Annotated in this window: 58 protein-coding genes (1 of these 58 only partly in view); 25 read left to right on the forward strand and 33 right to left on the reverse strand. The window is 73.2% G+C overall.

Annotated elements, in window-relative coordinates:
- The first annotated feature begins 512 nt into the window (after positions 1-512).
- Both ACFQ6N_RS26270 and ACFQ6N_RS26275 read left to right on the forward strand, forming a co-directional pair.
- Complete coding sequence (locus tag ACFQ6N_RS26270; RefSeq protein ID WP_380653742.1) at positions 513-2594, forward strand: glycosyltransferase family 2 protein; 2082 nt, start codon at positions 513-515, stop codon at positions 2592-2594.
- A 19-nt stretch (positions 2595-2613) separates the two neighbouring features.
- Positions 2614-4545: a galactose oxidase-like domain-containing protein gene (locus ACFQ6N_RS26275; protein WP_380653745.1), complete on the forward strand. Its 1932-nt coding sequence runs from the start codon at positions 2614-2616 to the stop codon at positions 4543-4545.
- Positions 4546-4641: 96 nt separating this feature from the next.
- On the opposite strand, the gene ACFQ6N_RS26280 is transcribed toward ACFQ6N_RS26275, so the two are convergent.
- The 5 genes from ACFQ6N_RS26280 to ACFQ6N_RS26300 all read right to left on the reverse strand — a co-directional run bounded on the left by ACFQ6N_RS26280 (position 4642) and on the right by ACFQ6N_RS26300 (position 10454).
- Positions 4642-5751, reverse strand: a complete 1110-nt coding sequence (locus ACFQ6N_RS26280) for a glycoside hydrolase family 6 protein (protein WP_380653747.1) — start codon at positions 5749-5751, stop codon at positions 4642-4644.
- Between the two features lie 232 nt (positions 5752-5983).
- The gene (locus tag ACFQ6N_RS26285; RefSeq protein ID WP_380653750.1) at positions 5984-6712 is read right to left on the reverse strand and encodes a uracil-DNA glycosylase; all 729 of its coding nucleotides are present in this window, start codon (positions 6710-6712) and stop codon (positions 5984-5986) included.
- A 78-nt stretch (positions 6713-6790) separates the two neighbouring features.
- Positions 6791-8026 carry a low temperature requirement protein A gene (locus ACFQ6N_RS26290; protein ID WP_380653753.1) on the reverse strand — a complete coding sequence of 412 codons (1236 nt, stop codon included), beginning with the start codon at positions 8024-8026 and terminating at the stop codon, positions 6791-6793.
- 193 nt (positions 8027-8219) lie between these two features.
- The gene (locus ACFQ6N_RS26295; protein WP_380653755.1) at positions 8220-8999 is read right to left on the reverse strand and encodes an HAD-IIA family hydrolase; all 780 of its coding nucleotides are present in this window, start codon (positions 8997-8999) and stop codon (positions 8220-8222) included.
- A gap of 111 nt (positions 9000-9110) precedes the next feature.
- On the reverse strand, positions 9111-10454 hold the full coding sequence (locus ACFQ6N_RS26300; RefSeq protein WP_380653758.1) for an MFS transporter: 1344 nt from the start codon (positions 10452-10454) through the stop codon (positions 9111-9113).
- A gap of 124 nt (positions 10455-10578) precedes the next feature.
- Here ACFQ6N_RS26300 and ACFQ6N_RS26305 point away from each other — a divergent pair, with 124 nt between their 5' ends.
- Positions 10579-11655, forward strand: coding sequence for a Gfo/Idh/MocA family oxidoreductase (locus tag ACFQ6N_RS26305; RefSeq protein WP_380653761.1), 1077 nt, complete (start codon positions 10579-10581; stop codon positions 11653-11655).
- Between the two features lie 62 nt (positions 11656-11717).
- A complete protein-coding gene (locus tag ACFQ6N_RS26310; protein ID WP_380653764.1) occupies positions 11718-12317 on the forward strand; it encodes a hypothetical protein in 600 nt (199 codons plus the stop codon).
- A 26-nt stretch (positions 12318-12343) separates the two neighbouring features.
- Here ACFQ6N_RS26310 and ACFQ6N_RS26315 read toward each other — a convergent pair whose 3' ends face one another.
- The 3 genes from ACFQ6N_RS26315 to ACFQ6N_RS26325 form a co-directional block, all read right to left on the reverse strand.
- Entirely contained in the window at positions 12344-12877 is a 534-nt protein-coding gene (locus ACFQ6N_RS26315) for an RICIN domain-containing protein (RefSeq protein ID WP_380653767.1), read from the reverse strand.
- A gap of 167 nt (positions 12878-13044) precedes the next feature.
- Positions 13045-13425, reverse strand: coding sequence for a type II toxin-antitoxin system VapC family toxin (locus ACFQ6N_RS26320; protein ID WP_380653769.1), 381 nt, complete (start codon positions 13423-13425; stop codon positions 13045-13047).
- 34 nt (positions 13426-13459) lie between these two features.
- Positions 13460-13744: a type II toxin-antitoxin system Phd/YefM family antitoxin gene (locus tag ACFQ6N_RS26325; RefSeq protein ID WP_380653772.1), complete on the reverse strand. Its 285-nt coding sequence runs from the start codon at positions 13742-13744 to the stop codon at positions 13460-13462.
- 240 nt (positions 13745-13984) lie between these two features.
- Here ACFQ6N_RS26325 and ACFQ6N_RS26330 point away from each other — a divergent pair, with 240 nt between their 5' ends.
- Both ACFQ6N_RS26330 and ACFQ6N_RS26335 read left to right on the forward strand, forming a co-directional pair.
- A complete protein-coding gene (locus tag ACFQ6N_RS26330; protein WP_380653775.1) occupies positions 13985-14278 on the forward strand; it encodes a DUF6412 domain-containing protein in 294 nt (97 codons plus the stop codon).
- Between the two features lie 108 nt (positions 14279-14386).
- Complete coding sequence (locus ACFQ6N_RS26335) at positions 14387-15082, forward strand: YidC/Oxa1 family membrane protein insertase (RefSeq protein ID WP_380653777.1); 696 nt, start codon at positions 14387-14389, stop codon at positions 15080-15082.
- A gap of 82 nt (positions 15083-15164) precedes the next feature.
- On the opposite strand, the gene ACFQ6N_RS26340 is transcribed toward ACFQ6N_RS26335, so the two are convergent.
- Entirely contained in the window at positions 15165-15851 is a 687-nt protein-coding gene (locus tag ACFQ6N_RS26340; RefSeq protein ID WP_380653780.1) for an HAD family hydrolase, read from the reverse strand.
- Positions 15852-15875: 24 nt separating this feature from the next.
- Positions 15876-16451, reverse strand: coding sequence for an NUDIX hydrolase (locus ACFQ6N_RS26345; RefSeq protein ID WP_380653783.1), 576 nt, complete (start codon positions 16449-16451; stop codon positions 15876-15878).
- Positions 16452-16827: 376 nt separating this feature from the next.
- Between ACFQ6N_RS26345 and ACFQ6N_RS26350 the strand changes: the two genes are divergently transcribed.
- The 4 genes from ACFQ6N_RS26350 to ACFQ6N_RS26365 all read left to right on the forward strand — a co-directional run bounded on the left by ACFQ6N_RS26350 (position 16828) and on the right by ACFQ6N_RS26365 (position 19856).
- Positions 16828-17595, forward strand: a complete 768-nt coding sequence (locus ACFQ6N_RS26350; RefSeq protein ID WP_380653786.1) for a CDP-alcohol phosphatidyltransferase family protein — start codon at positions 16828-16830, stop codon at positions 17593-17595.
- Between the two features lie 138 nt (positions 17596-17733).
- On the forward strand, positions 17734-18339 hold the full coding sequence (locus tag ACFQ6N_RS26355) for a hypothetical protein (protein WP_380653789.1): 606 nt from the start codon (positions 17734-17736) through the stop codon (positions 18337-18339).
- 99 nt (positions 18340-18438) lie between these two features.
- A complete protein-coding gene (locus ACFQ6N_RS26360) occupies positions 18439-19110 on the forward strand; it encodes an RNA polymerase sigma factor (RefSeq protein ID WP_380653791.1) in 672 nt (223 codons plus the stop codon).
- Positions 19107-19856, forward strand: coding sequence for a hypothetical protein (locus ACFQ6N_RS26365; RefSeq protein WP_380653794.1), 750 nt, complete (start codon positions 19107-19109; stop codon positions 19854-19856). Before ACFQ6N_RS26360 ends, ACFQ6N_RS26365 begins: the two co-directional genes overlap by 4 nt.
- Positions 19857-19888: 32 nt before the next feature.
- Here the strand turns inward: ACFQ6N_RS26365 and ACFQ6N_RS26370 are convergent, their stop codons facing one another.
- Positions 19889-20287, reverse strand: a complete 399-nt coding sequence (locus tag ACFQ6N_RS26370; protein WP_380653796.1) for an ArsR/SmtB family transcription factor — start codon at positions 20285-20287, stop codon at positions 19889-19891.
- A 109-nt stretch (positions 20288-20396) separates the two neighbouring features.
- Here ACFQ6N_RS26370 and ACFQ6N_RS26375 point away from each other — a divergent pair, with 109 nt between their 5' ends.
- A complete protein-coding gene (locus ACFQ6N_RS26375) occupies positions 20397-21383 on the forward strand; it encodes a zinc-binding alcohol dehydrogenase family protein (protein ID WP_380653799.1) in 987 nt (328 codons plus the stop codon).
- Between the two features lie 167 nt (positions 21384-21550).
- A complete protein-coding gene (locus ACFQ6N_RS26380) occupies positions 21551-22387 on the forward strand; it encodes an NmrA family NAD(P)-binding protein (protein WP_380653802.1) in 837 nt (278 codons plus the stop codon).
- A 60-nt stretch (positions 22388-22447) separates the two neighbouring features.
- On the opposite strand, the gene ACFQ6N_RS26385 is transcribed toward ACFQ6N_RS26380, so the two are convergent.
- The gene (locus ACFQ6N_RS26385; RefSeq protein WP_380653805.1) at positions 22448-23050 is read right to left on the reverse strand and encodes a TetR/AcrR family transcriptional regulator; all 603 of its coding nucleotides are present in this window, start codon (positions 23048-23050) and stop codon (positions 22448-22450) included.
- 85 nt (positions 23051-23135) lie between these two features.
- Here ACFQ6N_RS26385 and ACFQ6N_RS26390 point away from each other — a divergent pair, with 85 nt between their 5' ends.
- The gene (locus ACFQ6N_RS26390) at positions 23136-24008 is read left to right on the forward strand and encodes an SDR family oxidoreductase (protein WP_380653808.1); all 873 of its coding nucleotides are present in this window, start codon (positions 23136-23138) and stop codon (positions 24006-24008) included.
- Between the two features lie 123 nt (positions 24009-24131).
- Here ACFQ6N_RS26390 and ACFQ6N_RS26395 read toward each other — a convergent pair whose 3' ends face one another.
- Positions 24132-24563 carry a DUF5995 family protein gene (locus ACFQ6N_RS26395; RefSeq protein ID WP_380653811.1) on the reverse strand — a complete coding sequence of 144 codons (432 nt, stop codon included), beginning with the start codon at positions 24561-24563 and terminating at the stop codon, positions 24132-24134.
- A 218-nt stretch (positions 24564-24781) separates the two neighbouring features.
- Between ACFQ6N_RS26395 and ACFQ6N_RS26400 the strand changes: the two genes are divergently transcribed.
- The gene (locus ACFQ6N_RS26400; protein ID WP_380653814.1) at positions 24782-25615 is read left to right on the forward strand and encodes an SDR family oxidoreductase; all 834 of its coding nucleotides are present in this window, start codon (positions 24782-24784) and stop codon (positions 25613-25615) included.
- A 194-nt stretch (positions 25616-25809) separates the two neighbouring features.
- Here the strand turns inward: ACFQ6N_RS26400 and ACFQ6N_RS26405 are convergent, their stop codons facing one another.
- On the reverse strand, positions 25810-27201 hold the full coding sequence (locus tag ACFQ6N_RS26405) for an MFS transporter (RefSeq protein ID WP_380653816.1): 1392 nt from the start codon (positions 27199-27201) through the stop codon (positions 25810-25812).
- Positions 27202-27497: 296 nt separating this feature from the next.
- Between ACFQ6N_RS26405 and ACFQ6N_RS26410 the strand changes: the two genes are divergently transcribed.
- The gene (locus ACFQ6N_RS26410) at positions 27498-27953 is read left to right on the forward strand and encodes a MarR family winged helix-turn-helix transcriptional regulator (RefSeq protein ID WP_380653819.1); all 456 of its coding nucleotides are present in this window, start codon (positions 27498-27500) and stop codon (positions 27951-27953) included.
- Positions 27954-27988: 35 nt separating this feature from the next.
- On the opposite strand, the gene ACFQ6N_RS26415 is transcribed toward ACFQ6N_RS26410, so the two are convergent.
- Entirely contained in the window at positions 27989-28273 is a 285-nt protein-coding gene (locus tag ACFQ6N_RS26415; RefSeq protein WP_380653822.1) for a hypothetical protein, read from the reverse strand.
- The gene (locus tag ACFQ6N_RS26420) at positions 28270-28638 is read right to left on the reverse strand and encodes an ATP-binding protein (protein ID WP_380653825.1); all 369 of its coding nucleotides are present in this window, start codon (positions 28636-28638) and stop codon (positions 28270-28272) included. The genes ACFQ6N_RS26415 and ACFQ6N_RS26420 overlap by 4 nt, the downstream gene beginning before the upstream one ends.
- Positions 28639-28904: 266 nt before the next feature.
- Here ACFQ6N_RS26420 and ACFQ6N_RS26425 point away from each other — a divergent pair, with 266 nt between their 5' ends.
- From ACFQ6N_RS26425 to ACFQ6N_RS26455, 7 genes are all read left to right on the forward strand, one after another.
- On the forward strand, positions 28905-29717 hold the full coding sequence (locus ACFQ6N_RS26425; RefSeq protein ID WP_380653828.1) for a DUF5753 domain-containing protein: 813 nt from the start codon (positions 28905-28907) through the stop codon (positions 29715-29717).
- Between the two features lie 21 nt (positions 29718-29738).
- Complete coding sequence (locus tag ACFQ6N_RS26430; protein WP_380653906.1) at positions 29739-29906, forward strand: DUF397 domain-containing protein; 168 nt, start codon at positions 29739-29741, stop codon at positions 29904-29906.
- 289 nt (positions 29907-30195) lie between these two features.
- Positions 30196-30381, forward strand: coding sequence for a DUF397 domain-containing protein (locus ACFQ6N_RS26435; RefSeq protein WP_380653831.1), 186 nt, complete (start codon positions 30196-30198; stop codon positions 30379-30381).
- Positions 30382-30619: 238 nt separating this feature from the next.
- Positions 30620-30805, forward strand: a complete 186-nt coding sequence (locus ACFQ6N_RS26440; protein ID WP_380653834.1) for a DUF397 domain-containing protein — start codon at positions 30620-30622, stop codon at positions 30803-30805.
- 120 nt (positions 30806-30925) lie between these two features.
- Positions 30926-31306, forward strand: a complete 381-nt coding sequence (locus tag ACFQ6N_RS26445; protein ID WP_380653837.1) for a PadR family transcriptional regulator — start codon at positions 30926-30928, stop codon at positions 31304-31306.
- Positions 31303-31908, forward strand: a complete 606-nt coding sequence (locus ACFQ6N_RS26450) for an HAAS signaling domain-containing protein (protein WP_380653840.1) — start codon at positions 31303-31305, stop codon at positions 31906-31908. Before ACFQ6N_RS26445 ends, ACFQ6N_RS26450 begins: the two co-directional genes overlap by 4 nt.
- A gap of 245 nt (positions 31909-32153) precedes the next feature.
- Positions 32154-32552, forward strand: coding sequence for a hypothetical protein (locus tag ACFQ6N_RS26455; RefSeq protein WP_380653842.1), 399 nt, complete (start codon positions 32154-32156; stop codon positions 32550-32552).
- Positions 32553-32587: 35 nt separating this feature from the next.
- On the opposite strand, the gene ACFQ6N_RS26460 is transcribed toward ACFQ6N_RS26455, so the two are convergent.
- From ACFQ6N_RS26460 to ACFQ6N_RS26515, 12 genes are all read right to left on the reverse strand, one after another.
- The gene (locus ACFQ6N_RS26460; RefSeq protein ID WP_380653845.1) at positions 32588-33175 is read right to left on the reverse strand and encodes a hypothetical protein; all 588 of its coding nucleotides are present in this window, start codon (positions 33173-33175) and stop codon (positions 32588-32590) included.
- Positions 33176-33332: 157 nt separating this feature from the next.
- Positions 33333-34148 (reverse strand): ABC transporter permease, encoded by an 816-nt coding sequence (locus ACFQ6N_RS26465; RefSeq protein ID WP_380653848.1) that lies wholly within the window; start codon positions 34146-34148, stop codon positions 33333-33335.
- Entirely contained in the window at positions 34145-35071 is a 927-nt protein-coding gene (locus ACFQ6N_RS26470) for an ATP-binding cassette domain-containing protein (RefSeq protein ID WP_380653851.1), read from the reverse strand. Before ACFQ6N_RS26470 ends, ACFQ6N_RS26465 begins: the two co-directional genes overlap by 4 nt.
- Positions 35071-35910 (reverse strand): DUF4097 domain-containing protein, encoded by an 840-nt coding sequence (locus tag ACFQ6N_RS26475; protein WP_380653854.1) that lies wholly within the window; start codon positions 35908-35910, stop codon positions 35071-35073. The genes ACFQ6N_RS26470 and ACFQ6N_RS26475 overlap by 1 nt, the downstream gene beginning before the upstream one ends.
- Positions 35911-36032: 122 nt before the next feature.
- Positions 36033-36611, reverse strand: a complete 579-nt coding sequence (locus ACFQ6N_RS26480) for a toxin-antitoxin system HicB family antitoxin (protein WP_380653857.1) — start codon at positions 36609-36611, stop codon at positions 36033-36035.
- Positions 36612-36805: 194 nt separating this feature from the next.
- Positions 36806-37822 carry an adenosine deaminase gene (locus tag ACFQ6N_RS26485; RefSeq protein WP_380653909.1) on the reverse strand — a complete coding sequence of 339 codons (1017 nt, stop codon included), beginning with the start codon at positions 37820-37822 and terminating at the stop codon, positions 36806-36808.
- A 166-nt stretch (positions 37823-37988) separates the two neighbouring features.
- Complete coding sequence (locus ACFQ6N_RS26490; protein ID WP_380653859.1) at positions 37989-39284, reverse strand: DUF445 domain-containing protein; 1296 nt, start codon at positions 39282-39284, stop codon at positions 37989-37991.
- A gap of 148 nt (positions 39285-39432) precedes the next feature.
- On the reverse strand, positions 39433-40728 hold the full coding sequence (locus tag ACFQ6N_RS26495) for a nucleotide sugar dehydrogenase (protein WP_380653911.1): 1296 nt from the start codon (positions 40726-40728) through the stop codon (positions 39433-39435).
- A 2-nt stretch (positions 40729-40730) separates the two neighbouring features.
- Entirely contained in the window at positions 40731-41957 is a 1227-nt protein-coding gene (locus ACFQ6N_RS26500) for a glycosyltransferase family 2 protein (RefSeq protein ID WP_380653862.1), read from the reverse strand.
- A gap of 245 nt (positions 41958-42202) precedes the next feature.
- A complete protein-coding gene (locus ACFQ6N_RS26505; protein WP_380653864.1) occupies positions 42203-43162 on the reverse strand; it encodes an ATP-binding cassette domain-containing protein in 960 nt (319 codons plus the stop codon).
- Positions 43163-43276: 114 nt separating this feature from the next.
- Positions 43277-44167 carry an ABC transporter permease gene (locus ACFQ6N_RS26510; protein WP_380653867.1) on the reverse strand — a complete coding sequence of 297 codons (891 nt, stop codon included), beginning with the start codon at positions 44165-44167 and terminating at the stop codon, positions 43277-43279.
- A complete protein-coding gene (locus ACFQ6N_RS26515) occupies positions 44160-45059 on the reverse strand; it encodes an ABC transporter permease (protein ID WP_380653869.1) in 900 nt (299 codons plus the stop codon). The genes ACFQ6N_RS26510 and ACFQ6N_RS26515 overlap by 8 nt, the downstream gene beginning before the upstream one ends.
- Before the next feature lie 374 nt (positions 45060-45433).
- On the opposite strand from ACFQ6N_RS26515, the gene ACFQ6N_RS26520 reads away from it, so the two are divergent.
- Entirely contained in the window at positions 45434-47770 is a 2337-nt protein-coding gene (locus tag ACFQ6N_RS26520; RefSeq protein WP_380653872.1) for a transglycosylase domain-containing protein, read from the forward strand.
- A gap of 22 nt (positions 47771-47792) precedes the next feature.
- On the opposite strand, the gene ACFQ6N_RS26525 is transcribed toward ACFQ6N_RS26520, so the two are convergent.
- Both ACFQ6N_RS26525 and ACFQ6N_RS26530 read right to left on the reverse strand, forming a co-directional pair.
- Positions 47793-48974, reverse strand: a complete 1182-nt coding sequence (locus tag ACFQ6N_RS26525; RefSeq protein ID WP_380653874.1) for a winged helix DNA-binding domain-containing protein — start codon at positions 48972-48974, stop codon at positions 47793-47795.
- Complete coding sequence (locus ACFQ6N_RS26530) at positions 48971-49948, reverse strand: LysR family transcriptional regulator (protein WP_380653877.1); 978 nt, start codon at positions 49946-49948, stop codon at positions 48971-48973. Before ACFQ6N_RS26530 ends, ACFQ6N_RS26525 begins: the two co-directional genes overlap by 4 nt.
- 157 nt (positions 49949-50105) lie before the next feature.
- Here ACFQ6N_RS26530 and ACFQ6N_RS26535 point away from each other — a divergent pair, with 157 nt between their 5' ends.
- Complete coding sequence (locus ACFQ6N_RS26535) at positions 50106-50825, forward strand: SDR family oxidoreductase (protein WP_380653880.1); 720 nt, start codon at positions 50106-50108, stop codon at positions 50823-50825.
- Positions 50826-50891: 66 nt separating this feature from the next.
- Here the strand turns inward: ACFQ6N_RS26535 and ACFQ6N_RS26540 are convergent, their stop codons facing one another.
- The gene (locus ACFQ6N_RS26540) at positions 50892-51194 is read right to left on the reverse strand and encodes a co-chaperone GroES (protein WP_079136310.1); all 303 of its coding nucleotides are present in this window, start codon (positions 51192-51194) and stop codon (positions 50892-50894) included.
- Positions 51195-51377: 183 nt separating this feature from the next.
- A complete protein-coding gene (locus ACFQ6N_RS26545) occupies positions 51378-51719 on the reverse strand; it encodes a DUF3618 domain-containing protein (protein WP_380653883.1) in 342 nt (113 codons plus the stop codon).
- A gap of 182 nt (positions 51720-51901) precedes the next feature.
- Between ACFQ6N_RS26545 and bcp the strand changes: the two genes are divergently transcribed.
- Entirely contained in the window at positions 51902-52375 is a 474-nt protein-coding gene (bcp, locus tag ACFQ6N_RS26550; protein ID WP_350521819.1) for a thioredoxin-dependent thiol peroxidase, read from the forward strand.
- 109 nt (positions 52376-52484) lie between these two features.
- Here the strand turns inward: bcp and ACFQ6N_RS26555 are convergent, their stop codons facing one another.
- Positions 52485-54234, reverse strand: partial view of a chitinase C-terminal domain-containing protein gene (locus ACFQ6N_RS26555; RefSeq protein ID WP_380653914.1) — the 3' portion only. Its footprint extends 587 nt past the window's final position; only the last 1750 of its 2337 coding nucleotides appear in the window; its start codon lies off the right edge, out of view — the gene reads right to left on this strand; the stop codon is at positions 52485-52487.

The following is a 54234-nucleotide window of genomic DNA, read 5'->3' on the forward strand; positions in this document are numbered from 1 at the left end:
CGCCGGCCGGACCCGCCCATCGGGGGGGGCCCGGCCGTTTCTCCTGCCCCCGTCCGCCCGCCCGTCCGCCCCGTCCCGCCGTCCGCCCGCTCCCCGTCCCGCCGCTCCCCCACTCTGCCCCGCCGCCTGCCGAATTCTCCGCATTAGCATCCACGCCCACCGGATTGGCCGGGAACGGTGGCATCTTCATGCTTGCGCGGTGATCTTCCCCCCGATTGGTTGCGATCACCGTTACCCTCAGGGAGAGTTGGGGAACTCGGGGATCCCGTGCAACCGGAGGGAAGCCGGAAAGCGCGGCGGGTTCCCGTATTCGACGACGCCGTACGGGCGCGAACCCGAACCGGTCGCGGATCGGATGCGCCGGACACCGAATGCGGCGTGAAGCCCGGGAGCCGCCGGAACGCCGCGGTTCGCCGGGCAGAGTTCCAGTAGGTCACCCGGACGGCGCCGAGTCGGAAGCACGCAAGGCCGAGCTGCGGAAGCGAGGCGCGAAATCTCCGGGGGGAGCAACTATGACTACGCCGTTCTCGCGACGAAAGGGCGTCGGGACGGCCCGCGGGCGAGGTGCCGGGCGGCTGGACGAGGCCGCCCTGAGTGAGTTACCGATACCCGAAGCACCGTACGACTACGGCCACTTCAGCCGCCTCGCCGGTCCGGCGCACGACCCGGACGAGGACGAGGACCTCGGCGGCGGGGTCTACCGCCCCGAGCCCCGCCCCGGGCCCGCCGTCCACCGCCCCGAGCAGGGCACCCGCCCTGGAGACGGTGCCCGCCCCGGGTCTCCCGCGGCGGCCCCGTACCGCGTCCGGTACCGCAGCCTGCTGCGCCGCGAGCCGCACCGGGTCCGCGCCGCCCTGCTGCTGGCGGCGGCGCCCCTGGTGGAGGTGGTGCTGCTGGTCTGGCTGCTGCTGCCGGAGCACTGGCCGGAGCGGCTGGACGAGACCAACCAGCTGGTGCTGCTCGGCGACAAGGTGATGATCGGGATCATCGCCGTGGTCGAGGTGTTCCGGCTGGTCAACGTGGTCTCCAACACCCATGCCACGCTGGTCGCCCGGGATCCGGTCCCGGTGACCCCGGTGCCGGGCACCCGGGTCGCGTTCCTCACCACGTGCGTGCCGGGCAAGGAGCCGCCGGAGATGGTGCGGGCCACCCTGGTCGCGGCCCGCGCCGTGCGGCACGAAGGACCGTACGACGTCTGGCTGTTGGACGAGGGAAACGATCCTGCAATGCGGGCGCTCTGCGCCGAGCTGGGCGTCCGCCACTTCACCCGCTCCGGCCGGCCGCACTGGAACCTGCCGAAGGGCCGGTTCCGCGCCAGGAGCAAGCACGGCAACTACAACGCCTGGCTCCAGGCCCACGGCGACGACTACGAGTTCTGGGTGTCCGTCGACACCGACCACGTTCCGCTGCCCGACTTCTGCGAGCGGATGCTCGGCTACTTCCGCGACCCCGACGTGGCATTCGTGGTCGGCCCCCAGGTGTACGGGAACTACCGCAGATCCGGTTCGGCCGTCACCAAATTCTCCGAGAGCCAGCAGTACCTCTTCCACGCCCTCGTCCAGCGTGCCGGAAACCGTTACGGCGCGCCCATGTTCGTCGGTACCAACAACGCCGTCAGAATCCGCGCACTCCAGTCGATCGGCGGGTTGTACGACTCCATCACCGAGGACATGGCGACCGGTCTGGAGTTCCACCGGAGCCGTAACCCGGAGACCGGGGAACGCTGGAAGTCCGTGTACACCCCGGACGTGCTCGCGGTCGGCGAAGGCCCTTCCTCCTGGACCGACTTCTTCTCCCAGCAGCTGCGGTGGAGCCGGGGCACCTACGAGACCCTGTTCACCCAGTACTGGCGGGTCGCCTGGCAGCTGTCACCGGGCCGGCTGCTCAACTACTCGCTGATGGTGGGCTTCTACCCGATGGCCGCGCTCACCTGGCTGCTCGGCGGCCTGTCCAGCGTGCTCTACCTGGGCTTCGGGGCCTCGGGCGTCCACGTCTCCTCCGAGATCTGGATGATGCTCTACAGCGACGCCGCCGCGCTCCAACTCCTGCTCTACACCTGGAACCGCAAGCACAACGTGAGCCCGCACGAGCCGGCCGGCTCCTCCGGGGTCGCCGGGATGCTGATGTCGGCGCTCTGCGGCCCGGTCTACGCGGCCTCGCTGCTCCAGGCGCTGGTGCGCCGCCGCAGCCGCTTCGAGGTGACGCCCAAGGGCCGTTCGGCCAGCAGCGACCGGCTCGGCACCTTCCGCTTCCACCTGTTCTGGGCCCTGGTGTTCGGCGGCGCGATCGCCGCCTCCGCCTACACCGGCTACGACCACGTCGCGATGCGCGCCTGGGCCTGGATCGCCCTGGGCCTGACCCTCCTGCCGCCGGCGATCCTGGCCGGTGACGCCCTGCGCCGCCGCCGCACCCGGCCGACCGCCACCCTCACCGTCACCGGCGGCCCGGCGGCGGCCCCGACGGTCGTACTGGAGAAGCGCCGCCCGCGCCACGCCCGCACCCCCCACGGCCCCCGCACCGCTCAACCCGGCCGGCCGGCCGAGCCCGGCCTGCCCGCACCCGACCGGGCCGAGAGCGGCACCCCCATCCACTGAGACCGAGGGAGCAACCACCGTGAGGATCCACAAGACCGGCCGCACCAAGCGCTTCGCCCTCGGCAGCACCGTCGCGCTGGCCGTCGCCGGGATGAACGCCCCGGCCGTCCTCGGCTTCGCCGGCCGGCAGTACCACCACTACGTGATCAACCGGCCCGAGTACAAGGCGCAGTACGGCCACTGGCAGACCCTGACGCTGCCCGCCGAGTTCCGGGTCAACGCCGTCCACGCCACCCTGCTGCGCACCGGCAAGGTCCTGATCGTGGCGGGCTCCGGGAACGACGAGAAGCAGTTCGGCGCGGGCTCCTTCAAGAGCCTGCTCTGGGACCCGGCCGAGAACACCTACAAGCTCATACCCACCCCGGCCGACATGTTCTGCGGCGGCCACACCTCGCTGCCGGACGGCCGGGTCCTGGTGGCCGGCGGCACCCAGCGGTACGAGAAGCTGGCCGGCGCGGTGAAGAAGGCGGCCGGCGTCATGCGGCTGCGCAACGAGAGCCCGGAGCGGGCCCGGACCTTCCCGAAGGGCACCGTCCTCGTCGCCCCGAACGGCCGCGAGTACGCCACCACGGCCCCGGTGACCGTCCCCGCCGCGACCAAGACCGGCTCCGGCCGGCAGACCGTCGTCACCGCCGGCGAGCAGCACGTGTTCGTGGAGGCGGCCGGCCCCGGCCCCGACTACGTCGCCGACGCCCCCGCCCAGTACCGGGTCAAGGGCCTGACCGGCGCCGACACCCGGAACGTGTACGGGCAGAGCGACAAGCTCACCCTGGACAAGCAGGAGTACCAGGGCATCCGCTCCGCCTTCGAGTTCAACCCGGACACCGAGCTCTACGAGCCGGTCACCGACATGGCGTACGCCCGCTGGTACCCGACGCTGACCGGCCTGGGCGACGGCCGGGTGGTCACCGTCTCCGGCCTGGACGACACCGGGCAGATCCTCGACGGCAACGACAACGAGGTCTACGACCCGAAGACCAGGACCTGGGCGAAGGCGCCCGACCACTACTTCCCGACCTACCCGTCGATCTTCCTGACCGCGTCCGGGAAGCTCTTCTACTCCGGCTCCAACGGCGGCTACGGCCCCGCCGACAAGGGCCGGGAGCCCGGGCTGTGGGACCTGGCGGACAACTCCTTCCGGCCCGTCCCCGGCTTGCGCGACCCGGGCCTGACCGAGACCTCCTCCTCCGTGCTGCTGCCGCCCGCGCAGGCGCAGAAGGTGATGGTGCTCGGCGGCGGCGGCGTCGGCGAGTCCCCGCTGTCCACGGCCCGCACCGACATCGCCGACCTCTCCGTCGCCAAGCCGGCCTTCGCCCCGGGCCCGGACCTGCCCGCCGGCGGCACCCGCTACCTCAACAGCGTGATCCTCCCGGACGACACCGTGTTCACCACCGGCGGCTCCAGCGGGTACCGCGGCCGGGGCGACAGCGACCTGCTCAAGGCGCAGGTGTACCACCCGGACTCCAACACCTTCACCATCGCCGCCGAGCCGGCCGTCGGCCGGAACTACCACTCGGAGGCGCTGCTGCTACCGGACGGCCGGGTCGCCGTGCTCGGCTCCAACCCGCTCTTCGCCGACAAGGCCGAGACCCAGCCCGGCGGCTTCGAGCAGCGCATCGAGATCTACACGCCGCCGTACCTGTACCGCGGCGACCGCCCGCAGGTGGGCACCGCACCGCGGGCGGCGAAGCTCGGCAGCACCCTCGCCATCGGCACCTCCCGGCCGGACGCGGTCGCCACCGCCAAGCTGATCCGGCCGAGTTCGGTCACCCACGTGACGGACGTCGAACAGCGCTCGGTGGCCCTGGACATCACCGGGCGGACGGCGGACGGCGTCTCGCTCACCCTCCCGGGCAACCCCGACCTGCTGCCGCCGGGCTGGTACATGCTGTTCCTGACGGATGCCGCCGGCACCCCGTCGGTCGCCCGCTGGATCCAGGTCACCGGCTGAGGAGCCGGACACCCCGACCGCCCCGGACAGCCCGACCGTCGGCCGCCCCGGCCGCCCCGACCGTCAGACGCCCCGGCCGCCCCGGGCCCCCGGGTCTCAGCGCGCCGCCTGCGCGAGCCCGAGCGCGTAGGGCAGCCAGAACTCTCCCGCCCGGGGCTCGCCGCGGCCGCAGTCGCCGTCCGACTCCCCCGGGTTCTTGATCCACAGGTAGGCGTCCACGCCGGGCCGGCCGGTGTCGGCCGTCGGCCCCTCGCCGAGCGCGCGCCCGGGCGGGTTGCACCAGGAGTCGCCGCCCAGGGCGCCGTTGCCGCTGCGGCTGGTGTCGATGACGAAGTTCTTCCCGCCCAGGGCGGCGGACAGCCGGGCGCCGTACGCCGCGTTCCGGTCGGTGTCGTAGAAGTTGGCGACGTTCACCGCGAAGCCGTCCGCCGCGGCGATGCCCGCCTTGCGCAGTGCCGCGGCCAGCTCGTCCGGGTCCTGCGCCCAGCCGGGGTTGCCCGCGTCCAGGTAGACCCGGACGTTCTGGCGCTTCTTCAACTCCTGGACGGCGAAGGCCAGCAGGCCGTACCGCTCGGCGGCCAGGTCGCCCTTGATGCCGCAGGTGTCCAGGGTGTGGGCGACCGCGTCCGGCTCCAGCACCACCCAGGCCGGGCGGTCGCCCAGGGCCTGCGCGACATCGGTGATCCAGGCCCGGTAGGAGGCGGCGTCCGGCGCGCCCCCGGCCGAGTACTGGCCGCAGTCGCGGTGCGGGATGTCGTACGCGACGAAGACCGCCGTGCGGCCCGCCGCGGCGGCCCGGCGGCTCACCTGCTCGGCGATCTGCTTGGCGCCCTGCTCGCCGAGCCACTGCGAGGACGGCTGGGCGGCGATCCGCCGCAGCGTCTCGGCCTCCGCCGTCCGGCCCTGGCCGCGCAGCGCGGTCATCTGCCGGGCCGCGTTGGTCTGGTCGGAGACGTAGAAGGCCTGTCCGGGCAGTTGGGCGAGCGCTCCGGCCCCGCCGGCCGGGCCCGCTGCGGTGCCGGTGGCTCCGGTGGCTCCGGCCGCGCCACCGGCGGTGGTCGAGGGGGTGGATGCGGCGCCGGGCCTGCCCCCGCCCGAGCCGCTGCAGCCGGACACGGCCACCAGTGCGGCGACCAGCGCCGCCCCCAGGGCTCCCCGGGAGGCCCGCCCCCACCGCAACGTCCTCGCCCGCCCCAGCCCGTGCACGTACCGCCCCTCCCGGAACCGGTCCGGCGACCGGTCGGCACCAGCTAAGCACACCCGGAACCGGCCGACGGCCACGGCCGGTGAACGGCAAGTGGCCGTGGGCAGGCGGGAGATCGAACCCGCCCGGCCCACGGCCACCCGTACCGGAGCCCGTCCGGGACGGGCTCCGACTCCGGCTCCACCTCCGGCTGTGCCCCCGACTCCGAGTCCGGCTCCGAGTCCGGCTCCGTGCTCAGCCCTGCTTCAGGTCCGGCACCTGCCAGTCGATCGGCTCGCCGCCGAAGCCGTCCAGCGCCGTGTTGATCTGCGAGAACGGGCGGCTGCCGAAGAACAGCTTCGCGGACAGCGGCGACGGGTGCGCGCCCTGCACCACCACGTGCTTGTCGGTGTCGATCAGCGGCAGCTTCTTCTTCGCGTAGTTGCCCCACAGCACGAAGACCACCGGCTCCTCGCGCTCGCTCACCGCCTTGATCACCGCGTCGGTGAACTTCTCCCAGCCCTTCGCCTTGTGCGAGTTGGCCTCGTGCGCGCGGACCGTGAGCACCGCGTTGAGCAGCAGCACGCCCTGCTCGGCCCAGTGCATCAGGTAGCCGTTGTCCGGGGCCGGGATGCCCAGGTCGGCGTCCAGCTCCTTGAAGATGTTGCGCAGCGACGGCGGCGTCTTGGTGCCGGGAAGCACCGAGAAGCTCATGCCGTGGGCCTGGCCGTTGTCGTGGTACGGGTCCTGGCCGAGCACGAGCACCCGGACCTTGTCGTACGGCGTCGCCTCCAGCGCGGCGAACTCCTGGCCGCTCGGCGGGAACACCTCGTGCTCCGCCCGCTGGGCCGCCACGAAGGCCGCCAGCTCGGCGAAGTACGGCTTCTCCGTCTCGGCGCCCAGCACCCCGCGCCAGGACTCGGGCAGCTCCAGCCCGCCGCCCGCGCCGGCCTCGACCACGCCCGCCTCGACCGTGTCCGTCACGACATCTACCTCCCACACCGCGGCTGCTGCGCCGCACGCCCTCTTTCACCCCGAACGCTACACAGGCCCACCGACAACTCACTCCCCAGGAGCGGGAGTGGGGGCCGGTCCGCCGCCCCCGGCGGGTGCCGCGGCGGGTGCCGGACCAGGTGCCGCGGCAGGCCCCGCCGCCGGTCCCGTCCCGGCGGCGTCCAGGAGGAGGCCGCGCCGCACCCGGTGGTGCTCCAGCACGTTGAGCCCCACCAGCAGCACCGCCAGGACCGCCAGCACCACCAGCGCGGGCAGCCGCACCATCGCGGGCGACAGCGCCAGCACCACCGCCGCCGCGCCGATCCGGGTCGTCGCGACCAGGCGGAACATCATCCAGCGCGTGTACCCGAAGGTCAGCAGGTACAGCCCGCACCCGCCGTACAGCAGGGCCACCGACCCCGGGCCGAGCTCCTGCCACGGGTCCGCGACCGTCTCGCCGAAGCCGACCGCGACCCCGATCACCCCGGCGACCAGCGCCAGGTGGCCGTACTGGAAGATCCGCCGGACCACGTCCCGGCGGGACTCGGCGATCACCACCGCGTGCCGCATGGCGTCCGCCGCGTAGACGAAGTACTGCCACCACAGGCCCGCCGAGATGGTGAACGCGACGGCCACCGCGGCGAGTTCGGCCGCGTCCAGCCGGGCCGAGGCGGCCGTGCCGCCGATCCCCACCACGGACTCGCCGAGCGCGACCAGCAGGAACAGCGCGAACCGCTCCGGCATGTGCGAGGGGTGGTACGCCACCTTCGCGAGCCGCCGCCGGAACACCAGCGGCGCGGCCAGGTCGCAGAGCGCGGCCACCGCCCACAGCGCCGCCCGCGGCCCGTCCGGCAGCAGCCCGCCGGCCACCAGCAGCGGTCCGCTGACCAGCACACCCACCCCGTACGGGCCGCGCCAGACACCCGGGACGCGGACCACCAGGAGCAGCAGCACCACCCGGGCCAGCCAGTACGCGGCGCCGAGCAGCACGCCCCGCCCGCCGTACGCGCCCGGGACGGCGAGCGCCATGAACAGCCCGGCCAGCCCGACCAGCAGGATGCCCAGGCGGTCCCGCAGGTTGTCCACGTCGCGGATGTTGGCCTGCACGGTGGTGCCCACCCAGCACCAGTAGACCGGCACGAACACCACCAGGGCCCGGACCAGGCCGGCCGCGTCGTGGTGGTGGTGCAGCAGGCCGGAGACCTGGGTGATCGCGAAGACGAAGACCAGGTCGAAGTAGAGCTCCGCCCAGGTGACCCGCTTCTCGTCCGGGCCGGACGCCTCCGAGCCTGACGGCTCCGGCAACGGCGGTTCCAGAGCCCGTGCTTCCCCCGTCGCACCCATCCGCGCCGCGCCTCCCCGAACCGAAACCCGTACCCGAACCCGCACCGAAAAATCCGGACCGACAAACCCGCACCCGAAACACACGCCGAAACACACGCAGCGGGCCCCGCCCCGGCGCACGACCGGAACGGGGCCCACGACAGCACCGCAGAGGCTAGACCAGGTCGACCAGGTCCGCGATCGACTTGACCACCCGGGTCGGCCGGTACGGGAAGCGCTCCACGTCGGAGGCGGAGGTGAGGCCGGTGAGCACCAGGATGGTCTCCATGCCGGCCTCCATGCCCGCGACGATGTCGGTGTCCATCCGGTCGCCGATCATCACGGCGGTCTCGGAGTGGGCGCCGGCGGTGTTCAGCGCCTCGCGCATCATCAGCGGGTTGGGCTTGCCGACGAAGTACGGGTCGACGCCGGTCGCCTTGGTGATCAGGGCCGCGACCGAGCCGGTGGCCGGCAGCACGCCCTCGGTGGAGGGGCCGGTCTCGTCCGGGTTGGTGCAGATGAACCGGGCGCCCTGGTTGATCAGGCGGATCGCCTTGGTGAGCGCCTCGAAGGAGTAGGTGCGGGTCTCGCCGAGGACGACGAAGTCGGGCTCGCTGTCGGTCAGCACGTACCCGGCGTCGTGCAGGGCCGTGGTGAGGCCGGCCTCGCCGATCACGTAGGCGGTGCCGCCGGGCCGCTGGGTGCGGAGGAACTTGGCGGTCGCCAGGGCCGACGTCCAGATGTTCTCGGCCGGGATGTCGAGCCCCATCCGGGCGAGCCGGGCCTGGAGGTCGCGCTGGGTGTAGATGGAGTTGTTGGTCAGGACCAGGAACGGCTTGCCGGACTCCCGCAGCCTGTTGATGAACTCGCCGGCCCCGGGGATCGGGGTGCCCTCGTGGATGAGGACCCCGTCCATGTCGGTCAACCAGGACTCGATGGGCTTGCGCTCTGCCACGTAGGTGTCTCCTCGGTCTTGCAACGGTTCTGAACGATCTCGCACATCGCTCCGGACCGGACACCCTCGGCCGGCCGGGCGCACCAACTGGCTGCCCCAACGCCGACCAGCCTAGTCGTCCGCCCCGCCGCCACGCAGTGGCCGTTCGAACCGTCCGTTCGCATCGCCGCCCCCACCGCCGTCCCCACCGCCGTCCCGGTCCCGGTTCCCGTCCAGGGCCCGCGGCCGGGACCAGGCGAGGACCGAGGCGAGTGCGACGGCGACGACGGCGAGCAGCAGCCCCGGCCGCACGCCGGACGCGGCGGTGACGAACCCCGCCGTCATCGCGCCCGCGGGGACCCCGATCCCGGAGGAGAGCATGCGGCGGGTGGTGTTCACCCGGCCCTGGAGGTCCTCGGGGGTGATGGACTGGGCGTACGTCACCGTGTTCACGATGACCATCAGGTAGGCCGTGCCCCAGGCCGCGACGGCCGGCAGCGCGAGGCGCCAGTCGTCCGTCGTCACGGTCAGCAGTCCGAGGACCGAGCTGACCGGCAGCAGGGCCCGCATCACCCGCATCGCGTCGACCCGCCGGAGCAGCCACGGAAGGACGATCGAACCCAGCACGCCGCCGACGCTCCACGCCGTGAAGAGCAGCCCGACCCGGGAGTCGGACTCCGCCAGGCCGAGGCCCCGGTCGGCGAAGATCACGAGCTGCCCGAGGAACGCGCCGCCCGCGAAGGACTGGAGGCATCCGCAGGCCGTCATGACCCGCAGGGCCGGCTGCCGCCAGAGGAACCGCAGCCCCTCCTTGACCGAGTCCAGGAGACGCTGGTTCCCGGACGAGGCCGCGCGGACGCCGGCCGGCAGGGCCAGCGCGCCGACCAGCAGCGCGGAGGCGAGGAAGGTGGCCGCCTGGAGGGCGAGGACGCCGGTGGTGCCCAGCACGCCGATGAGCAGGCCCGCCATCGCCGTGCCGATGATCTGCACCGTCGTCTCCGCGCCCCAGATCAGGCTGTTGGCCTGGGCGATGCGCTCCCGCCCCACCACGGCGGGCACCACGCCGTACCCGGCCGCGTCGAAGAAGACGTAGAGCGTGGACGACACGAAGGCGACCGCCACGATGTGGAAGGCGGTCAACGAGTGGACGGCCGCCGCCAGCGGGACGGTCGCCAGGCAGGCGCTGTTCGCGAGGTCGGCGGCCACCATGACGCGGCGCCGGTCCAGCCGGTCGGCGAGCGCTCCGGCCAGGAGCCCGAAGAAGACGTACGGCATGGCCTCGCCGGCTGCCACGAAGGACACCAGCAGCGGGGAGCCCGTCCTCTCGTACACCAGGACGGGCATGGCGACGTACGCGACGGCCGATCCCGCCCCGGCCAGGACGCGGGACAGCCAGAAGAGGCGGAAGTCGCGGACACGGTGCAGCGGTCGGAGCGCCCGGTCGGGACTCGCGACCTCCGGAGTGGGTGAGGGCATGGGAGTTTGTAGCCATACCCGGCGCGGCCTCGTCAAGGCTCCCGGGCACCGCCCGGCCTGCGGGCCTGCCCCTCGTCGGCGGTGGAACCGGGAGCAAACGGGCGCCTCGTGATTGAGTGGGCGCATGAACCCGCAGACGACTCCCGGTTCGTTGCGTGTCGGCCTGATCGGCTACGGCCTGGCCGGCTCCGCCTTCCACGCGCCGCTGATCGCCAGTACGCCGGGGCTGCGGCTGGACGCCGTGGTCACCGCCAATCCCGAGCGCCGCGAGCGGTTGGCGCGCGAGCACCCGGGGGCCCGCGCCGTGGACACCCCCGAGCAGTTGCTCGCCGACCCGGACGCGCTCGACCTGGTGGTCATCGCCTCGCCCAACCGCACCCACGCCCCGCTCGCCCGCGCCGCCCTGCGGGCCGGCCTGGCGACGGTCGTGGACAAGCCGCTGGCCGGCTCCGCCGCCGAGGCGCTGGAGCTGTGCCGGCTCGCCGAGGAGCGGGGCGTCCTGCTGTCCGTGTTCCAGAACCGGCGCTGGGACGGCGACTTCCTCACCGTGAGCCGCCTGGTGCGCGGGGGCGCGCTGGGCCGGGTGCACCGCTTCGAGTCCCGGTTCGAGCGCTTCCGTCCGAAGCCCAAGCCGGGCTGGCGCGAGCTGGCCGACCCGGCCGAGGTCGGCGGCACGCTGTACGACCTGGGCAGCCACCTGGTCGACCAGGCGCTGACGCTGTTCGGGCCGGTGGAGACGGTGTACGCGGAGGTCGACGTGCGGCGCGACGGCGCGGTCGTCGACGACGACGCCTTCCTCGCCCTCACCCACGCCTCCGGCACCCGCTCGCACCTGTGGACCAGCGCCATCACCCCGCTGATCGGCCCCCGGCTGAGGGTCCTCGGCGACACCGCCGGGTACGTCAAGCCCGGCATGGACCCGCAGGAGGCGGACCTGCGGGCGGGCCTGCGCCCCGACGGCAGCCGCCCGTGGGGCGCCGACCTGCCGGCGCACTACGGCACCCTGGGCACCGACGAGTCCGCGATCTCCCTCCCGACGGACCCGGGCGACTACCCCGCCTTCTACGCGGGGGTCGCCGCCGCGCTGGCCGTCCCCGGGACCCCGCCGCCGGTGGACCCGCGCGACGCGGTGGCCACCCTCGCCGTCCTGGAGGCCGCCCGCGCCTCCGCCGCCACGGGGACGACGGTCCGGCTGGGCTGAGGACTCGGCTGACGGTCGCCCCGTGCTGTCGTCGCCAGGGACCGGACTTCTAAGATGCTTGGATGAACAGTCAGCGGGGGCGGCAGCTCAGCGGCGACGAGCGCCGCGAGCGCGAGCGGGCCTGGTCGGCGCAGCAGAAGGAGCGCGAGCGGGCCTGGACCGAGGAGTTCGAGAAGCGCGGCAAGGTCCTGGAGGCCGAGGCCAGGGAAGAACGGTTCGTCACGTCGGTCGCCCAGGAGCGGCTGGCCTGGGCCGAGGGCCGGCGGGCCGGGTCGATCGGCTACGTGGACGTCACCGGCGCCGACGGCGAGCGCGTACGGATCGCGGTGATGTGGCTCGGACGGTTCCGGGCCACCCGCAAGCCGCTGAACGACTACGACCCGTTCCGGCAGGTCGAGGCGGGCGCCGGTGAGGGGCTCCTCCTGCTCATCCCGTACGCCGTCCTGGTCGGCCTGAACGCCGGCCTGCGCTGGCTCGTCCTGCGGCTGGCGAACCGCCCGCGCTGGGCGGTCGCCGCCGCCGCGGGCCCCGACCGGGGCAAGGGCGGCACGCGCAACCTCGTCCTGCTGCGCAGCCGGAGCCGGCGCGAGGCCCTGAGGTACGCGGCCGCCCTGGCCGACCGGGTCGAACGGGACGGGACCGCGGCCCTCGGCTCCCGCTGACCCTCGCGACGGCCGGGCCTGCCGGGTCACCCGGCGGCGACCGCGCTCCAGCGCTGGTTCCAGCCGCCGTTGAACTCCCAGAGCTGCGCGGGGGCGCCCGGCTCGGTGCTGTAGCCGCCGATCTCCACCGCCATGTCGCCGACCCGGAGGGTCCGGTTCGAGCGGTCCGGGCGGCTCGGCGAGTCCCAGATCTGCCCCGGCCCGTACCAGCAGTCCCACTGCTGGAGCGTCACGCCGTTGCGCATGATCCCGCCCGGGACGTCGAGGCACTTGCCGCTGTGCACGTTGACCAGGGCCCACCGGCCGGAGTCGTAGCCGGTCTCGCTCACCAGCACCCAGCGCTGGCTGTCCCCGCCCGTGCAGTCCCACTGCCGGACCGGGGCGCCGTTGTCGGTCCGCCAGTCGGCGACCTCCAGGCACTTGCCGGTGCCCTGGTTGACGAGCCGGTACGAACCCTCGGAGACCCGTGCCGAGGCCGGCTGGGTGCCCAGTACCAGCACCGCGCCGAGCGCCACCACGGCACCGCGCAGACCGTTCCGCTTCCATCCGCCCGACTTCATCCCGACTGTCCCCATTCGCACCCGAACCGCCCCTCCCAGCAGGGCCGGAAGCGGCCCCCGCCCATGATCGTGGCAGTGCCCGGCCCGCGCCGACAAGGTGTTTTCGCGGTCGGCGCGCGGGGCGGACGGGCGGAGCGGACGGGCGGGGCGGACGGGCCCGGGCGCGCTCACACCCCGATGACCTCCACCGCCGCGCCCAGCCCCCGGAAGTCCGCCACGTTGCGGGTGTACAGCGGCAGCCCGTGAGCGGAAGCGACGGCGGCGATCATCAGGTCTATCCGGCGCGGGCGCGGCTGCCGCCCGGCGGCGATGGTGAGGGTGACCAGCGTGCCGTAGCGGGCGGCGGCGGCCGCGTCGAAGGGCAGCGGGTCGAAGTCGGCCATCGCCGCGCCCAGCACCTCCAGCCGGGCCGCCCGGCTGGCCGGGTCGCGGGCCATCGACACGCCCTGCTGGAGTTCGGCGAAGGTGATCGCGGTCAGCTCGGGCACGGCCGGCAGGGCGCCGGGGTCGAGCAGCGCGAGGTCGATGTAGACACAGGTGTCGAGCACCCCGGCGGGCCGCCGCCTGGACGCCCTCCGGCGCTCAGCCACGCGGCCGCTCGAACGGGTCGTCGCCCTCGTCCCCCACCAGTTCCTCGGGCCCGAAGTACTCCTCGGCCTCCTTGCGCATCTGCTGGTGGTCCACCCGCGGCAGCTTCACGTGCCGCGCCACCAGTTCCTCGGCCGTGAGCCTCCGGCGCCCGGACACCGGCCGCAGCTCGGCGACCTCGACCCCGTTCCTGGTGATGTGGAAGACCTCCCCGGCCTCCACCGCGTCCATCACCGCGGCGGAGTTGTTCCGGAACTCCCGCTGGGTAATCGTCTTCATGCCTTCCACGGTAGCCCCGCGTAGCACCGATGGCTACACCCCGCGCGGCACCGGAACAGCCCTCCCCGCCCGCCCGGAAGCGGTGCGTTCGTATACAGATTGGAACGGCGAGGGGTGCCCCGTGCCGGACGTCCCGGCAGCGGGGAACCTGACAGGTCGTACGATCGTCCTGCTGATACGTCCGGTCATACGCCCGGTCGTACGTCCGGGATCCGCCGGGACACCGAGGAGGAGTGGGCCATGACCGTCATCGCGATGCTGCTGGGCCTGCTCCGGGTGCTGACCGGCGAGCTGGCGGCCGACAACGGGACGCTGGCCGCCGTCGCCGCCGTCGCGGCCGTGGCCCTGGTGGCCGGGGCGGTCGCCGGGGCACTGGCCGGGGCCCGCCTCCTGGGGGCGCGGGCACCGGCGGCGGTGCGCAGCGGGGTGCTGCGGCGCCGGGCGTTCCGTACGGCGTTCCTTCCGCAGCGTGATCCGGATGCCCGGGGCCGGCGACGCCCCAGGGCACCGGGAGCGGCCCCGGCGGCCGCGTAACACCTGGCAGCTCCGCGAGCCCCACGGCTCCCCGCGGGCTGCGTCGTCCTCCGCGGCCGTCCTCCGCCGATCACTCGTGTCCCGAGACCCCGGAGGGCTCGCTCCACCATGTCCGTACTCGCTGTTCTCGACCCCGCCGTCGCCGTCGCGCACGCCGCCGTCGCCGCCATCGCCCACCTGCTGCCGACCGCGGCGGCGATCGTCCTGTTCACCGTCGCCGTCCGGCTCGCGCTGCATCCGCTGGCCCGGGCGGCGGCGCGCGGCGAGAAGTCGCGGGCCGTGCTCGCGCCGAAGGTCGCCGCGCTGAACGCGAAGTTCAAGCAGCGGCCGGAGAAGCTGCGGGAGGCGATGGCCGAGCTGTACCGCGAGGAGCAGGTGTCGCCATTCGCGGGGTGCCTGCCGATGCTGGTGCAGATCCCGTTCTTCTCGGTGATGTACCGGCTGTTCACCACGCCGAACGACCTGCTCGGCCACACCCTGTTCGGGGTGCCGCTGGGCCTGCACGTGCCGGGCGCGCACGGGGCCGGGCAGTTCGCGGTGTTCGGGCTGCTGTACGCGGGGCTGGCGGCGGTCGGGTACGTCAACTACCGGCGGGCCCGGCGCGCGGCGGCGGCGCAGCCCACCCCCCATCCGGGGGCGGGGCTGCTGCCGTACCTGTCGTTCGGGTCGGTGCTGTTCGCGCTGCTGGTGCCGGTGGCCGCGGCGCTCTACCTGCTGACGACGAGCGCGTGGTCGGCCGCCGAGCGGGCCTGGCTGTACCGGGACGTGCCGCAGTCCCCGGCGGCGGCGGCGCTCGCCGGGTAGCCGGCGCACGCGGGCACCGGGCGCCCGGCGGGCGACGGCACCGGCACCGGCACCGGCACCGGCACCGGCACCGGCACCACGCTCAGAAGTGGCGCAGCAGTTCGGGGAAGGCCCCGAGCCGCAGCGTCGCCTGGTCCGGGTCGAGGTCCTCGTGCTCCAGCACCCAGGTGTGCTCGTGCGGGATGAAGACGGTGCGCAGCCCGGCCCGGTGGGCGGGGGCGATGTCGGACTTGGGTGAGTTGCCGATCATCCAGGTCCGGTCCGGGTCGAGGCCGAGGTCGGCGGTGAGCTGCCGGTAGGTGTCGACGGACTTCTCGGCGACGATGTGGACGCCCCGGAAGTGGTGGTCGATCGTGGACCGCTCGACCTTGCCCCGCTGCTCGTCCTGGTCGCCCTTGGTGAGGAGGAGCAGGTGGTGGCGGTCGGCGAGGGCGGTGAGGGTGTCGGCGACGCCGGGGATCAGTTCGACCCGCCGGTCGCTCAGCGGGGCGAGCAGGTCGTCGATCCCGGCCTGCTCGGCCGGGGTGGGGGTGCGGCCGTCGTTGAGCTGTCGCAGGCAGTCGGCGAGGCTCTGCCGGAAGACGGCGGCGCCGTAGCCGAGGGCGGCGGAGTTGGCGGCCTCGATCCCGTCCAGGACGGTCCGGGCGCGGTCCCGCTCCTCGGGGGCGGCGACCCAGGCCAGGAAGCCGTCGATGACCCGCTCGAAGAGGACGTTGTTCTCCCAGAGCGTGTCGTCGGCGTCGAAGATGAGGGTCTGGTCGGTGTGCATCCGGTGGTCTCCAGGGAGGGTGCGTCAGGCGGGGGCGAACAGGCGGGCGGCGCGGTCGAGGGTCTCGCGGAGGTTCTCCTCGGTGGTGCGCTGCCGGGCCTCCTCGACGGTGAGCCACTCCAGTGGGGAGGCCGGGTTCTCGGGCCGGGCCCGGTCCGGGGTGCCGGTCGCCAGGAGGAAGCGCAGGTCGGCGTGGTCGTGGGCGGGTTCGGTGGCCGAGGCGGGGACGGGCACCACGGCGAGGTGGACGAGGTCGGGGCCCGGCCACGGGGTGAGGTCGGTCAGCCCGGTCTCCTCCCGGCCCTCGCGCAGCGCGATGTCCAGGGCCCGGGTCTCGCCCGGGTCGCCGTGGCCGCCGACCTGCAGCCAGGCCTGCTGGCGGACGTGCCAGCGCAGCAGGACGCGGCGGGTCGGCGGGTGGACGATCAGCGCGGAGGCGGTGAAGTGGAGGGGGAAGGTGCCGCGGTCCCAGGCGTCAGGGGTGCCGAGGAGGCCGCGGGCCCGCTCGTGGTCGGCGGTCTCCGTGGGGCCCTGCGGCCGGTGGCCGTCCAGCAGTCGGGCCAGGTCCGGGCTGTGCGGCGGGCCGTCCGTGGTCACCATGGATCTGCGCTCCTCGTTCTGCTGTCCTGCTGTCCTGTTGGCCCGTCGGCCCGTTGGCCCGTCGGCCCGCTGCCGGGCACTCGGCGGCTCGCCTGCCCGACCACCCGGGCGGCCGCCCGACCCACTGCCGAACGGCGCCGTGCCGCGTCAACCGGCTTACGGGAAACGGGTGGTGGGGCCGGGTGGTGGGGCCGGGTGCCGCCGGTCGCGGCGGACCCGCGCAGCCTAGCCCGGGGGCTGTCGGCGGGCCCACCGGTTTTCACCCCGGCGCACCGGCGGGACGGCCGCGCCGCGAGGCCCGTACCGGCCGGTCGGGGCGTTGCCCGGAGGCCGTAGCCTGAGGTGATCGTTTACGGACAGGTGGAGGGATGTCGTCATGGTGGCTGCTCCGGCGCTCGCCGAGCTGCGCGAGGTGTGCCAGCCGCAGGCCAAGCTGCAGAGCCGCAACGGTGAACACTGGGCGGGCCGGCTGTACATGCGGCGGATCTCGCTGCGGACCACCCGGCAGCTGGTCCGCACCTCGGTGTCGCCGAACACCCTCACCTGGGTGATGGTGGTGTGCGGGGTCGGCGGCGGCGCGGCCCTGCTGATCCCGGGCCTGACCGGCGCGGTGCTGGCCGCCGTCCTGTTCCAGCTGTTCCTGCTGTTCGACTGCGTGGACGGCGAAGTGGCGCGCTGGAAGCGCCAGTTCAGCATCGCCGGGGTGTACGTGGACCGGCTCGGCGCCTATCTGGCGGACGCGGCATTGATGATCGGCGCGGGCGTCCGGGCGGCGCGCGGCGGCTCGGAGCTGTGGGTGTCGGCGGGCCTGGCGGCGGCGCTGGGCGTGGTCCTGCTGAAGGCCTCGACGGACCTGGTGGACGTCGCCCGGGCCCGCAGCGGGCAGGCTCCGGCGGACGAGGAGTCCACGCAGCCGCGTTCGCAGGGCATCGCGACGGCCCGCCGGCTCGCCTCGGTGTTCAAGATCCACCGGGTGACCAACGGCATCGAGGCCTCGCTGGTGCTGCTGGCGGCGGCAGCCGTGGACGCCGGGCTCGGCAACCTGGACGCGACCCGGGCGACGCTCGCGGGGATCACGGTGATCACCTGGGGCATGGTGGTGGCGCACCTGGCGTCGATCCTGTCCTCCTCGCGCCTGCGCTGAACACGCGCCTGCGCTGAACGCCGGGCCCGTCCCCCGCGGACGGGGTGACCCGCCCCTCCCCCGCCGGGGGGAGGGGGTGCGGCGAAGCCCGTCGCCGGGCGGACGCGACGGGCGGGGGCCGGGCGGGAGGGTGAGGGCATGACGTCGACCCAGCCCCTCGCCGCCGCGACCGACGGCGCCGATGCCACCGACACCGCTGACACCGCCGACACCGTCGGCATCGCCGCCGCCGCCGTTCCCGCCCCGCCCCGGTGGGCCGTGCGGGCCGCCCAGGTCGCGGCCCTCACCGCGCTGCCGGCCGGCCTGTGGCGGCTCGCGCTGGTCGCGGGCCTGCACGGCGGGTACACCGACGCGGGCTACCGGGCGATGGGCTTCACCGGGTGGGGCGCGGTGTGGCCGGTCTTCCTGAGCCTGTCCACGGAGGCACTGGCGCTGCTCACCCTCGGGCTGGTCCGCCCCTGGGGCACGGTCCCGCCGCGCTGGGTCCCGTTCGTCGGCGGGCGCCCGGTCGACCCGCGCGCGGTGGTCCTCGCGGCCTCGCTCGGCGCCGCCGCCCTGGCCCTGCTCTGGACGCCCTTCGTCGCGTGGTGGGCCCTGCCGGGTACGGACATGACCCCGCGCGGCCACGTCCTGGTCGGCTTCCTCTACCTGCCCGCCGTCGCCTGGGCCCCGCTGCTGGCCGCCGTCACCGTCTCGTACCACCGCCGCCACCGGGCCGCGGCGGCACTCCCGCGCGTAGCCTGAAGGCCCGGCCCGGCCCGACCCGACCCGCGCGGCCCGACACGGCATGCGGATGTGACGGGGATCACCGCATCGCGCGGGGCCGGCCGGACAGGACCGGGTGTGGAGCAATCGATACGGGCGCGGATCCGCGCCGGGGACGCCGCGGCGTTCGGGCAGGTCTTCGAGGACCATGCCCGGACCGTCTACCGGCACGCGGTACGGATGACCGGGGACCGGTCCGCCGCCGAGGACGTGGTCTCGCTGACCTTCCTGGAGGCCTGGCGGCTGCGCGGCCGGATCTCCCCCGACGGGGACAGCCTGGCGCCGTGGCTGCTGGGGATCGCCGGCAATGTCATCCGCAACACCCGCCGGGCGGCCCGCCGGCACCAGAAGGCGATGGCGAAGCTGCCGCCGCGCGAGGCCGTGCCGGACTTCTCCGGCGAGTTGGCGGGGCGGATCGCCGACGCCGAGGAGCTGGCCGCCGCGAAGGCCGCGTTGGAGCAGCTGCGGCCGGCCGAGCGGGAGGTCTTCGCGCTCTGCGTGTGGGAGGGGCTGGACCACGCGGCCGCCGCCGAGGCGCTCGGCCGACCGGTGGGGACGGTCCGCTCCCGGCTCTCGCGTGCCCGCACCCGGCTGCGGGAGCTGACGGCACGGGAGTTGGCCGCGACGCGCTCGGGACGGGACTTGGCCGCGACGCGCTCGGCAGGGGCGGTGCAACGCCCGGAGGGCACCGGACAGGTATCAGGTGACCGCGCCCCCGCGGTCCGGTCGACCAAGGAGACGATCCGATGAGCGCCACCCCCCGGCACCGGTCCGAACAGGCCGATCGGGCGGCAGGGGCCGATCGGGAGGAGCTGACCCGGCTGCTGCCGGCCGCCACCGCTCCGGAACTCTCCCCCGGCCGCCACCTCCTGCTCAAGGAGCACCTGTTGGACAGCATCACCGACACCCCCCGGCGCACACCCCGCCGACGCGGCCTGCTGCTGGGCGCGGCCCTGCCGGTGGGCCTGGCCGCCGCCCTGGCCGGTGTCCTCCTCGCCACCGGGACGGACGGCTCCCCGGCCGGCGCCGACGACAGCGGCCGGTCGCTGGGCAGCGCCGAGAACGCCGGGTACACCCTGGAGAGCGCCCAGGACGTCGTCCGGCTCACCATCCTGGAGCAGTACAAGCCGGTGGACACGCAGCAGTTGCAGCGCGATTTCGACCGGTTCGGGATCCGCGCCCGGGTCTACGCGGGCGAGCCCGGCTGCCAGACCAAGCGGCCGGAGCAGCCCCGGAACGTGGACCTCAACGCCGGCTGGGACATCGAGGTCCGGCCCGGCAACGAGCCGATGGTGCTCACCGTCCACCCGCGCGAGCTGCCGAAGGGCACCGAGATCTTCGTCTACCTGCCGCTGGCCAAGACCGATCCGGCCAACAGCTTCCGGGAGTTGGAGGCCGGGCTGATGAAGTCCCCCGGCCCCTCGTGCCTGGAGTCCAGGGTCTTCGTCAATCCGCTGGCGAGCCTGCTCCCGACCGCTCCGCCGCCGGCGCCGTGATCCCGGCCCGCCGCTGAAGGCGCCGCGCCCCGCTAGCCTTCCCCGCCGTCCCGGTCCCCGCCTTCCCCGTCCCCGTCTTCCCCGTCCTCGCCGCCTTCGTCCCCACCGCGGGCGTAGGCGGCGAGGACGGTGTCGAGCAGGCCGGGGAAGCGGAGCTGCAGGTCGGCGTCGCGCAGGGCGGAGAAGCGGCGGTTGGCCTCCTCCCGCTGGGTGATCAGGCCGGACTCGCGCAGCACCTTGAAGTGGTGGCTGAGGGTGGAGGGCGCGACGTCGACCGGGAAGGTGCCGCAGGCCCGTTCGGGTTCGGCGCGCAGAACGCGGACGATGGTCATCCGGGTGGGGTCGGAGAGCGCGTGCAGGACGTCGAGGAGATCGATCTCCTCGGTCGCGGGATGGGCGGGCGCCGGTCGGCGGCGGGTGCTGCGGGGCACGGTCAGACCTCCCTGATCTGCGATGTTCGACATCCATAGAAATGGCGTGGTACCACTGCCCCACGTCAATTTCGTAGTTCGTCGAACATCGTAGTCCAGGGGGACCGACATGCGCGCACTGGTGATGACCGCACCCGGTGGAGCGGAGCACTCGCAGATCCGGGAGGTCGGGGTGCCGCACCCCGGGCCCGGCGAGGTGGCGGTCGACGTCGCCTACGCCGGACTGAACTTCGTGGACGTGATGGCCCGCCGCGGCGACGCCGGCTACACCGCCGAGTGGCCCTACCGGCCCGGCAAGGAGGTGTCCGGCACGGTCCGGGAGGTCGGCGAGGGCGTCACCGGGCTCGCCGTCGGCGACCGGGTGGTGGCCGCGCCGGTCGGCGCCGGGCTCGCGGAGGTCGCGATCGCCGACGCCGCGCTCACCGTGCCGCTCCCGAACGGGGTGTCGCTGCGCGAAGCCGCCGCCGTCCCGCTGGGCCTGGCCACCGCCGTGCTGCTGCTGACCGACGCCGGCCGCTTCGAGGCCGGGGACACCGTCCTGGTGCACTCGGCGGGCGGCGGGATCGGCCAGGCCGTCGCCGGCCTCGTCCCGCTGCTCGGCGGCGGCCGGCTGATCGGCACCGTCGGCCGGCCCGGGAAGGCCGCCGCCGCGACCGCCTCCGGCTACGACCACGCCTTCGCCCGCGACGAGGCGCTGTCCGAGGCCGTCCGGGCCGCCACCGGCGGACGGGGCGTCGACCTCGTCCTCGACCCGCTGGGCACCGAGGCCCTGGACCTCGACCTCGCCGTCGCGGCACCCGGCGCCCGGATCGTCCTGTTCGGCAACGCGGGCGGCGGCGCCGTCGCCGACCTGCCGCCGCTCGGCCGCCTGATGGCGGGCAACCTCAGCGTCACCGGCTTCAGCCACCGCGGCCTGGCCGCCACCGCCCCGGAGCGGCTCGCCCGCGCCATCCGCCGCGTCCTCGACCTGCTCGCCGGCGGCGGCCTGGAGCTGCCGGTCACCGAACTGCCCGGCCTGGCCGCCGTCCCGGCTGCCCATGACGCGATGGAGGCGAGGCAGGCGACGGGCAAGTACGTGGTACGGGTGGCCGGTTGAGCCGTCCGGCGGGGATCCCCCGCGCGGGAGGCCGGCTCCGACGGCCTCCCGCGCCGGACCCGCGGGTTCGCGGGTTCGCGGGTTCGCGGGTTCGCTCCGCTTGGCGCCGCCCCGCTTGGCGCCGCGCGCCCGGGCATAGCCCCCGGCCCGGCGGCGTTGGGCCGGGCATGACCAAGATTCTGGTGATCGGCGCGAACGGCAGCGTGGGCAGGCATGTCGCCGCGTCACTGGCCGAGGGCGGCCACGAGACAAGGGCATTGGTACGGGAGCCGGCAACGGCCGTGCTGCCCAAGGGAGTCGAGGCCTTCCGGGGGGACCTGTCGGCACCGGAGAGCCTGGAGCCCGCGCTGACCGGCGGGGTCGGGGCGGTGTACCTGATGTGGCCCGGGCTGCCCGTGGAGCCCCGGGTCGTCGAGCTGATCGCCCGGCACGCCGAGCGGGTCGTCTACCTCTCGGCGGACGTGGCCGACCTCGCGGACGACGAGCCTGCGGTGGTCTTCCACCAGGAGGTCGAGCGGCTGATCCGGCGGTCGGGCCCGCGCTGGACCTTCGTCCGGGCGATCGACTTCGCGGGCAACCTGCTCGCCTGGGCCGACCAGGTGCGCGGGGGCGTGGTCCGTTGGCCGTACGGGCGGGCCCGCCGCTCGCTGGTGCACGAGCGGGACATCGCCGACGTCGTGGTGCGGGCGCTCACCGAGGACGGGCACGATGGCGCCCGGTACGTGGTCACCGGGCCGGAGTCGCTCTCGCACGCCGAGTTGGCGGGGATCATCGGCGAGGAGCTGGGTATCGGGGTGCGGTGGGAGGAGCTGCCGCCGGAGACGGCCCGCGCGGAGCTGACGGCGGCCTGGGGGAACGCGGCGTTCGTGGAGTCCCGGCTGCGGGCGTGGGAGTCGTTCACGCGTGAGCCGGAACGGGTGACGGACACGGTGGAGCGGGTGCTCGGCCGGCCGCCGCGCGACATCCGCACCTGGGTGCGCGACCACGCGGCGGACTTCCGGTAGGTGCCCGACGCGCACCGGGAGCCGGTCACCGGGCGCCGGGAGCCGGGCACCCGGAGCCGGTCAGCGGCTCCCGGCCGGCGCCTCCAGCGAGTCGAGCCAGCGCAGCAGCCGGGCGCCCTCCCGGGTCATGACGCCCGGGTCGCGCAGGGCGTTGGCCAGCAGCGACATGCCCTGGTAGCCGGCGACCAGGGTGAGCGCCAGGCCGTCCGGGTCGGGCAGGCCGAGTTCGCGGAACTGCCCGGCGGCCCAGTCCAGCAGTCGCCGGATCACCGCGCCGGCCTCCGCGTCCAGGACCCCGTCGGCCCGTTTGTCGAGTTCGACGGCCAGGGTGCCGGTCGGGCAGCCGAACCGGGCGGCGGTGTCGCGCTGCCCGATCCAGGCCTCGACCAGGGCCTTGAGCCGGTCCCGCGGGTCGGCCAGCCGGCCCAGTTCCTCGGCGAGTTCGTCCAGGTGCGTGCCGTGCTCGGCCAGTGCGGCGCGGACCAGCTCGTCCTTGGTCTTGAAGTAGTAGTAGACGTTCCCGACCGGGACGTCCGCCTCGCGCGCGATGTCGGCGAGCGTCGTGCGTTCGACGCCCTGCTCGTGGAGGACCCTGGCCGCGGCGGCCGTGAGCCGCCGGCGCTTCTGCGACGCCGCCGCGCGCCGGTTCACTGAGTCAGTCACCCGACTCACTATAGACAGCCACCGGTGGTCGCGTGCTACGGTCTTTCTAAGTCAGTCGACTAACTCACAACGGGAGGGGATCTCGATGATCACAGTGACGGGCGCCACCGGCACCATCGGACGGACGCTGGTGGAGCTGCTGGCCGGGGCGGGCGAGGAGGTCGTGGCCGTGTCGCGACAGGAGCAGCCCACGCAGCCGGCGCAGCCCGCAGGACCCGCACAGGGCAGGGCCGGTGTCCGGTGGGCGCGGGGCACCGTCGGCGACGCCGCGGGCCTGCGGCCCGCCCTCGAAGGGTCCCGGGCACTGTTCGTCGTACTGGGCGGCGAGCTCAACAGCCGGGGCGAGAACCCGGACGCCCTGATGTCCGCCGCCGCGGACGCCGGCATCGAGCGGGTCGTCCTGGTCTCCTCGCAGGTCAGCGCCACCCGCCCGGAGGCGGTCTCGCACGCCCGGCTGCGGGAGTTCGAGTCCGCCGTGCGCACCTCCGGACTCGGCTTCACCGTCCTGCGCCCCGGCGGCTTCGCCTCCAACGCCTTCGCCTGGGCCGAGACGGTCCGCACCGAACGCCGGGTCTTCGCCCCGTTCGGCGACGTGGCGCTGCCCGTCGTCGACCCGGCGGACATCGCGGCGGTCGCAGCGGCCTCACTGCGCGAGGACGGGCACGCCGGTCGGACGTACGAGCTCACCGGCCCCGCGCCCGTCAGCCCGCGCGAGCAGGCCGCGGCGCTGGCGGAAGCCCTCGGCGAGGAGGTGGCCTTCGTGGAGCTGTCCCGCGAGCAGGCCCACGCCCACCTGGCGCGGTTCATGCCGGAGCAGGTCATCGCCGGCACCCTGGACGTCCTCGGCGTCCCGCTCCCCGCCGAAGTGGCGGTCAGCGCCGACGTGGAGGCGGTGCTGGGGCGCCCGGCCGCGCCCTTCCACGCGTGGGCCGCGCGCAACCTGGCCGCGTTCCGGTAGCGGCAGGTCACAGCGGGACCCGCCCACCCGAAGGCCGGGCGGACGGGTCAGGCGGAGCGGACGGGGCGGGCGTTCGGACGGGGCGGGCAGGCGGGTCGGTCCGCGCGGTCCGGGCTCCGTCCGCTACTCGGCCGGCGGCGGAATGACCGGGACGAGGATCAGCCGGCTGGTGGCGTCCACCGCCCCGGCCATGGCGGTCAGCTGGACCTGGTACTTGATGGGGTTGTTCCGCGCGTTCCAGAGCTGGGTGGCGTTGAGCCAGGCGACCTCGCGGGCCGTCGACATGCTGAAGGCGCTGACGGCGTGCTTGAGCTGCTCGGCAGGCGCGGTGGCGACCTTGGCGATCTGCAGCTCGAACTCGGCCCGGATCTCCGCCTCGACACTGGCGAGCAGGTCGTTGACCTTCTCGTAGTCCTCGTGGACCGGCGGGTTCTCCGGCGCCGTGTTCCGCTCCTTGCAGGTCTCCACGACGGCCAGGGCGAGGTCGTGGTTGATGTGGGCGTTCATGCCGGCCAGGGCGAACTGGATGGGCCAGATCGTCCGGTTGCCGCGCACCGGTGGGGCACTGAGTGGCCATCACAATCCTTCCGTGGGTGGGGTCGTGCGATGACGGATCATGTCGACACGAGCTGGAAGATAGTGCACGGACCACCGGAAGGCGGGGAGGCTGCGCACGGGGGCTGCCGGGAGTCACCTTGACCTGAAGTCAGCTTGAGGTTCTAGCGTGATCCCCGGGTGATCATCAGCCCCATCCGCCACCAGGAGGAGCAGTCGTGATTCTCGTAACGGGAGCCACCGGGAACATCGGACGTGCGCTGCTCGACGAGCTGCGGGCAGGCGGAGCCGGGCCGCTCAGGGGCCTCACCCGCGATGCCGCGAGCGCGGCCTTCCCCGACGGGGTCGCGGCCGTCGAAGGCAGCCTCGCCGACACCGCGTCGCTGAAACCCGCGTTGACCGGGGTGCGTTCGCTGTTCCTCGTGTCGCGACTGGGCTCGGACGCCGAGATCCTCGACGCCGCCCGACAGGCGGGCGTGGAGCACGTGGTGCTCGTGTCGTCCATCACCGTCGAGACGCATCCGCACCTCGGCCCGGCAGCCGAGAACCTGGCTGTCGAGCGGCACCTCCAGGACAGCGGCATGGCCTGGACGGTCCTGCGGCCGACCCAGTTCGCCTCGAACTCCCTGATGTGGGCGGCGACGATCCGCGCCCACGGGACGGTCCGCGCGCCGTTCGCGGACACCGGGCTCCCCACGATCCACCCGGCGGACATCGCGTCGGTGGCGCGGGCGGCACTGACCGGACCCGGCCATCACGGGCAGGAGTACGCCCTGACCGGACCGGAGTTGGTGACCGCCCGGCAGCAGGCCGAGGCCATCGCGGCGGCACTGGGCCGGGAGGTGCCCTTCGCCGAGACCAGCCGGCAGGAGGCCCACGCCGGGATGGCCGCCGTCTTCGGGAGCGAGGCCGCCGACGCGGTGCTCGACGTCATGGGCGGGGACGTCAACGACGGGATACAGCGGGTGCGCGGCACCGTCGAAGAGGTCACCGGCTCCCCGGCCAGGCCGTTCCGGCAGTGGGCCGCCGAGAACGCCGCCGCCTTCCGCTGAACGGCCCGGCGCCGAGCCCGTCCGCCCGTCCGCCCGTCCCCCCACGGCAGTCGCCGCCGCGCCGGAGCGCGGCGGCGGTGCGGCAGCGGTGCGGCAGCGGTGCGGGTCCGCACAGGAAGTCGGCGGGGTCGACTTCCTGTGCGCGGGGCGATCGGGCCGGACACCGCGCCCCGGGGCCCTGGCCCGGTGCCGACTCAGGCGGTGGCCGGGTCCGCCGCGCCGGTGCCCTCGGCCACCGGCGCGGGAACCGACCGGAGTGCGGGCGCGGGCGGGGCGGGGATGACGGCGGCGACGGCAGCCGCGAGCAGGGCGACGCCGCAGCCGATCACCAGGCCGACCCGGAACCCGCCCTCCGAGGGCAGGGTGTGGCCGCCCAGGGTGACCGTCATCTGCGAGAGCACCACCCCGACGACGGCGGCGGACACCGAGGTGCCCAGCGAGCGCATCAGCGTGTTGAAGCTGTTGGCCGACGCCGTCGAGGAGAGCGGCACGGCGCTCATGATCAGCGCGGGCATCGCGCCGTACGCCAGGCCCACGCCGCCGTTGGAGACGATCGCGGCGACCAGCACGCCCCAGGTGGACCCCATCAGCGGCAGCGCCAGCCCGTAGCCGACGGCGATCGCCAGCGCGCCCATGACCAGGGTGAACTTCGGGCCGCGCGCGGCGGAGAGCCGGCCGCCCAGCGGGGAGACGATCATCATCATCAGCCCGCCCGGCGCCATCCACAGGCCCATCGCCAGCATCGACTGGCCCAGCCCGTAGCCGGTGGCCGTCGGCAGTTGCAGCAGCTGCGGCAGGATCAGGGCCTGGGCGTACATGCCGAAGCCGACCAGGACGGATGCGACGTTGGTCAGCAGCACCCGGGGGCGGGCGGTGACGCGCAGGTCCACCAGCGGGGCGGCGACCCGCAGCTCCCAGCGGGCCCAGAGCAGCAGGACGGCCGCGGCGAGAGTGAACAGGCCGAGGGTGCGGGTGCTCCCCCAGCCCCAGTCGCCGCCCTTGGAGACCGGCAGCAGCAAGCTGACCAGGCCGATGCTCAGTCCGGCGGCGCCGACGAAGTCGAAGCGCCCGCCGGCGGCGGGCCGGGCGGCGGGGGCGGGGGCCGGGACCACGGTCCGGATCATCAGGATGATGACGACTGTCAGGACGGCGGTGCCCCAGAACAGCACCCGCCAGCTGGCGTAGTCGGCGACCCCGGCGGCGATCGGCAGGCCGAGCCCGCCGCCGATCCCCATGGACGCGCTGACCAGTGCGATCGCCGAGCCGAGCCGTTCGGGCGGCAGGACGTCGCGCAGCAGGCTGATCCCGATCGGCACCAGCCCCATCCCCATGCCCTGGAGGGCCCGGCCGATGATCATCGGCACGACGGAGGAGGAGAGCGCGCACAGCACCGAGCCGAGCAGCAGCGGGACGCAGGAGGCGATGAGCATCGTCCGCTTGCCCAGCAGGTCGCCGAGGCGGCCGCTGATCGGGACGAAGACGGCGGCGGAGAGAAGGGTCGCGGTGATGACCCAGGAGGCGTTGGAGGCGGTGGTGTGCAGGAGCTGGGGCAGCTCGCTGATCAGCGGGGTGACCAGGGTCTGCATGATCGCGGCGACGGTGCCGGTGAACGCGAGCGTGGCGACGATCGGGCCGGTGCGGGCGACGGGTGCCCCGGCGGCTGCCGGGGTGGGGGTGGGGGCGGGGCCGTTGATGACGGGCCTCCTCGGGCCATCGGATGAGCAGAAGTGTGCGCATCACACATGATGTGCAGATAGCACAACAGGATCAGCGTACACACGATGTGCATGATGCACATCATGTGCGATACACACATCTCTGGCATACTGGACGTGATCCACGAAAAACCCGCAGGTCAACGCGGTGATGAAGGGACTTCGACATGCCCGGCCCCACGCACCAGGTGGCACTCGAATTTCTGGTGTTCGCTCGACACCGCGACCTGAGCCAGGTCGAGCAGCGCCCCGAGGGCAGCCAGCTCGAACGCACCGCCTACATCCTGCTCAGCCGCATCGACGCGCAGGGCCCGATGTCCATCGGACAGTTGAGCGACGCGTTCGGCCTGGACGTCTCCACGCTCAACCGCCAGACGGCGGCACTGAAGAACGCGGGACTACTGGACCGCATCCCCGACCCGGACGGCGGCATCGCCCGCAAGTTCCGGCTCACGGAGGACGGACGGCAGCGGCTGACCGAGGAACGGGCGGCGCACGTACGAGCGCTGGACCTGGTGATGGCCGACTGGCCCGAAGAGGATGTGGAGGCCTTCGCCGGATACCTGCGCCGCTTCAACACCAGCATCGAGGGGATCGACGGACGGCCCTGGCCCCGGGGGTGACGCGGCTTCGCGACCCCCCGGGCCGAGCGAAGGGCCTACGCGGGGTAGTAGGGGCCGCGCGGGGGCCGGGGATGGGTATCCCGATTGCGCTTGTACTCGCGCAGGAGCGCGAGGAGGTTGACGAGAGTGCTGGCCGGGATGTTGCCGACATCGACCAGACGGCGACCCTGGAGGTTGATCTCGCCGGAGGTCGCAGAGGGCCAGAGGAGCCCGAACTCCCGCCCCTCGGTCCGGAGTTCGACGATCAGCTGAGTGAGCTGACGCGAGCTGAGGTGGAGCAGGGCCGGATCGGTGGGGCGGATGGGGAGGTGGGCGCTCACGCGGCACCGTCCAGCTGCAGCTCGAACCAGACGGTCTTGCCGAGCTTCTGGGGATCGACGCCCCAGCGGTGGGTGAGGCCGGCGACGAGCTGGAGGCCCCTGCCGGACTCGGCGAGGACGGAGAGGGACTGCTGCTCCGGGAGGCTCGGACTGCGGTCGGAGACCGTGACACGGAGGGTGTTGGAGAGGAAGAGGATGAGGACGACCGGGGAGGTCGTCCCGCCGTGACGCCAGGCGTTGACGATCAGTTCGACCAGGGCGAGCTCGGCGTCCGCGATGGAGGAGGGCGGCCACCCGGCGAGGGTCATGCCGTCGCGCAGGGCATCGCGGGAGAGCGCGAGGGAGGGGGAGTTGAGGTTGCGCACAGGGGTCTCCCGGAGGGGGAAAGGGTGAGACCGGCGGATGCGTCGCCGTGAACGAGCCCACTGGACATGGGTGTTCTTCGGTGCCCGAGCGGCGTTCTGACGATCCGTTCGGTGATCGGTGCATCACAGACTGTAGGGCATCATCACTCACATGTGCCACCAGATCGGGAAACATGGTCCACCCATAGGCGCTGGACTGTTGACTGGGCGGCGTAGATGCTTGGGCCATGCCACCACGTACCACCCCATCAGCCAGGCAGGAACGGTTGGGCATCGAGCTGCGGAAAATGCGAGACCGCGCCCGCCAAACGACCGCCCAGGCCGCAGCCGTCTTCGGACTGGATCGAACGAAGATCACTCAGGTTGAGAAGGGGCACTACCCGATCACGGCTGAGCGAGTCCGCACGCTCGCCGAAGCCTTCGGCGAGACCGATGCCGCGTACATCGAGGCTCTCGCAGCCATGGCTGAAGACAGGCGCAAGGGCTGGTGGGACGAATATCGAGGCTTCGTTCCGCAGGGCTTTCTCGACATCTGCGAGTTTGAGCACCATGCAAAGGGCATGTGCTCCTACCAGATCTGCCACCCGCCAGGCCCCATGCAATCGGAGCGCTACAGCCGCGCGATTTTCCAGGACCTTCAGGTCCAGCTGACTCCGCGCGCAGTGGAGACGCGCGTCGAGCAACGGATGCAGCGATCCGAGATGTTGATGGCGAAGGGCACCCATCCATACACGGCGATCGTCCACGAGGCGGCCCTCCGCATGCAGTTCGGCGGCCGCGACGTGGCACGGGAACAACTGGACTGGATGCTGGAGTTGTCCCAACTGCCACATGTCACGCTTCGAGTGATCAGCTTCGCGGCCGGCGGCTTCAAGGGGCCTGGCCAGGCCATCAACTACGCGAATGGGCCCGTGCCCAGGCTTGACACCGTCAGTTACGACTCGATGGAAGGGCCGATCTTCCTCCACCTGACCGAACATCTCAAGGAGTACCGTTCGGTCGTTGAACAGATGGCTGACAGGTCTCTCTCGGTAGCGAACTCCCGCGATCTGATCGCGAAAATCAAGAAGGAGATATAGCCGATGGAGAACCGCTCCTGGATGCGGCCGAGTGCATGCGCCAATGCCAGCAACTGCCCAGAGGTATCAATCAACCCCGACGCCGTGTACGTCCGCAGCAGCCTCCTGCCCGACGCCATCGCCCAGCTCACCCCCACCGAATGGCGCGACCTGGTCTCCGCCATCCGCGCCGGGGAGTTCGACGCCTGACCCAACCAGAGCGGGCGGGCCGTTCGACGAACGGCCCGCCCTCCCCTCACACCGCCTTCGCCGTGGCCCGTACACCGAAGTGCACGTACCGCCAAAATCAGCTCCCACACCAGCGGATCGGACATATCCGCAAGCCCGTCCGTCCCCTCATAAGCGTGAGCGTCAACGCGACGCCCTCACCACTCCGATCCCTGATCGTCATTGCGGCGATGAGAGATCGAGCATGCGGCTTCGACGAGTCGCGCGACCTCATCTTCCGCACAGTGAAGACCACGTGAGAGGAACCGTCATGGATGAAATCGCCTGGCAGACGCCCACTGCGTGCGGAGACGGGAACAACTGCCCAGAGGTGGCTATCACTTCCCACGCCGTTTACGTCCGCAGCAGCCGCCTGCCCGACGCCATCGCCCGACTCACCACCGATGAATGGCGCGACCTCGTCTCAGCCATTCGCGCCGGGGAGTTCGATCTGTAGCATTCCTGGTAGAGGGAGGGGGCCCATGAGCCAACTACCGTGGAGGCGCCCGGCCGCATGCGCCAATGCCAGCAACTGTCCGGAAGTCGCCATCACCTCCAGCGCCGTGAACGTACGCAGCAATCGGTCACCCAGCACAATCGCCCAGCTCGCACCTAAGACATGGCGCGACCTCGTCTTCGCCGTTCGTGGCGGCGAGTTCGACATCAATGGCCCTCTGACAGGCGGAGGTAGCTCGATGAAGGAACTGTCCTGGAAGCGTCCCAAGGCTTGCGCGGACGCCAATGCCTGCCCGGAGGTGTTGATCACCCCCGACGCCGTGCACATCCGCAGCAGCCTCCTGCCCGAGGCCATCGCCCAGCTCACCCCCACCGAATGGCGCGACCTGGTCTCCGCCATCCGCGCCGGGGAGTTCGACGCCTGACCTTCCTCCCCTCCCCCTCTGTCTCCTCCGACGGCCCGCCGGTTCTTCCGGCGGGCCGTTTCGGTTTCCCTACGACCTTCCCCGTCGCGCTACCTTGCTCCACCTGCTACCTTGTGATGCATGGTACCTGGCATCACCAACCCCGACGGCTCCACCGGGGCCCCTGACGGGCCGGTGGCTACCCAACTGCGCAAGGGCGTGCTGGAGTACTGCGTCCTCGCCCTCCTACGGGACGGCCCCCGCTACGGGGTCGAACTGCTCCAGGAACTCGGCCGCTTCCCGATGCTGGCCACCAGCCAGGGCACGATCTACCCCCTGCTGTCCCGCCTGCGACGCGCCGGGCTCGCCGACACCTTCCTCCGGGACTCCGCCAGCGGACCGTCCCGCCGCTACTACACCCTCACCGACGCCGGCCGGGCCGCGCTGCAGGAGTTCACCGCACTCTGGCCCGCCTTCCGCGAAACCGTCGACCACGTCCTCGACCCGGGAGAGAACCCGTGAACAGCCCCATCGAGCACCCCCTGGTCCGCGCCCACTTCGACGCGGTCAGCCGACTCACCGCCCCGCTTCCCGCGGAGCGCCGTCGCGAACTCCTCGCCGATCTGCGCGAACACGTCGAGGTCTCCCTCGCCGACCAGGACCCCGCCGACGAGGCCGCCGTCCGGCGGGTGCTGGACCAGTTGGGCAGCCCCCGGCAGATCGCCGACGCCGCGCTCGCCGAGGACGGCCTCACCCGGCCCGAGCCGGAGGACCGCCGCCGCACCACCCTGACCCTGCTGTTCGCCGTGCTCCCGTTCCCGCTACTGCTCGTCCCCGCCATCGGAGCCCCGCTCGCCCTGGCCGCCGCCGTCATCGCCGCCACCCGGGTGGCCAGGTCCCGGGTGTGGACCCGTCGGCAGAAGACGCAGGCGACCCTGCTCCTGCTCGCCCCCGTCCTGACCGCTCCCCTCGCCGCCGGCGTGTTCGCCGTCGCCTCGACCCACGGCCTGACCGCGACCAACCTGCTGGCCGCGTGCGCCGTGGGCTTCAGCCCGGCCCTGGTCGCGGCGGCGCTGCTGTCCCGCTCGGCCTCTCGTCAGCGCGACGCCGCCGCCACGGCCTGACCACGGCCGCCCAGGGCCGGTGTCGTTGCCGAGCCGGAATCCGGAATTCAGCTCTCCAGTAAGGAAATACGACTTCTGCGGATCGGAAAAACGGCCTGATCACACCGCTTCCGGAATCCCCGAGCGGAAGGCGGTTTTCCGCCGCGGAACACCGGGGTAGTGACCGGGGCGTTCGCACCCGCACATTCGCCAAGTAAGCGGCGGCTGCGTTTCCCTGACACTTCCTCAGCAGAAGGACTCTCCCCATGGACAGGACCCTCCGGAACGCCCTCGCGATCGTCGTCACCGCCGGTGCCCTCGGCGCCGCCGTCGCTCCCGTCGCCGTGGCCGCCGAGCAGGCACCGCCGACCGCCGGGGTACAGGCCCAGGTCCGCAACCCCAAGACGGTCAAGGCCGACGCCTACAACCAGGCCCGCAGCATCCTGGCCAAGGCCGGGAGCCAGACCGCTGCCAAGTCGCACCCGGTCCACGGCAAGAACGACGTCCCGGTCTCCTACGGCACCAGCCTGCTCGCCTCCGCCCGGGACGAGTTCCGCCAGGCCGACAAGAACCTGCCCGCGGGCCAGAAGAAGTCGGACATGTCGATCCCCCACTACAACGCCGTCCACAACGCGGCCGACGTCATGGGCATCGACCGCTGGTGAACCGATCGGCCCCCGGGAGGGGCGGGCCGCGGGCCCTAGCGGGGCTTGACCGCCGGCTCCCCCAGGCGGCCGTCGTCCAGGACGGGGTACTCCCTGGTCTCGTGCTCCGCGGTCACCGTGATCCGGTTCGGCCCGGACCACTCCGCCTTGCGGAAGCCGTCCCGCTCCTCCCAGGTGCCCAGGTCCCAGTGGCGGGCCGTCCAGCCGTCACCGGTCCGCAGCTCCACCCGGTAGATCGGGTCGATCGAGAAGGCCACGTCAGTGATGGTCAGGACGTGGTCGGGGTGGCTCGGGTCGGGCTTGCGGTCGACCAGCCGGCCGCCGTCGCCGAAGACGAACATCAAGGTCCCGATCGCCACCGCGATCACGATCAGCGGCGACAGGATCGCCGCGCAGCCGATCTGCGCCCACCGGGTGCGGAACTCGAACTGGACGATCATCGAGACCACGAGCAGCACCGCCGCGGCCCCGAGCAGCAGCACCGGGTGGTTCAGCCAGCGCTCGACCTCCACCAGGCCTCCCGAGCGCGAGGCCTGATAGCCCGGCAGGTACGCCAGGAACGCCACCAGCGCGGCTCCCCTGAACCACCACTCGATCCGTCTGTGCCACGCAGCCGCTGCCATGTACTCCCCTGGGTGAATCTTTGCCCGGACTTTACTACGGGCTCCACCCCTTGGCCCGCGCCCCCCGGCTCCCGTGGCAGGGAGCCGGACACGAGCCCTGCGGCCCGGGCGACGGTGGTTCCGTCACCCGGGCCGCCGTCGACCGGCCGTACCCCCGTCACCGCCGGTAGAAGACGCTCCTCGACCAGAGGTAGCCGAGCAGCGTCAGCCCGGTGCACCAGGCGAGCGCGCTCCAGGCGCTGGTGCCGATCTCGGTGCCCATCAGCAGACCACGCAGGGTCTCGATGACGGGAGTGAAGGGCTGGTACTCGGCGAACCAGCGGAGGACCGTCGGCATGGAGTCGGGCGGGACGATGGCGCTGCCGATGAAGGGCAGGAACGTCAGCGGCAGCGGCGTGTTGCTCGCGCTCTCCGGCGTCTTCGACACCAGCCCGATGCCGGCCGACACCCACGTCAGCGCCAGCGTGACGAACATCAGCAGGCCCGCGGCCGCCAGCCACTCCAGCGGCCCCGCGCTCGACCGGAAGCCCATCGCGAAGGCGGCACCGATCACCATCACCAGCGCGACCATCGTCTGGAGCACGCTCCCGACCACGTGGCCGGTGAGGAACGCCGACCGCGATATCGCCATCGTCCGGAACCGGTTGACGATCCCCTCGGTCATGTCGACGCACACGCCCACCGCCGTGGCGACCGATCCCGACGTCGCCGTCATCAGCACGATGCCCGGCGTCACGTAGTCGATGTAGCTCCCGCCCCCGATGCCCGCCCCCAACGCGCCTCCGAAGGCGTAGTTGAAGAGCAGCAGCATCATCACCGGCATCAGCACGACCGAGAAGGTCATCGCCGGATAGCGCTGCGCCCGCTTGAGGTTGCGCCGCAGCATGGTCAGCGAGTCCCTGACCGCGTAGCCCGTCGTCCTGCCCGGCGCCACGATCGTCGCCGTGCTCGTCGCCGTACTCGTCGTACTCATCGCACGCCCTCCCCGGTCAGCGTGAGGAACACATCGTCCAGATCGGCCGTCTCCACGACCAGGGACTCCGCCGGGATCCCGGCGTTGTCGAGCGTGTCCAGGACGGCCTTCACGGTGACGACGGAGTTGTCCCCCGGGACGTCCAGCCGCAGGGCGTCCTCGTCCGCGACGGCGTAGTCGAACAGCGCGGCCGCCCTGCCCAGCCGGCCGGTGTCGGCGAACCGGAGCCGGATCAGCCCGCCGGGGACGATCCGCTTCAGCTCCTCGGCCGTGCCCTCGGCGACGATCCGGCCGCCGTCCAGGACGGCTATCCGGTCGGCGAGTTGGTCCGCCTCGTCCAGGTACTGGGTGGTCAGGAAGATCGTCACCCCGTGGTCGGCGACCAGCCCCCGGATGATCTCCCACATGGTGCGCCGGCTGCGCGGGTCCAGCCCGGTGGTCGGCTCGTCGAGGAAGATCACCTTCGGGTCGCCGACCAGCGTCATCGCCAGGTCGAGCTTGCGCCGCATGCCGCCGGAGAACGTCCCGACCGGAGTGCGCGCGTCCTCGGTGAGGCCGAAACGGCGCAGCAGGTCCTCGGACCGCCTCCGCCCCTCCCGACGGGGGAGGTGGTTGAGGTCGGCCATCAGCAGCATGTTCTCCTCGGCGGTGAGCAGGTTGTCCACCGCCGAGAACTGGCCGGTGACCCCGATCGCCGCCCGCACCCCGTCGGCCTCGCGGACCACGTCGTGCCCGGCCACCCGGGCCGTACCGCCGTCCGCCGGGATCAGGGTGGAGAGGATCTGCACGGCCGTGGTCTTGCCCGCGCCGTTGGGCCCGAGCAGGGCGAACACGGTGCCGGCCGGGATGTCCAGGTCGATGCCCTTGAGCACCGCCTTGTCCTCGTAGGACTTGGTGAGTCCGTTCGCCGAGATGGCGGCCATCAGGCCCTCCGGATGATGATGTTGCCGACCTGGGTGCGACCGCGGACCTCGACCGTCTCCCGGGCGTCGCCCGGGCCGGCCGTCTCGCCGAGGGCGTTGCGGACGCCGCCGAACTTGCTGTGCACGTCGAGCCAGGCCGCCGTGCCCTCGGCGATGCCGACCTCCACGTCCCCCACGCTGGTCTGCAGGGTGACCTTGCCCCGGACGACCCGGCCGACCCGCAGGTGGCCGTTGGCCGACTTGGCGTCCACGTCCGACCCGGCGATGCCGACGTGGATCCGGCCGTTGGAGGCGTTGGCCGTCAGCCCGCCGCCCACCTCCTCGATCTCGGTGTCGCCGTTGCTGTTCTTGACCGTCAGGACGCCCCCGACGGTGCCGACCTCGATCCGGCCGGAGCCGGACACCTCGGCGTCCCCGGCGACGGCGCCGACCCGGATGTCCCCCATGTCGGTCTTGAGCCGCACGCTCTCGGCCCGGTCCACCTGGATCCGGCCCATGGAGGTCTTGAGCCGGCAGTCGCCGAGCGGGCCCTCGGTGACGAAGTCCGCCATCGGGGAGTCGGCGTGCACCTGGGAGCCGGCCGGCAGCTCGACCAGGACCTCGATCGAGCCCTTCTTGCTGGAGAACACGGTGCGCTGCTTGGGGCCCTTGAGCGTGAGCCGGCCGCCGGCGAAGTCGACCTGGGTCAGCTCGGCGGCCTTGACGTCGGCCTCCCTGACCGCGTTGGCCGGCCGGACCTCGACCACGGCGTCGGCGCGCTTGCCGGCGGTGATCCACACCGCGCCGATCTCGAACTCGAAGGATGCGGAGATCGGTCCGTCGGTCTCGTACGTGGGCATGGCTGTCCCGTCCTCTTGACTCGTGTGAGTGTTCCCGCTGGTCGGAGCGGGGGTGACGTCGAAGGTGCGAAGGCTGTGGGTGGTGCGGTGGCGCTGCGCTCAGCGGGGGTGGCGCGGGGGTGTCAGTGGACCCAGCCGGTGAAGGCCTGGCCGCCGGCACCGCGCGCGGTGCGGGTACCCGGGTCGGCGGCCGGACGGGCGGCCGCCGGGCCGCCCTCCAGCGCACCGGCGACGGCCCGGACCAGCCAGGCGTTGAGGGACAGGCCCTCCTGCCCGGCGGCCTCCTCCGCCCGGGCCTTGAGGTGCGCGGGCAGGCGCAGGTTGATCCGGGCGGTGCCCGACTCGTCCGACTCCGACACCACCGGTGGCACCACCGACGGCACCGGTGGTGCCACCGCGCCCACCAGGGGTGCCACCGGCGGCACCGGCGGGAGGTCCCCGTGGAAGCCCTCGGAACCGGGCGGCGCCGTCACCACGAACTCCGGGTCGAGCCCGCGCAGGCGCACGTCCACCGAGCCCGGGGCGAGGTCCCTGGTCACCTCCCCCATGGCGGCCGAGAGCGCGTTGAGCAGCGTGAGCCGTACGGCCGACTCCAGCGGGAGCGTCAGCCGGTCGGCCAGCGCGCGGGCTTCGTCCCCACCGGCGGCAGCGGCCACCGCGAGCTCGTTCCGGAGGTTTTCGACGTACGGCGTGAGGTCCATGGCTCAAGAATGGCACGGCCGTGGCGCCATGTCGAGTCATTTGTGGCACCACTTTGGCACCATCCCTCCGGCGGGGGTGGCAGCGCGAACGGAACGGCCCCGTCGACCGGGGGTCGACGGGGCCGTTCAGGGGCCGGGGGCCAGGGGGCAGGGCCGTCAGGAGGAGCGCCGGCCGGAGCCGGGCGGGCGGGGCGTCAGCGCTGCCAGGCCGCCAGGTGGGCGTCGATCTCCCCGGCCAGCCGCGCCTTGCCCGCCGGGTCCAGGAAGGAGGCCTCCACGGCGTTGCGGGCCAGTGCCGCCACCCCGGCCTCGTCCAGCCCCAGCAGCCGCGCCGCCACCGCGTACTCGGTGTTGAGGTCGGTGCCGAACATCGGCGGGTCGTCGCTGTTGACCGTCACCAGCAGCCCGGAGTCCACCATCTGCTTGATCGGGTGGTCCTCGATCCGCTCCACCACCCGGGTGGCGATGTTGGAGGTCGGGCAGACCTCCAGCGGGATCCGGTGCTCGCCCAGGTAGTCGACCAGCGCCGGGTCCTTGACCGCGTGGGTGCCGTGGCCGATCCGCTCGGCGCCGAGCACCCGGATCGCGTCCCAGACCGTCTCCGGCCCGGTGGTCTCGCCCGCGTGCGGGACGCTGCGCAGGCCGGCCGCCCGGGCCCGGTCGAAGTAGGGCTTGAACTGCGGGCGCGGCACACCGGTCTCCGGGCCGCCCAGGCCGAAGCTGACCAGGCCCTCGGGGGCCAGCTCGGTGGCCAGCCGGGCGGTCACCTCGGCCGATTCCAGACCGGCCTCGCCCGGGATGTCGAAGCACCAGCGCAGCACCACGCCGAGCTCCTTCTCGGCGCGCAGCCTGGCGTCCTCGATCGCCTCCATGAAGGCGACCTCCGGGATGCCGCGCCGGACCGAGGAGTACGGGGTGATGGTCAGCTCGGCGTACCGGATGTTCTGGCGCGCCATGTCCTCGGCCACGCCGTAGGTGAGCGACCGGACGTCCTCGGCGTCCCGGACCAGGTCCACGACGCTCAGGTAGACCTCGATGAAGTGCGCGAAGTCGGTGAAGTCGAAGTACGCGGCGAGCGCCGCCGGGTCGGTCGGCACCTTGGACGCCCCGGCGTGGCGGGCGGCCAGTTCGGCGACGACGCGCGGGGAGGCCGAGCCGACGTGGTGGACGTGCAGTTCCGCCTTGGGCATCCCGGCGATGAACGCCTCGATGCCGCTGCGGCCTCCCGAGCCACCCGCGCCACCGGTGCTTCCGGTGCTTCCGGTGGGGTTTCCGATCCGACTTCCGTCCGGCTGGACCACGGCGGTGCCCTTCTTCCTTCTCCGCGCCTCTACGCGCGTTCCGACAAGTGCTGGCAAGCATAGGCCGAGGCCCGGCTCACCCTCCGAGCGCGACCGCCACGGTGTGGATCAGCAGACCGGCCAGGGCGCCGACCACGGTGCCGTTGATCCGGATGAACTGCAGGTCGCGGCCGACGTTGGCCTCGATCTTGCGGGAGGCCTCGTCGGCGTCCCAGCCCGCCACCGTCTCGGAGATCAGCGAGGTGATCTCGGTCCGGTAGGTGTCGACCAGGTACTGCGCGGCGTCCTGCAGCCAGCCGTCGACCTTGGCCTGGAGCTTGGCATCGGTGGCCAGGCGCTCGCCGAAGCGGCGCACGCCCTCGCGGATGCGCCGGCGCAGTTCGCTGTCCTCGTCCTCGGCCGCGCCCATCACCAGGGTGCGCACCGCCGCCCAGGTGGAGTTGATCAGGTCCTGCACCTCGGGACGGGCCAGCAGCTCGCCCTTGGCCCGCTCGACCCGGGCGATGGTCTCCGGGTCGGTCTGCAGTTCGGTCGCGAAGTCGGCGAGGAAGTTGTCGATCGCGCCGCGGGCCGGGTGGTCCGCGTCGTCCCGGATGTCGGTGACGAAGCGCATCAGCTCCTTGTAGACCCGCTCGCCGACCTGGTTGTCGATGAACCTGGGCGTCCAGCCCGGGGTCTTCTGGGTGACCTTCCGGACCACGTCCTCGTGGTTGGCGGCCAGCCAGTCGTGCGCCCGGACGGCGACCAGGTCCACCACGCCGTGGTGCCCGCCGTCGGCGACCACCTTCCCGAGCATCCGGCCCATCGGCTCGGCCACCGAGGTGGCGGCGGCCCGGCGGGTCACCGCCTCGGCGACGACCGCCCGCACGTCGTCGTCGCGCAGCACCGCGAGCAGGCCGCGCAGCGCCGCCGAGGCCTCCTTGGTGACCCGCTCGGCGCTGCCCGGCGCGGCCAGCCACTCCCCCAGCCGGCGGCCGATGCCGAGGGCGGCGAGGCGCCCGCGCACCACCTGCCCGGAGAGGAAGTTGTCGCCGACGAACTCGCCCAGCGAGCGGCCGAAGGCGTCCTTCTTGGTCGGGATGATCGCGGTGTGCGGGATCGGCAGGCCGAAGGGGCGGCGGAACAGCGCGGTCACCGCGAACCAGTCGGCCAGCGCGCCGACCATGCCCGCCTCGGCGGCGGCCGCCACGTACCCCGCCCAGGGGCCGGCACCCGCCGCCTTGGCCCAGGTCGACAGGGCGAAGACCACGGTCGCGAAGGCCAGCAGGCCGGTCGCGATGGTCTTCATCCGGCGGACGCCGAGTCTCTTCTGTTCATCGGCCGCGGTGAACCGGACTCCGGGGCCGGTCCCGCTGAAGGCTTCGTCACTCACCCCGCCAGTCTGCCCGTTGCCCGGCGCGGACGGGGGCGTGCCTCGCGATCATGCGCCCCCGGTCCGCCACCGGCCGCCGTCCGCCCGGCCCGGAAGCCCCCTCAGGCCCGGCCCCGGACCACCCGGCCCCCGCCCTCACACCCCGCCCTCACACCCCGCCCAGCACGATCCGCCGCACCCCCTCGACCGCCCACCGCGCCGGGTCCGTGCACCGCCGCCCGTCCAGCAGCACCGCCACCCCCGGCAGGTCCGCCGGCGCCAGGTCCCGGTACTCCGGGTGGTCCGCCTGGAGCACCGCCGCCACCACCGGCTCGCCGCCGTACGGGGCCAGCCCGAGCGCCGCCAGCTCCCCGGCCCCGTACAGCGGATCGGCGACGTACGGCCTGGCCCCCGCCGACTCCAGCGCGGCCACCAGCGGGAACACGCCGGAGTACGCCGTCTCCTTGACCCCGCCCCGGTACGCCGCGCCGAGCACCAGCACGCCCTGCCCGGCGATCCCGCCCGGCACCGCGCCCGCCAGCACGCCCACCGCGTACCCCGGCACCGCCAGGTTCGCCTCACGGGCCGCCCGGACCACCGTCGCCTCCGGGTCGTTCCACAGGTACAGCCGCGGGTACACCGGGATGCAGTGCCCGCCGACCGCGATGCCCGGCCGGTGCAGGTGGCTGTACGGCTGCGAGTTGCAGGCCTCGGCGATCTCCGCGAAGTCCACCCCGACCCGGTCCGCGTACCGGGCGAACTGGTTGGCCAGCGCGATGTTGACGTCCCGGTAGGTGGTCTCGGCGAGCTTGGCGAACTCCGCCGCCTCCACCGAGGCCAGCTCCCAGACCCCGTTGGGCCGGGGCAGCTCGGGGCGCCGGTCGAAGTCGAGCACCTCCCGGTAGAACTCGGCGCCGCGCCGGGTGGAGGCCCCGTCGACGCCGCCGACCAGCTTGGGGTAGCGCCGCAGGTCGGCGAAGACCCGGCCGGTGCGGACCCGCTCCGGGCTGAACACCAGCGCGAAGTCCGTCCCGGCGGTGAGCCCCGAACCGGCGGCCAGGCGGGGCGCCCAGCGCTCCCGGGTGGTGCCGACCGGCAGGGTGGTCTCGTAGCTGACCAGGGCGCCGCGGCGCAGCCCGGCCGCGACGGCGTCGGTGGCCGCGTCGAGCAGGGCGAAGTCCGGGGTGCCGTCGGCCGCGGTGACCAGCGGGACGACCAGCACGACCGCCCCGGCCCCGGCGACGGCCGCCGTGGTGTCGGTGGTGGCCCGCAGCCGGCCCTCGGCGACCACCCGCTTGAGCGCCTCGTCCAGGCCCTCCTCCCGGGGGAACGGCGGCACGCCCCGGTTGACGCTGTCCACCACCCGGGGGGCGATGTCCGCGCCGGTCACCCGGTGGCCCTTCAGCGCGAACTGCACCGCCAGCGGCAGGCCGAGCTTGCCCAGCCCGACCACGCACACGTCCAGGCTCATCCCCGTCCTCCGTTCACCGAGTCGGCCAGCCGGCGCCACAGCGGGGAGCGCCGCAGCCCGCGCCGCACCTGCACCGGGACGATGCCGCGCCACAGCTGCCGCACGAGGGTCGGCGGCGGGGCGGCCTCGGCCGCCGGCTCCTCGCGCAGCAGGAACAGCCCGTCCGGCAGCCCCAGCCCCGGGTCCCGGAACGCCGGGAAGGCCGCGTAGTGCCGCCGCCCCTCCACGACCGCCGGCGGATCGCCGTGCGCGGCCTCGTACCGGATCTGGTCCCGCAGCGCCTCCGGCCGTGCGGCGGCGGCGAGTTCGAGCCGCACCCGGGCGGAGACCGGCAGCCGGTGGTACACCTCGCGGGCACCGAACCGCCGGACCAGCCGGGCGACTTCGGCGCACACCCGCTCCTGCAGCCCGGAGTCCAGCAGCAGGAAGCCGCCCTCCAGCAGGCGCGGCACGTCCCAGGCGAAGCTGCGCGCCCGGATGGCGTCCAAGTCGTCCCCGGGCGCGGCGAGTTCGGCGGCGACCTGCTGGAGCGCGGCGATCCCGCGCAGCCGGTCCAGCACCCCGGCCCGCTCGGTGACATTGCCCCGGTCCTCGCGCAGCACCAGGAAGTAGCAGTCGTAGTCGGCGAGGACGGACACCCGGGCCGCCCGCAGACAGGCCTCCAGCGTGAACGGCTGGTCCGAGAAGACCTTCAACTCCTCGTTCCGGCGCAGCCCGTGGCGCCGGATGAGGTCGAGCCGGAACAGCTTGGTGTCGGCCAGCGCCCAGGCCAGCGCCGAGTCCGCGAAGCCCACCGACTCGGCGTCGGCGTGGAAGATCCCCTGCGGCACCAGCCGCCCGTTCACCCCGACCTGCTTGGGCACCACCACGTCCGAGCCCCACCGGTCGGCGGCCCCGACCAGCCGCTCCAGGGCCTCCCCGCCGAGCCAGTCGTCCGCGCCGAGGAACAGCACGTAGCGGCCCCGGGCCAGCGCCAGGCCCCGGTTGGTCGGGGCCGCCGGGCCGCCCGAGTTGGGCTGGTGCACCACCCGGAACAGCCCGGGGTGACGGGCCGCGTACTCGTCGAGCAGTTCGCCGCCGCCGTCCGTGGAGCCGTCGTCCACGGCCACCACCTCCAGCCGCCCCGGCGCCAGGGACTGCCCGACCAGCGAGTCCAGGCAGGCGGTGAGGTAGGGCATGGTGTTGTAGACCGCGACCACCACGGTCACGTCGGGTACGGTCATCGGGCGGCGGGCCTCCGGTCCTGTCCTCCATGGGTGACGACCTGCCAACTCGGCCCGAACGCCCGAGGTCACGACCGTCACCCGCACCGGGGCCCGACCCGTCACCCGCACCGGCGACGGGGAACAGAACACCCGCCCGGCCGCCGTACGGACGCACGGCGGGCCGGGAGGCGCGACGCGGCGCCGTACGGGGAGGCGCGCGGCGCCGCGCACCTCCCGGCCCACCTCCCCGTACAGCGGAGCGCTCAGCCGATCGCGACCTCCGCGTACATCCGGGCGATCACGTCCTCGATGGCCGGCTCCCGCACCGAGAGATCCACCAGCGGGTACCGCTCCGCGACCGCCGCCACGATCGGCGCGGCGCTCTGCCGGGCCGGGAAGGCCAGCCACTGGCGCGGCCCCTCGACCTTGACCACCCGGGCCCCGGCCACCTCGATCGGGGCCCGGGCCTCGGCGAGGTCCACCACCAGGGTCCGCTCGCTGCGCCCGGTGGCGTGCAGACCCTCCAGCCCGCCGTCGTACACCACCCGGCCGTGGTCGATCACCATGACCCGGCCGCAGAGCTGCTCGATGTCGGTCAGGTCGTGCGTGGTGAGCAGCACCGTGGTGCCCCGGTCGCGGTTGACCTCGCGCAGGAACTCGCGCACCCTGCCCTTGCTGACCACGTCCAGGCCGATGGTCGGCTCGTCCAGGTAGAGCACCTGCGGGTCGTGCAGCAGCGCCGCCGCGAGGTCGCCGCGCATCCGCTGGCCGAGCGAGAGCTGGCGGACCGGGGTGTCCAACAGGCCGCCGAGGTCGAGCAGTTCGACGCAGCGGTCGAGGTTCTCGCGGTGCCGCCGGTCGGGGACGCGATAGATCCGGCGGGCGAGCTCGAAGGAGTCGCGCAGCGGGAGGTCCCACCAGAGGGTGGTGCGCTGGCCGAAGACGACGCCGATCCGGCGGGCCAGCGCGACGCGTTCACGGGCCGGGTCGACCCCGGCGACGCGCAGCCGTCCGGAGCTGGGGACGAGGATGCCGGTGAGCATCTTGATGGTGGTGGACTTGCCGGCGCCGTTGGGGCCGATGTAGCCGACGCACTCGCCGGCCGCGACGGTGAAGCTGAGCCCGTCCACCGCGCGCACCTCGCGCTTGGTGCGGCTGAACCGGCCGGACCGGGCCCGGACGGTGAAGGTGCGGTGGACGTCGTCGAGTTCGATCAGTGCCATGGGCGTTCCTTGCCGTGAGAGGTCCTGAGAGGTCGCGAGAGGTCGCGCGAGGTCGCGAGGTCGCGTGAGGTCGCGAGGTCGTGATGCGGGGTGGTGGTGGTGGTGCGGCCCCAGTCAGCTGCCGGTGCCCCGGTAGGCGCGCAGTCCGGCGCGCCAGGCGAGTCCGGCTGCCGCGGCGCAGAGCACGGCGGCGACCGGCGAGGCGTACTGGAAGGCGGTGGGCAGGCCGAGCGGGTCGGGCCGGTCGAGGATGCGCAGCGCGGGCAGCCAGTTGACGAAGGCCAGCGGGACGCCGAAGACCACCCCGGCGACGAGCTCCTTGGCGAAGACGGTCGGCGGGTAGTGCAGCAGCGTCGCGCCGCCGTAGGTGAAGGAGTTCTGGATCTCCTTGGACTCGCCCCACCAGAACTGGACGGTGGCGCCGCCGATGAACACCGCGCCGAAGATCACGCTGCCGCAGACCAGCAGGACGGGCACCAGCAGCACCCGGTCCCAGGTCCAGTGCACGTCCAGGACCACCAGCGACCAGACGAGCACCGCCGCGGCCTGGAGCGGCCGGCCCAGCCGGAGCAGCGAGAAGCGTTCGGCGCACAGCTGGGAGAGCGCGGGCGCGGGCCGGACCAGCATGGAGTCCAGCGTGCCGTTGACGATCCGTACGCCGAGTCCGTCGGCCGAGCCGACCAGCATGTTGGCGACGCCGAGCGAGAGGGTCGCGGTGCCGTACAGGAAGGCGATCTCGGGCAGGGTCCAGCCGCCCAGCCGGTCGGTGTGCCGGAACATGATCATCAGCACGACGAAGTCGAGGAAGTGGATGACCAGGCCCGCCAGCAGGTTCAGCGCGAAGGAGGCCCGGTAGGACATCATCGAGCGCATCCACATCCGGGCGCAGAGCCACCAGGAGCGGACCGCCCACGCGGTGCGGGGGCCGAGGCGCTCGCGCGCGATCCGGTCGCCGGCCGCGGACCGGGCGCCGGCGCGGTGGTCGGCCGTGAGCTGCTCAGCCACCCTGCACCACCACCTTGCGGGTGGCGAGCCACTGCGCGCCCCGCCCGGCGGTGAGCAGCACGGCCGCCCAGGCGAGCTGGAAGCCGAACTCCGCGAGCAGCCCGCCGCCGCTCGCGCGCTCCAGGAAGACGTCCGTCGGCACCTTGATCAGGGCCGCCCAGGGCAGCACCACGGCGAGGTCGCCGAGCGGGCCGGGGAACAGGGCGATCGGCAGCAGCATCCCGGAGAAGAACATCGAGACCACCAGCACCACCGAACGCACGCCCTCCGAGTCGTGCAGCCAGAAGCCGGTGATCGAGACCAGGAAGCGCAGGCCGAAGCTGACGACGACCGCGAGCAGCACGGAGAGCAGGAAGAACGCCCAGGTCAGCGGGTGCTCGGGCATCCGGGTGCGGAACACCAGGGCGCCCAGGAACAGGGGCACGGTGCCGCGGACCAGCAGGTGGAAGGCGGCGCGGCCGAGGTCGGTGGCCAGCCACCAGCCCTGGAAGTCGACCGGGCGGTAGAGGTCGACGGCGATGTCGCCGCTGCGGAAGCGGTCCTGGACGTCGTCCTGGAAGCCGCCGCCCCAGACCGCGACGGTGACCAGCAGGCCCTGGCTGACCCAGATGTAGGTGACGGCCTGGCTCTGGTCGTAGCCGCCGAGGTTGGGGCGGGCCTGCCAGAGGGCGAGGAAGGAGGAGGCCAGGATGACGCCGAAGACGGTGTTGGTGAAGGTGCCGGCCAGGGTGGCGGCCCGGTAGGTGGAGTAGCGGCGGAAGGCGCCGCGGGCGACGGCCGCGTACAGGCCGAGGGAGGCGCCCAGGGAGCCGGTGGCGGCGGTGTCGGGGTCGGCGGCGGGGACCGCCCCGGGATCGGGGGGTCGCGCTTCGACGGGGGCAGCGTTCGGCATATTGTCTCCTTGTCGACAAATACGGGCAGAGAGGTACCCGCACGCGTCCGCACACGCCCCAGCGGCTCCGACCGGCCGGACCCGGGGGTGCCGGGCCTGGCGGGCGGAGCTGCCGAAGTGGGTGCGCTATGAAGTTCGCATCTTTCACCGTACCTCCGGCCCCCACCGCCCGCACCCGGTTTTCCGACAGCCGTCCGCACCACCGCACCGGACGCCCGATCAGCCCCCACCCGGACACCCGACCACCCCGCCGGCCGGACCACCCCGGCCCCGGCACCCGCCCCGGCGCCCGCGACAGCGCTCGAAGCACACCACCCCGCACGTCAGACCCCGATCCGCCCCTGACCGGACGTCAAATAGCACATAATCTCGCCATGACCTTGAGCACCCGCCGCCAGGCCAAACGGGCCGCCCGCCGCGAGGCCCGCCGCGCCCTCCCGTTCTGGCGCCGGCTCCTGCCCACCTGGCGGGTCACCCTCGGCACGCTCACCGCGCTGCTCCTGCTCGCCGTCGGCGGCTTCGCCGTGCTCTACGTCATCGTCCCCGTGCCCGACCCCAACGCCCACGCCGTCGCCCAGAACAACATCTACCTCTACGCCGACGGCACCACCGAGATCGCCCGCACCGGCGCCGTCAACCGCACCGACGTCACCATCGACCGGATCCCGCTCCAGACCCAGCAGGCCGTCGTCTCCGCCGAGGACCGCAGCTTCTACCAGAACCGCGGCATCGACCTGAAGGGCATGGTCCGGGCCGGCTGGAACACCCTCCTCGGCAAGGGCATGCAGGGCGGATCCACCATCACCCAGCAGTACGTCAAGAACTACTACCTGACCCAGGACCAGACCATCGAGCGCAAGGGCCGCGAACTCCTCATCGCCCTCAAGGTCGACCAGCAGCGCGACAAGAAGGACATCCTCGCCGGGTACCTCAACAGCAGCTACTTCGGCCGCGGCGCCTACGGCATCCAGAGCGCCGCCCACGCCTACTACGGCGTCGACGTCTCCGAACTCGACCTCGGCCAGGGCGCCTACCTCGCCTCCCTGCTCCAGGCCCCCAGCCTCTACGACGTCCGCACCGCCACCCCCGCCAACCGCGAGAAGGCCATCGCCCGCTGGAACTACGCCCTCGACGGCATGGTCCAGCTCGGCTTCCTCACCACCGCCGACCGCACCGCCGCCACCTTCCCCGAACCGATCGACCCCCAGCCCGCCACCGGCCTCTCCGGCCAGGCCGGATACCTCGTCGGCGTCGCCGACGACTACCTGATCTCCTCCGGCACCATCGACGCCGCCACCCTCAAAGCCGGCGGCTGGCGCATCACCACCACCTTCGACAAGCCCCGCCAGGACGCCTTCGCCAAAGCCGTCCAGACCGAACTCACCGACGAGCTCGACCCCGCGTCCCGCCCCGCCACCGACACCGACGTCCGCGTCGCCGGCGCCTCCGTCGAACCCGCCACCGGCCGCGTCGTCGCCGTCTACGGCGGCCCCGACTACGCCAAACAGCCCTACAACGACGCCCTGCGCCAGGACAACCAGATCGGCTCCACCTTCAAACCGATCGACCTCGCCGCCGGACTGATCGCCCAGCACACCCTCGACGGCCGCCCGATCACCGTCGACTCCCACTACGACGGCACCAGCGAACGCCCCGTCACCGGCGGCCCCACCCCGTACGCGCCGCCCAACGAGGACGACACCGACTACGGCAGCATCACCCTGCGCTACGCCATGGTGAAGTCCGTCAACTCCGTGTACGCGCAGGAAGGCGTGGACGCCGGACTCGCCCGCGTCCGCGACACCGCCGTCAAGCTCGGCATCCCCGACAGCGTCCGCGGCATGGACCCGGCCAACACCTCGATGACCCTCGGCACCGCCACCCCCAGCGCCCTCGACCTGGCCGGCGCCTACGCCACCCTCGCCAACCACGGCCAGGCCCACACCCCCTGGTCCGTCCTCAAGCTCGAACGCGTCAACCCCGGCGGCGCCGTCGACGTCCCCAAGACACCCGAGCACACCCCCACCGACGCCGTCGCCCGCGGCATCGCCGACTCCGTCACCGATGTCCTGCGCGACGTCGTCAGCCCCCGCGGCACCGGCGCCGCCGCCCTCGACCTCGGCCGCCCCGCCGCCGGCAAGACCGGCACCACCGACTCCAACCTCTCCGCCTGGTTCGCCGGCTACACCCCCGAACTCACCACCGCCGTCGGCCTGTTCCGCGAGAACCCGAAGACCCACGCCAAGGAACCGCTGGCCGGCACCGCCGGACTCACCCGGATCAACGGCGGCGCCTTCCCCACCAAGATCTGGACCGCCTACATGACCGCCGCCCTCGACGGCACCCCCACCCAGCAGTTCGACCTGCAGACCGGACACGACACCCCCGGCCCGGACACCTGGCCCACCCCCACCGGCAGCACCTCCCCCAGCGCCACCGCCACCCCCACCACCGGCGGCGACCACACCGCCACCAACCCCGCACCCGGCGGAGCCCCCACCCACGCCCCCAGCACACCCCCCACCACCGGCGAACCCGCCCCCGGCCCCGGGCCCACCACCCCCAGCCCGCAGGCCCCCCAGCCCACGTCCAGCCAGGAACAGCCCAGCCCCACCCCGCGACCCACCCAGACCCGGCCGCCCCGGCCCACCGACCCGCCCACCGCCAGCGGCGGGCCCGCCACCCGGCCGGCCGCGACCACCACGCCGTAGGTCCCGAAGCCGCGGGCCCGGACTACCGCGCCGCCACCAGCTCCCGCTCCAGCGGCGTCCGGAACCGCGGCGTCACCCGCACCTCCCCCAGCCACCCCGCCAACCGCTCCGCCTCCGCCGCGACCGCCCGCCCGGCCTCCGCCCCGACGTCCCGGAACAGCCGCCACACCACCTCGCCGTCGGCCCGCTGCGCCCAGCCGCCCACCACCTCGCCGCACCACCACACCGTCGGCCCGGCATTGCCCGCCCGGTCGAACAGCGCCGGCACGTCCTCCGGCCGCAGGTACCAGTCCCGCCCGCGCCAGCCCATCACCGCCGGATCCAGCCCGGGCAGCAGCGCCGCCCACGGCTCCGGCTCCGCCACCGGCGCCTCGTCACCCGGCAGCACCAGCCCGGCCGCGCCGCCCGCCAGCTCCACGCCCAGCGCGCCGACGTCCGACAGTGCCGCGCGGACGTCCCCCAGCGTCCAGCCCGTCCACCACTTCACGTCCTCGACCGTCGCCGGACCGTACGCGGCCAGCCAGCGCCGCACCACCTCCGCCTTCGCCTCCCGCACCGGCACCTCCGGCCACTGCGGCACCAGCGCCCACGGGTAGCTGTTGCTCAGCCACGAACCGCGCGGACGACAGCGGCGCACGTGCCCGTCCGACGCCAGCAGCCGCAGCAGCCGGCTGCCGATGCTCTGCCTCGCCTCGTACGCCTTGCCCGCCGACATCAGCATCGACTCGCGCAACTGCGGTACGTCGTCGCCGAGTTCCTTGGTCGTCGCCTCCCCGCGCAGCGCCAGCGCGGCCAGCACCTCGCGCTCCGTGGCGGCCAGCCGCTGCTCGCTCCAGCCCTCGGCGTGGTCCCGCAGGTGCTTCAGCAGCGTCGCCCGCTCCTTCACCGCGATCGCCCGCGCCGCCGCCGAGCCCACGTACGGGGCGAAGCCCTCCGTCACCGCGAAGAGCGTCCGCCGCATCGACAGCAGCTTCACCAGCGAGACGTCCTCGTACAGCGCCCGGTCCACCTCCCCCGCCGACGGCCCGGCCAGCCGCGCGCACGCCGACACGTACACCGTGGCCGGATCCGACGCGTGCAGCCCGACCACCGCGTCGGCCACGTCCTCCACCCGCGCCGCCCGCGCCGAAGGCACCAACAGCTGCCGCCGCCCCAGCCGGGCCCGCCGCTCTCCGTCACCGATCACCGGCACACGCCTCGTCATGCCCGGACCCTAGCCCCCGCCACCGACAGATCCGACCCGGCGCCCGCACCCCCGGGCGTGTCCCGGCCCGCGCCCCCAGCCGTACCCTCGGCCGTACCCTCGGCCGCGCCCTCGGCCGCCAGCTCCGCCGCGAGGTCCGCGAACTCCGCGAGCAGCGGCGAGGTCCGCCCCGCCGCCCAGGCCAGACAGACCCGGGTGGGCGCGATGTCGGAGATCGGCACGTGCACCACGTCCGAACGGGTGTAGAACGCCGCCACCGACAACGGCAGCACCACCATCCCCTCGTGCGCCGCCACGTACTCCAGCTTCTCCTCCACGGTGTCCGCACTCGGCCGGGCCCGCTCCAGCCGACGCCCCGCCGGCACCGCCAGATCCCGCCACTCCGGGACCGCGTCCGGATCCTGCAGCAGCCGCTCCCCGCCCAACTCGGCCATCCGCACCGACGGTTCACCCGCCAGCCGGTGCCCGGCCGGCAACGCCACCACCCGCGGCTCGGCGAACAGCGGGCGCAGCGCCAGCCCCCGCTGGTCCACCGGCAGCCGAACGAAGGACACGTCCACCCGGCCGTCCAGCACCACCTGCGCCTGGTCCCGCCAGGACGTCCGGACCACCTCCACCGCCAGCCCCCGGTGGCGCCCGCACATCGCCCGCGCGACGGCTGTCACCGTGATCCCCGGCATGAACCCCACCACGAACCGCTCCCGGTCGTCCGCCGACCGCCCCACCCGGCGCCGCAACGCCTCCGCCGCCGCCAGCAGCTGCGGCGCGTCCTCCAACAACTGCCGCCCCGCACACGTCAGTTCCGTCGACCGCCGGTCCCGCCGGAACAGCTGCGCGCCGAACTCCGCCTCCAGCGCCCGGATCTGCCGCGACAGCACCGGCTGCGCGATGTGCAGCTCGGCCGCCGCCCGGCCGAAGTGCAACTGCCGCGCCACCGCCACGAAGTACCGCAGCTTCCGCAGATCGACGTCCATCGCCCGCCCGCCCATCGCCCGCCCTCCGGCAACCCACCTGCACTGATACCCCGAGGGTATGACAGCGGACGGAACAGGTCTTGGACCGCACCCGCCCGCGCGACGCAGGATCGAACCACCTTCCCCGCACCGCCCCCGAAGCCCGAAAGGCACCACCATGCCCCTCACCGACCAGCGCGTCGTCGTCCTCGGCGGCACCTCCGGCATCGGCCTCGCCACCGCCGACCTCGCCGCCCGCCGCGGCGCCCGGGTCGTCGTCGCCTCCAGCCGGACCGGCAGCGCCGAACGCGCCCTCGCCACCCTGCCCGCCGGAACCACCGCCGAGGTCGCCGACCTCACCGACAGTGCACAGGTCGCCGCCCTCTTCGACCGCCTCGGCCCCATCGACCACCTGGTCTTCACCGCCGGCGAACCGCTCGCCCTGACCCCCCTCGACGAGCTGGACCTCGACACCGCCCGCCGCCTCTTCGCCCTGCGCTACTTCGGCGCCCTCGACGCCGTCCGCGCCGCCGCGCCCCGACTGCGCCCGGGCGGCTCCGTCACCCTCACCTCGGGCACCGCCGGCCTGCGCCCCGGGCCGGGCTGGAGCGTCGCCGCGAGCATCTGCGGCGCGACGGAGTCCCTCGTCCGGGCCCTGGCCGTCGAACTCGCCCCGATCCGGGTCAACGCCGTCCGGGCCGGCATGGTCCGCACCCCGCTCTGGTCCGGCCTGCCGGACGCCGACCGCGAACAGCTCTACGCCACGACCGCCGCCGGCCTCCCGCTCGGCCGGATCGGCGACCCGGAGGACGCCGCCGAGGCCTACGCCTACCTGATGGAGCAGCGCTTCGCCACCGGCACGGTCGTCACCGTGGACGGCGGCACCCTGATCGCCTGACCGGGCCGACCCCTCACCGGGGGCCGGTCCCGGGGCCCACGGGTACGGCGCTCACAGGTACGGCGCTCACAGGTACAGCCCGGTCGAGCCCTCCGTGTCGCCGAAGCGGGTCGCGGCGACCGCGTGCAGGTCGCGCTCGCGCAGCAGCACGTAGGTCGCGCCCCTGACCTCGACCTCCAGCTTGTCCTCCGGGTCGTACAGCACCCGGTCGCCCGGCTCCACCGAGCGCACGCTCTGGCCCACCGCGACGGCCTCGGCCCAGGTGCAGCGCTTGGACAGCTCCGCCGTCGCCGGGATCAGGATGCCGCCGGTCGAGCGGCGCTCGCCCTCACTGCCCTCGATCCGCACCAGCACGCGGTCGTGCAGCATCCGGATCGGCAGCTTCTCGCCCAGGCGGTCGTGCCGGACCAGGTCGTGCGGATGGTCCGAGTGGGTCTCGTCGTTCGTACTCACGGTCCCGAAGGTACCGCCCCCGGGCGCGGAGCGTGACGCTGGCCCGGCAATGCGCGGGGCCGGACGCACACCGCGCCCGGCCCCGTCCCGTCCCTCGGGTCAGTCCTTGCGGCGCTTGCGGGAGGAGGCGACCAGCAGCACCAGGCCCACGCCGACCAGCGCGGCCGGGACGATCCGCTCCCGGCGCGGCTGCCCCTTCTCGTCCACGAACTGCGCCCTGACCTTGTCGACCAGGCCGCTGGCGGCCACGTACGCCCGGCCGGCCTTCTCCTCGACGGAGGCCACCGCCTTGGCCTTGACCTGGGCGGAGATCGTGCTCGGGTGGACGCGTACGGCCAGCTCGTCCAGGGTCGCCGCCAGCCGGCCGCGCGCGTTCTCGATGTCCGCCTCGATCTGGGCGGTCGTCCGCGCCGACTTGTCCTGTGTGCTCGCCTCGCCCACTCGGGCCACCCCATTCACTTGCCGATGTTCTTCTGCGTCGTTCAGTGCGATCCGTACGATCCGCGCGACTGCCCCAGTGTGTCAGCTGCCACGCACGGCCGCGCGGCCCCACCCACCATCGGAGGTAAGTTTGCCGTGGTACGACCGCCCGTCACAGCAGCACGCACCAGGAGAGTCCACCCATGACTGAGCGTCTCCAGCCCGGCGACACCGCGCCCGCCTTCAGCCTGTCCGACGCCGACGGCAACCAGGTCTCCCTCGCCGACCACGCGGGCCGCAAGGTCGTCGTCTACTTCTACCCCAAGGCGCTCACCCCGGGGTGCACCAAGCAGGCCTGCGACTTCACCGACAACCTGGAGGTCTTCGCGGGCGCCGGCTACGACGTCATCGGCATCTCGCCGGACCAGCCGGAGAAGCTCGGGAAGTTCCGCGAGACCGAGAACCTCAAGGTCACCCTGCTCTCCGACCCGGACAACAAGGTCCTGGAGGCGTACGGCGCCTACGGCGAGAAGCAGAACTACGGCCGCACCTACCAGGGCGTGATCCGCTCCACCGTCATCGTCGACGAGCAGGGCAAGGTCGAGCGCGCGCTCTACAACGTCAAGGCCACCGGCCACGTCGCCAAGCTGCTGCGCGACCTCAAGATCGAGGCCTGAGCCGGCCGGCTCCTCCCCGCACTCCCAGGAACGACGAAGCGGTGGCGGCACACCCCCCGACCGGGTGCGCCGCCACCGCCGTTCCTCACCTCAACGGACCGCTATCGGATCAGCAGGCCCCGAGGTCGTTCCAGACTCCCCACGAGCCGCTGGCCGTGGGGTCGTCGCCCTTGGTCCACCACTTGTTCTGGTAGTAGTGGCCCTTCCACGAGACCTTGGTGGGGCTCGCGTAGGTGGTGCCGGCGTCCCAGCCCGGCGCACCCGCGCATCCGGCCGGCGTGGTGGGCGGGGTGGTCGGCGGCGTGGTGGGAGGCGTCGTCGGCGGGGTCGTCGGAGGCGTGGTCGGGGGCGTGGTCGGCGGAGTGGTCGGAGGCGTCGTGCCGCCGTCCGTCGTGCCCCGGGTCAGGTCGCCCTTGATCCCGTACAGCGTGCCGGCCACGTTGACCGTCCAGTTCGACGGCGTGGACACCGGCAGGTAGTAGACGAAGTCCATGTCCACCGACGCGCCCGGCGCCAGCGACTGCCAGCCGGGCAGCTTGACCGACACCCGGTTGTAGGTGCCCTTCAGACCGCCCACGTTGCCCGGGCCCGGGTTGTCCTGCTTGATGACCTGGAGGCCGAAGCCGGACTGGTCCTTGGCGTTGCCCGGAGCCGAGTTGCTGTAGTCGAACTGGAACTCGGTGCCGCCCGGCAGGGTCAGCGTCGAGTTGTTGACGATGTGCAGCTTCGGGTTGATCGGGTAGTTCGAGTCGCCCAGCGCGAAGTTGGTGAACGACACGTCGACCGGCAGGGTCTGCTGCGGCAGCGCGACCGTCGAACGGGTCGCCCCGTACGGGGTCGCCGACTTGAACTTGTCGTACATCAGCGAGGTCAGCGTCGAACCGGGCACGTACTCGCCCTTGCCGCCGTTCGCGGCGGCGTCCCACTTGTAGTCGCCCGCGAGCTCCCAGATCATCGCGCCGCCGGCGCCCTGGTTGACGATGTAGTCCGCCTTGGCGCCCACCGACTGCTCGTCCTCGGTGGACAGGAACACCTTCTTGGCGTCGTTCCACAGCCACGGCGCCACCAGGGCGGAGCTGTAGTTGCGGGCATAGGTGCCCTGCAGCGCGGTGTCGGACACGCCGTACTTGGCCAGGTAGTCGGGCAGGATGCCCTTCTCCAGGTTCTTCGCGTGCCACATCGGGTTCGACCCGGCCGGGGACTCCTTGCCCGCGTCGTCCTTGTCGTTCCAGATGTTGTCGATGCCGACCGCGCCGTCACCGCAGGCGGTCAGACCGGAGCCGACCGGGCAGGTGGTCGCCGAGGCCGTGCCCCAGAGCCCGTTGGTGCCGCCCTGGACGTTCTTGAAACCGCGGGTGTAGTACGGCAGGCCGACGTTGATCCGGCCGCCCGGCATGGCGCCGCGGAAGTAGTGGTACGACCAGTCGGCGTTCAGGTAGCCGATGCCGCCGTACTGCGCGGTGCCGTACACGTTGGCCGCCGCCAGCTCGCCGTCCTTGCCGTCGTCGAACAGCGAGGCGTTCGGGCCGACGTACTTGTTCCAGGCGCCGTGCAGGTCGTACGACATGATGTTGACGTAGTCCAGGTACTGCGCCACCTGGAAGGTCTCCATGCCGCGCAGCAGGTAGCCCGACGACGGGGCCGCGACCGACAGCAGGTAGTGCTTGCCGTCGGCGGCGCCGGCCTTGTCCAGGTTCTCCCGCAGCGTCTTCATCAACGCCGCGTAGCCCTTGGCCAGCGAGCCGCGCTTGGAGTTGGCGAGCTGCCAGTCCAGCGGGTTGCCGGCGTCCTTCATCGAGGTCGGGTACTCGTAGTCGACGTCGACGCCGTTGAAGCCGTACTTGCGGATGAAGTCGACC

The sequence above is a fragment of the Kitasatospora sp. NPDC056446 genome, assembly GCF_042796115.1.
Lineage (GTDB): Bacteria > Actinomycetota > Actinomycetes > Streptomycetales > Streptomycetaceae > Kitasatospora.

Excerpts from the sequence above, each read along its gene's own strand:
- ACFQ6N_RS26355 (WP_380653789.1), top strand. The coding sequence starts at position 17,734 with ATGACGTCGACCCAGCCCCTCGCCGCCGCGACCGACGGCGCCGATGCC.
- ACFQ6N_RS26460 (WP_380653845.1), bottom strand. The coding sequence starts at position 33,175 with ATGGCAGCGGCTGCGTGGCACAGACGGATCGAGTGGTGGTTCAGGGGA.
- ACFQ6N_RS26390 (WP_380653808.1), top strand. The coding sequence starts at position 23,136 with ATGATCACAGTGACGGGCGCCACCGGCACCATCGGACGGACGCTGGTG.
- ACFQ6N_RS26540 (WP_079136310.1), bottom strand. The coding sequence starts at position 51,194 with ATGCTGCACGACCGCGTGCTGGTGCGGATCGAGGGCAGTGAGGGCGAG.
- ACFQ6N_RS26520 (WP_380653872.1), top strand. The coding sequence starts at position 45,434 with ATGACCTTGAGCACCCGCCGCCAGGCCAAACGGGCCGCCCGCCGCGAG.
- ACFQ6N_RS26515 (WP_380653869.1), bottom strand. The coding sequence starts at position 45,059 with ATGCCGAACGCTGCCCCCGTCGAAGCGCGACCCCCCGATCCCGGGGCG.
- ACFQ6N_RS26345 (WP_380653783.1), bottom strand. The coding sequence starts at position 16,451 with ATGGTGACCACGGACGGCCCGCCGCACAGCCCGGACCTGGCCCGACTG.
- ACFQ6N_RS26365 (WP_380653794.1), top strand. The coding sequence starts at position 19,107 with ATGAGCGCCACCCCCCGGCACCGGTCCGAACAGGCCGATCGGGCGGCA.
- ACFQ6N_RS26270 (WP_380653742.1), top strand. The coding sequence starts at position 513 with ATGACTACGCCGTTCTCGCGACGAAAGGGCGTCGGGACGGCCCGCGGG.
- ACFQ6N_RS26535 (WP_380653880.1), top strand. The coding sequence starts at position 50,106 with ATGCCCCTCACCGACCAGCGCGTCGTCGTCCTCGGCGGCACCTCCGGC.
- ACFQ6N_RS26380 (WP_380653802.1), top strand. The coding sequence starts at position 21,551 with ATGACCAAGATTCTGGTGATCGGCGCGAACGGCAGCGTGGGCAGGCAT.
- ACFQ6N_RS26480 (WP_380653857.1), bottom strand. The coding sequence starts at position 36,611 with ATGGACCTCACGCCGTACGTCGAAAACCTCCGGAACGAGCTCGCGGTG.
- ACFQ6N_RS26350 (WP_380653786.1), top strand. The coding sequence starts at position 16,828 with ATGGTGGCTGCTCCGGCGCTCGCCGAGCTGCGCGAGGTGTGCCAGCCG.
- ACFQ6N_RS26525 (WP_380653874.1), bottom strand. The coding sequence starts at position 48,974 with ATGACGAGGCGTGTGCCGGTGATCGGTGACGGAGAGCGGCGGGCCCGG.
- ACFQ6N_RS26465 (WP_380653848.1), bottom strand. The coding sequence starts at position 34,148 with ATGAGTACGACGAGTACGGCGACGAGCACGGCGACGATCGTGGCGCCG.
- ACFQ6N_RS26445 (WP_380653837.1), top strand. The coding sequence starts at position 30,926 with ATGGTACCTGGCATCACCAACCCCGACGGCTCCACCGGGGCCCCTGAC.
- ACFQ6N_RS26530 (WP_380653877.1), bottom strand. The coding sequence starts at position 49,948 with ATGGACGTCGATCTGCGGAAGCTGCGGTACTTCGTGGCGGTGGCGCGG.
- ACFQ6N_RS26300 (WP_380653758.1), bottom strand. The coding sequence starts at position 10,454 with ATGCCCTCACCCACTCCGGAGGTCGCGAGTCCCGACCGGGCGCTCCGA.
- ACFQ6N_RS26315 (WP_380653767.1), bottom strand. The coding sequence starts at position 12,877 with ATGAAGTCGGGCGGATGGAAGCGGAACGGTCTGCGCGGTGCCGTGGTG.
- ACFQ6N_RS26455 (WP_380653842.1), top strand. The coding sequence starts at position 32,154 with ATGGACAGGACCCTCCGGAACGCCCTCGCGATCGTCGTCACCGCCGGT.
- ACFQ6N_RS26305 (WP_380653761.1), top strand. The coding sequence starts at position 10,579 with ATGAACCCGCAGACGACTCCCGGTTCGTTGCGTGTCGGCCTGATCGGC.
- ACFQ6N_RS26435 (WP_380653831.1), top strand. The coding sequence starts at position 30,196 with ATGGATGAAATCGCCTGGCAGACGCCCACTGCGTGCGGAGACGGGAAC.
- ACFQ6N_RS26470 (WP_380653851.1), bottom strand. The coding sequence starts at position 35,071 with ATGGCCGCCATCTCGGCGAACGGACTCACCAAGTCCTACGAGGACAAG.
- ACFQ6N_RS26430 (WP_380653906.1), top strand. The coding sequence starts at position 29,739 with ATGCGGCCGAGTGCATGCGCCAATGCCAGCAACTGCCCAGAGGTATCA.
- ACFQ6N_RS26375 (WP_380653799.1), top strand. The coding sequence starts at position 20,397 with ATGCGCGCACTGGTGATGACCGCACCCGGTGGAGCGGAGCACTCGCAG.
- ACFQ6N_RS26310 (WP_380653764.1), top strand. The coding sequence starts at position 11,718 with ATGAACAGTCAGCGGGGGCGGCAGCTCAGCGGCGACGAGCGCCGCGAG.
- ACFQ6N_RS26330 (WP_380653775.1), top strand. The coding sequence starts at position 13,985 with ATGACCGTCATCGCGATGCTGCTGGGCCTGCTCCGGGTGCTGACCGGC.
- ACFQ6N_RS26475 (WP_380653854.1), bottom strand. The coding sequence starts at position 35,910 with ATGCCCACGTACGAGACCGACGGACCGATCTCCGCATCCTTCGAGTTC.
- ACFQ6N_RS26440 (WP_380653834.1), top strand. The coding sequence starts at position 30,620 with ATGAAGGAACTGTCCTGGAAGCGTCCCAAGGCTTGCGCGGACGCCAAT.
- ACFQ6N_RS26335 (WP_380653777.1), top strand. The coding sequence starts at position 14,387 with ATGTCCGTACTCGCTGTTCTCGACCCCGCCGTCGCCGTCGCGCACGCC.
- ACFQ6N_RS26505 (WP_380653864.1), bottom strand. The coding sequence starts at position 43,162 with ATGGCACTGATCGAACTCGACGACGTCCACCGCACCTTCACCGTCCGG.
- ACFQ6N_RS26410 (WP_380653819.1), top strand. The coding sequence starts at position 27,498 with ATGCCCGGCCCCACGCACCAGGTGGCACTCGAATTTCTGGTGTTCGCT.
- ACFQ6N_RS26325 (WP_380653772.1), bottom strand. The coding sequence starts at position 13,744 with ATGAAGACGATTACCCAGCGGGAGTTCCGGAACAACTCCGCCGCGGTG.
- ACFQ6N_RS26405 (WP_380653816.1), bottom strand. The coding sequence starts at position 27,201 with ATGCAGACCCTGGTCACCCCGCTGATCAGCGAGCTGCCCCAGCTCCTG.
- ACFQ6N_RS26500 (WP_380653862.1), bottom strand. The coding sequence starts at position 41,957 with ATGACCGTACCCGACGTGACCGTGGTGGTCGCGGTCTACAACACCATG.
- ACFQ6N_RS26340 (WP_380653780.1), bottom strand. The coding sequence starts at position 15,851 with ATGCACACCGACCAGACCCTCATCTTCGACGCCGACGACACGCTCTGG.
- bcp (WP_350521819.1), top strand. The coding sequence starts at position 51,902 with ATGACTGAGCGTCTCCAGCCCGGCGACACCGCGCCCGCCTTCAGCCTG.